The 55,941-nt window shown below is 63.0% G+C and carries 53 protein-coding genes and 3 tRNA genes (2 of these 56 running past the window's edge); 32 read left to right on the top strand and 24 right to left on the bottom strand.

Annotated elements, in window-relative coordinates; genetic code table 11:
* From tig to ACN8M7_RS09210, 4 genes are all read right to left on the bottom strand, one after another.
* A protein-coding gene (tig, locus tag ACN8M7_RS09195; protein ID WP_490260549.1) for a trigger factor crosses the window boundary here: on the bottom strand, positions 1–190 show its 5' portion. 1,121 nt of this gene lie to the left of the window's left edge; 190 of the gene's 1,311 nt are visible here — the first part of the coding sequence; it begins with the start codon at positions 188–190; its stop codon lies beyond the left edge, outside the window.
* 126 nt (positions 191–316) lie between these two features.
* Positions 317–401, bottom strand: a tRNA-Leu gene (locus ACN8M7_RS09200).
* Between the two features lie 56 nt (positions 402–457).
* Positions 458–533 (bottom strand) — tRNA-His (locus ACN8M7_RS09205).
* 38 nt (positions 534–571) lie between these two features.
* Positions 572–648: transfer RNA gene (locus ACN8M7_RS09210), tRNA-Arg, on the bottom strand.
* A 269-nt stretch (positions 649–917) separates the two neighbouring features.
* Between ACN8M7_RS09210 and folD the strand changes: the two genes are divergently transcribed.
* Positions 918–1,772: a bifunctional methylenetetrahydrofolate dehydrogenase/methenyltetrahydrofolate cyclohydrolase FolD gene (gene folD, locus ACN8M7_RS09215; RefSeq protein ID WP_061239155.1), complete on the top strand. Its 855-nt coding sequence runs from the start codon at positions 918–920 to the stop codon at positions 1,770–1,772.
* Positions 1,773–1,871: 99 nt separating this feature from the next.
* On the opposite strand, the gene ACN8M7_RS09220 is transcribed toward folD, so the two are convergent.
* Genes ACN8M7_RS09220 through ACN8M7_RS09245 form a run of 6 tightly spaced genes read right to left on the bottom strand, consistent with a single transcriptional unit; the run spans position 1,872 to position 7,811 of the window.
* Positions 1,872–3,614 carry an ABC transporter substrate-binding protein gene (locus ACN8M7_RS09220; protein WP_490260550.1) on the bottom strand — a complete coding sequence of 581 codons (1,743 nt, stop codon included), beginning with the start codon at positions 3,612–3,614 and terminating at the stop codon, positions 1,872–1,874.
* A gap of 51 nt (positions 3,615–3,665) precedes the next feature.
* Positions 3,666–3,938: a DUF2160 domain-containing protein gene (locus ACN8M7_RS09225; protein ID WP_061239153.1), complete on the bottom strand. Its 273-nt coding sequence runs from the start codon at positions 3,936–3,938 to the stop codon at positions 3,666–3,668.
* 12 nt (positions 3,939–3,950) lie between these two features.
* Positions 3,951–4,751 (bottom strand): carbohydrate ABC transporter permease, encoded by an 801-nt coding sequence (locus tag ACN8M7_RS09230; protein WP_490260551.1) that lies wholly within the window; start codon positions 4,749–4,751, stop codon positions 3,951–3,953.
* An 8-nt stretch (positions 4,752–4,759) separates the two neighbouring features.
* A complete protein-coding gene (locus ACN8M7_RS09235; protein WP_061239151.1) occupies positions 4,760–5,623 on the bottom strand; it encodes a carbohydrate ABC transporter permease in 864 nt (287 codons plus the stop codon).
* Positions 5,620–6,717, bottom strand: a complete 1,098-nt coding sequence (locus ACN8M7_RS09240) for an ABC transporter ATP-binding protein (protein ID WP_490260552.1) — start codon at positions 6,715–6,717, stop codon at positions 5,620–5,622. The genes ACN8M7_RS09235 and ACN8M7_RS09240 overlap by 4 nt, the downstream gene beginning before the upstream one ends.
* The gene (locus tag ACN8M7_RS09245; RefSeq protein ID WP_061239149.1) at positions 6,717–7,811 is read right to left on the bottom strand and encodes an ABC transporter ATP-binding protein; all 1,095 of its coding nucleotides are present in this window, start codon (positions 7,809–7,811) and stop codon (positions 6,717–6,719) included. The genes ACN8M7_RS09240 and ACN8M7_RS09245 overlap by 1 nt, the downstream gene beginning before the upstream one ends.
* Before the next feature lie 259 nt (positions 7,812–8,070).
* Between ACN8M7_RS09245 and ACN8M7_RS09250 the strand changes: the two genes are divergently transcribed.
* The gene (locus ACN8M7_RS09250) at positions 8,071–9,900 is read left to right on the top strand and encodes a sigma-54-dependent Fis family transcriptional regulator (protein ID WP_490260553.1); all 1,830 of its coding nucleotides are present in this window, start codon (positions 8,071–8,073) and stop codon (positions 9,898–9,900) included.
* A gap of 96 nt (positions 9,901–9,996) precedes the next feature.
* Positions 9,997–11,136, top strand: coding sequence for a class C beta-lactamase (gene ampC, locus ACN8M7_RS09255; RefSeq protein ID WP_490260554.1), 1,140 nt, complete (start codon positions 9,997–9,999; stop codon positions 11,134–11,136).
* 61 nt (positions 11,137–11,197) lie between these two features.
* Here ampC and ACN8M7_RS09260 read toward each other — a convergent pair whose 3' ends face one another.
* Positions 11,198–11,947, bottom strand: coding sequence for a 3-oxoacyl-ACP reductase family protein (locus tag ACN8M7_RS09260; RefSeq protein ID WP_061239146.1), 750 nt, complete (start codon positions 11,945–11,947; stop codon positions 11,198–11,200).
* 120 nt (positions 11,948–12,067) lie between these two features.
* Here ACN8M7_RS09260 and ACN8M7_RS09265 point away from each other — a divergent pair, with 120 nt between their 5' ends.
* Positions 12,068–13,000 (top strand): LysR family transcriptional regulator, encoded by a 933-nt coding sequence (locus ACN8M7_RS09265; RefSeq protein ID WP_490260555.1) that lies wholly within the window; start codon positions 12,068–12,070, stop codon positions 12,998–13,000.
* A gap of 61 nt (positions 13,001–13,061) precedes the next feature.
* Here the strand turns inward: ACN8M7_RS09265 and cysS are convergent, their stop codons facing one another.
* Positions 13,062–14,447 carry a cysteine--tRNA ligase gene (gene cysS / locus ACN8M7_RS09270; protein WP_490260556.1) on the bottom strand — a complete coding sequence of 462 codons (1,386 nt, stop codon included), beginning with the start codon at positions 14,445–14,447 and terminating at the stop codon, positions 13,062–13,064.
* Positions 14,447–16,111, bottom strand: a complete 1,665-nt coding sequence (locus ACN8M7_RS09275; protein WP_490260557.1) for a glutamine--tRNA ligase/YqeY domain fusion protein — start codon at positions 16,109–16,111, stop codon at positions 14,447–14,449. Before ACN8M7_RS09275 ends, cysS begins: the two co-directional genes overlap by 1 nt.
* 159 nt (positions 16,112–16,270) lie before the next feature.
* Between ACN8M7_RS09275 and ACN8M7_RS09280 the strand changes: the two genes are divergently transcribed.
* Positions 16,271–16,768 (top strand): peptidylprolyl isomerase, encoded by a 498-nt coding sequence (locus ACN8M7_RS09280; RefSeq protein ID WP_490260558.1) that lies wholly within the window; start codon positions 16,271–16,273, stop codon positions 16,766–16,768.
* A 4-nt stretch (positions 16,769–16,772) separates the two neighbouring features.
* On the top strand, positions 16,773–17,495 hold the full coding sequence (gene lpxH / locus ACN8M7_RS09285; protein WP_490260559.1) for a UDP-2,3-diacylglucosamine diphosphatase: 723 nt from the start codon (positions 16,773–16,775) through the stop codon (positions 17,493–17,495).
* Here lpxH and ACN8M7_RS09290 read toward each other — a convergent pair whose 3' ends face one another.
* Positions 17,496–18,350: a LysR family transcriptional regulator gene (locus ACN8M7_RS09290; protein ID WP_490260560.1), complete on the bottom strand. Its 855-nt coding sequence runs from the start codon at positions 18,348–18,350 to the stop codon at positions 17,496–17,498.
* A 126-nt stretch (positions 18,351–18,476) separates the two neighbouring features.
* On the opposite strand from ACN8M7_RS09290, the gene ACN8M7_RS09295 reads away from it, so the two are divergent.
* Entirely contained in the window at positions 18,477–19,679 is a 1,203-nt protein-coding gene (locus ACN8M7_RS09295) for an MFS transporter (protein ID WP_490260561.1), read from the top strand.
* Positions 19,680–19,720: 41 nt separating this feature from the next.
* Here ACN8M7_RS09295 and ACN8M7_RS09300 read toward each other — a convergent pair whose 3' ends face one another.
* Complete coding sequence (locus ACN8M7_RS09300) at positions 19,721–20,374, bottom strand: MiaE family protein (RefSeq protein ID WP_490260562.1); 654 nt, start codon at positions 20,372–20,374, stop codon at positions 19,721–19,723.
* A 157-nt stretch (positions 20,375–20,531) separates the two neighbouring features.
* Here ACN8M7_RS09300 and ACN8M7_RS09305 point away from each other — a divergent pair, with 157 nt between their 5' ends.
* On the top strand, positions 20,532–21,395 hold the full coding sequence (locus tag ACN8M7_RS09305; protein ID WP_061239137.1) for a universal stress protein: 864 nt from the start codon (positions 20,532–20,534) through the stop codon (positions 21,393–21,395).
* Positions 21,396–21,457: 62 nt separating this feature from the next.
* Here ACN8M7_RS09305 and ACN8M7_RS09310 read toward each other — a convergent pair whose 3' ends face one another.
* Positions 21,458–21,934 (bottom strand): DUF1289 domain-containing protein, encoded by a 477-nt coding sequence (locus ACN8M7_RS09310; protein WP_061239136.1) that lies wholly within the window; start codon positions 21,932–21,934, stop codon positions 21,458–21,460.
* Positions 21,935–22,480: 546 nt separating this feature from the next.
* On the opposite strand from ACN8M7_RS09310, the gene acnB reads away from it, so the two are divergent.
* The 6 genes from acnB to ACN8M7_RS09340 all read left to right on the top strand — a co-directional run bounded on the left by acnB (position 22,481) and on the right by ACN8M7_RS09340 (position 30,902).
* Positions 22,481–25,090, top strand: a complete 2,610-nt coding sequence (acnB, locus tag ACN8M7_RS09315) for a bifunctional aconitate hydratase 2/2-methylisocitrate dehydratase (protein WP_490260745.1) — start codon at positions 22,481–22,483, stop codon at positions 25,088–25,090.
* 253 nt (positions 25,091–25,343) lie between these two features.
* Positions 25,344–26,555: a CmpA/NrtA family ABC transporter substrate-binding protein gene (locus ACN8M7_RS09320; RefSeq protein ID WP_490260563.1), complete on the top strand. Its 1,212-nt coding sequence runs from the start codon at positions 25,344–25,346 to the stop codon at positions 26,553–26,555.
* Positions 26,556–26,573: 18 nt separating this feature from the next.
* Entirely contained in the window at positions 26,574–27,152 is a 579-nt protein-coding gene (locus ACN8M7_RS09325; protein WP_061239133.1) for an ANTAR domain-containing response regulator, read from the top strand.
* 150 nt (positions 27,153–27,302) lie between these two features.
* The gene (locus ACN8M7_RS09330; protein ID WP_490260564.1) at positions 27,303–28,652 is read left to right on the top strand and encodes a pyridoxal phosphate-dependent decarboxylase family protein; all 1,350 of its coding nucleotides are present in this window, start codon (positions 27,303–27,305) and stop codon (positions 28,650–28,652) included.
* 133 nt (positions 28,653–28,785) lie between these two features.
* Positions 28,786–30,015 (top strand): alanine transaminase, encoded by a 1,230-nt coding sequence (gene alaC, locus ACN8M7_RS09335; protein ID WP_490260565.1) that lies wholly within the window; start codon positions 28,786–28,788, stop codon positions 30,013–30,015.
* Between the two features lie 164 nt (positions 30,016–30,179).
* Positions 30,180–30,902, top strand: coding sequence for a lysophospholipid acyltransferase family protein (locus ACN8M7_RS09340; RefSeq protein ID WP_490260566.1), 723 nt, complete (start codon positions 30,180–30,182; stop codon positions 30,900–30,902).
* Between the two features lie 334 nt (positions 30,903–31,236).
* Here the strand turns inward: ACN8M7_RS09340 and ACN8M7_RS09345 are convergent, their stop codons facing one another.
* On the bottom strand, positions 31,237–31,962 hold the full coding sequence (locus ACN8M7_RS09345; protein WP_061239129.1) for an amidotransferase: 726 nt from the start codon (positions 31,960–31,962) through the stop codon (positions 31,237–31,239).
* Between the two features lie 298 nt (positions 31,963–32,260).
* Here ACN8M7_RS09345 and ACN8M7_RS09350 point away from each other — a divergent pair, with 298 nt between their 5' ends.
* Together ACN8M7_RS09350 and ptrC are read left to right on the top strand one after the other, a co-directional pair.
* Complete coding sequence (locus ACN8M7_RS09350) at positions 32,261–32,374, top strand: PA2485 family small membrane protein (RefSeq protein ID WP_331711364.1); 114 nt, start codon at positions 32,261–32,263, stop codon at positions 32,372–32,374.
* 21 nt (positions 32,375–32,395) lie between these two features.
* Positions 32,396–32,596 (top strand): type III secretion system co-regulatory protein PtrC, encoded by a 201-nt coding sequence (ptrC, locus tag ACN8M7_RS09355; RefSeq protein ID WP_061239128.1) that lies wholly within the window; start codon positions 32,396–32,398, stop codon positions 32,594–32,596.
* Between the two features lie 169 nt (positions 32,597–32,765).
* Here the strand turns inward: ptrC and ACN8M7_RS09360 are convergent, their stop codons facing one another.
* From ACN8M7_RS09360 to ACN8M7_RS09370, 3 genes are all read right to left on the bottom strand, one after another.
* Positions 32,766–34,910: a 3-hydroxyacyl-CoA dehydrogenase NAD-binding domain-containing protein gene (locus ACN8M7_RS09360; RefSeq protein ID WP_490260567.1), complete on the bottom strand. Its 2,145-nt coding sequence runs from the start codon at positions 34,908–34,910 to the stop codon at positions 32,766–32,768.
* A gap of 161 nt (positions 34,911–35,071) precedes the next feature.
* Positions 35,072–36,277: an acetyl-CoA C-acetyltransferase gene (locus tag ACN8M7_RS09365; protein WP_490260568.1), complete on the bottom strand. Its 1,206-nt coding sequence runs from the start codon at positions 36,275–36,277 to the stop codon at positions 35,072–35,074.
* Between the two features lie 591 nt (positions 36,278–36,868).
* Complete coding sequence (locus ACN8M7_RS09370) at positions 36,869–37,756, bottom strand: AEC family transporter (RefSeq protein WP_061239125.1); 888 nt, start codon at positions 37,754–37,756, stop codon at positions 36,869–36,871.
* Positions 37,757–37,849: 93 nt separating this feature from the next.
* On the opposite strand from ACN8M7_RS09370, the gene ACN8M7_RS09375 reads away from it, so the two are divergent.
* A complete protein-coding gene (locus tag ACN8M7_RS09375; RefSeq protein ID WP_490260569.1) occupies positions 37,850–38,209 on the top strand; it encodes a rhodanese-like domain-containing protein in 360 nt (119 codons plus the stop codon).
* Positions 38,206–39,012 carry a cytochrome c gene (locus ACN8M7_RS09380; RefSeq protein WP_490260570.1) on the top strand — a complete coding sequence of 269 codons (807 nt, stop codon included), beginning with the start codon at positions 38,206–38,208 and terminating at the stop codon, positions 39,010–39,012. The genes ACN8M7_RS09375 and ACN8M7_RS09380 overlap by 4 nt, the downstream gene beginning before the upstream one ends.
* Before the next feature lie 83 nt (positions 39,013–39,095).
* On the opposite strand, the gene ACN8M7_RS09385 is transcribed toward ACN8M7_RS09380, so the two are convergent.
* From ACN8M7_RS09385 to ACN8M7_RS09400, 4 genes are all read right to left on the bottom strand, one after another.
* Positions 39,096–39,893, bottom strand: a complete 798-nt coding sequence (locus tag ACN8M7_RS09385; RefSeq protein WP_490260571.1) for a transglutaminase family protein — start codon at positions 39,891–39,893, stop codon at positions 39,096–39,098.
* Positions 39,890–40,840 (bottom strand): alpha-E domain-containing protein, encoded by a 951-nt coding sequence (locus ACN8M7_RS09390; RefSeq protein WP_061239121.1) that lies wholly within the window; start codon positions 40,838–40,840, stop codon positions 39,890–39,892. Before ACN8M7_RS09390 ends, ACN8M7_RS09385 begins: the two co-directional genes overlap by 4 nt.
* Positions 40,841–40,842: 2 nt before the next feature.
* The gene (locus ACN8M7_RS09395; RefSeq protein ID WP_061239120.1) at positions 40,843–42,252 is read right to left on the bottom strand and encodes a circularly permuted type 2 ATP-grasp protein; all 1,410 of its coding nucleotides are present in this window, start codon (positions 42,250–42,252) and stop codon (positions 40,843–40,845) included.
* 350 nt (positions 42,253–42,602) lie between these two features.
* Positions 42,603–43,277, bottom strand: a complete 675-nt coding sequence (locus tag ACN8M7_RS09400; protein ID WP_490260572.1) for an alpha/beta family hydrolase — start codon at positions 43,275–43,277, stop codon at positions 42,603–42,605.
* Positions 43,278–43,378: 101 nt separating this feature from the next.
* On the opposite strand from ACN8M7_RS09400, the gene ccoN (ACN8M7_RS09405) reads away from it, so the two are divergent.
* From ccoN (ACN8M7_RS09405) to hemN, 14 genes are all read left to right on the top strand, one after another.
* A complete protein-coding gene (gene ccoN, locus ACN8M7_RS09405; RefSeq protein ID WP_490260573.1) occupies positions 43,379–44,818 on the top strand; it encodes a cytochrome-c oxidase, cbb3-type subunit I in 1,440 nt (479 codons plus the stop codon).
* On the top strand, positions 44,818–45,426 hold the full coding sequence (ccoO, locus tag ACN8M7_RS09410; RefSeq protein ID WP_061238027.1) for a cytochrome-c oxidase, cbb3-type subunit II: 609 nt from the start codon (positions 44,818–44,820) through the stop codon (positions 45,424–45,426). Before ccoN (ACN8M7_RS09405) ends, ccoO (ACN8M7_RS09410) begins: the two co-directional genes overlap by 1 nt.
* A 5-nt stretch (positions 45,427–45,431) precedes the next feature.
* Positions 45,432–45,608 carry a cbb3-type cytochrome oxidase subunit 3 gene (locus tag ACN8M7_RS09415; protein ID WP_082768013.1) on the top strand — a complete coding sequence of 59 codons (177 nt, stop codon included), beginning with the start codon at positions 45,432–45,434 and terminating at the stop codon, positions 45,606–45,608.
* Positions 45,605–46,531 (top strand): cytochrome-c oxidase, cbb3-type subunit III, encoded by a 927-nt coding sequence (gene ccoP, locus ACN8M7_RS09420; protein WP_490260574.1) that lies wholly within the window; start codon positions 45,605–45,607, stop codon positions 46,529–46,531. Before ACN8M7_RS09415 ends, ccoP (ACN8M7_RS09420) begins: the two co-directional genes overlap by 4 nt.
* A 340-nt stretch (positions 46,532–46,871) precedes the next feature.
* Positions 46,872–48,314 (top strand): cytochrome-c oxidase, cbb3-type subunit I, encoded by a 1,443-nt coding sequence (gene ccoN, locus ACN8M7_RS09425; protein ID WP_490260575.1) that lies wholly within the window; start codon positions 46,872–46,874, stop codon positions 48,312–48,314.
* On the top strand, positions 48,314–48,922 hold the full coding sequence (gene ccoO / locus ACN8M7_RS09430; protein WP_061239117.1) for a cytochrome-c oxidase, cbb3-type subunit II: 609 nt from the start codon (positions 48,314–48,316) through the stop codon (positions 48,920–48,922). The genes ccoN (ACN8M7_RS09425) and ccoO (ACN8M7_RS09430) overlap by 1 nt, the downstream gene beginning before the upstream one ends.
* A 6-nt stretch (positions 48,923–48,928) precedes the next feature.
* Positions 48,929–49,117 (top strand): cbb3-type cytochrome oxidase subunit 3, encoded by a 189-nt coding sequence (locus ACN8M7_RS09435; protein WP_061239116.1) that lies wholly within the window; start codon positions 48,929–48,931, stop codon positions 49,115–49,117.
* The gene (gene ccoP / locus ACN8M7_RS09440) at positions 49,114–50,109 is read left to right on the top strand and encodes a cytochrome-c oxidase, cbb3-type subunit III (RefSeq protein ID WP_061239115.1); all 996 of its coding nucleotides are present in this window, start codon (positions 49,114–49,116) and stop codon (positions 50,107–50,109) included. The genes ACN8M7_RS09435 and ccoP (ACN8M7_RS09440) overlap by 4 nt, the downstream gene beginning before the upstream one ends.
* A gap of 160 nt (positions 50,110–50,269) precedes the next feature.
* The gene (gene ccoG / locus ACN8M7_RS09445; protein WP_061239114.1) at positions 50,270–51,682 is read left to right on the top strand and encodes a cytochrome c oxidase accessory protein CcoG; all 1,413 of its coding nucleotides are present in this window, start codon (positions 50,270–50,272) and stop codon (positions 51,680–51,682) included.
* A 13-nt stretch (positions 51,683–51,695) separates the two neighbouring features.
* Complete coding sequence (locus ACN8M7_RS09450) at positions 51,696–52,214, top strand: FixH family protein (protein WP_061239113.1); 519 nt, start codon at positions 51,696–51,698, stop codon at positions 52,212–52,214.
* Positions 52,215–52,222: 8 nt separating this feature from the next.
* Positions 52,223–54,619 carry a heavy metal translocating P-type ATPase gene (locus tag ACN8M7_RS09455; protein ID WP_490260576.1) on the top strand — a complete coding sequence of 799 codons (2,397 nt, stop codon included), beginning with the start codon at positions 52,223–52,225 and terminating at the stop codon, positions 54,617–54,619.
* A gap of 80 nt (positions 54,620–54,699) precedes the next feature.
* The gene (gene ccoS, locus ACN8M7_RS09460; protein WP_061239111.1) at positions 54,700–54,906 is read left to right on the top strand and encodes a cbb3-type cytochrome oxidase assembly protein CcoS; all 207 of its coding nucleotides are present in this window, start codon (positions 54,700–54,702) and stop codon (positions 54,904–54,906) included.
* Entirely contained in the window at positions 54,899–55,582 is a 684-nt protein-coding gene (locus tag ACN8M7_RS09465) for a sulfite exporter TauE/SafE family protein (RefSeq protein WP_061239110.1), read from the top strand. The genes ccoS and ACN8M7_RS09465 overlap by 8 nt, the downstream gene beginning before the upstream one ends.
* 79 nt (positions 55,583–55,661) lie before the next feature.
* On the top strand, positions 55,662–55,941 hold the beginning of the coding sequence (gene hemN / locus ACN8M7_RS09470; protein WP_490260577.1) for an oxygen-independent coproporphyrinogen III oxidase. 1,103 nt of this gene lie beyond the right edge of the window; 280 of the gene's 1,383 nt are visible here — the first part of the coding sequence; the start codon lies at positions 55,662–55,664; its stop codon lies beyond the right edge, outside the window.

Below are 55,941 nucleotides of genomic sequence, written 5' to 3' on the forward strand. Positions count from 1 at the left end.
GACGAGCGGCGTCTTCGTAACGCTGACGGATAACGCTCATCGGCACCTTGCCAGGACGGAAGCCAGGAACCTTGGCGCGACGGGCAGTCTGTTGCAGACGCTTGTTGACTTCAGTCTCGATGCGCTCGACGGGTACGCCGACGGTCATGCGACGCTCAAGAGCAGAAGTGCTTTCAACAGAAACTTGCATGGATATTCCTCGTTGCACAGACATAAGCCGGCTCGAACCGGCCCCGAATCAAGGCCAAGCATTCTAGAGGGTCAATATGAAGAAGTCACCCTAGAAGCAGGCGGCAATCGGGAGGATTTGTAAAGATGGTGCGGACGGAGAGACTCGAACTCTCACACCTTGCGGCGCCAGAACCTAAATCTGGTGTGTCTACCAATTTCACCACGTCCGCGTGGTTTTGCAGCCTAAAACAAAAACGCCAGGCTTTGGGCCTGGCGCTTTGGAATATGGGGTGGACGATGGGAATCGAACCCACGACACCAGGAGCCACAATCCTGTGCTCTACCAACTGAGCTACGCCCACCATATTGCTTTGCTTACTCAAATTGCCTGACCGCCAAATGGCGCACCCGGCAGGACTCGAACCTGCGACCATCCGCTTAGAAGGCGGATGCTCTATCCAGCTGAGCTACGGGCGCCTATCCATCCGCTAGCGCAGACTTAGAAGCTTTCGGCTCCAGCCTCACCACCAGGGCTTGGCTCTTGCCGTCTCACCCAGCGAGTGGCTGTTCCTGAGAAGCGGGGCGAATGTTATAGACGCCTCCCAACCTCGTCAACAGAAATTTTCAAAAAAATTCAGCGATTTAAAGGAGTTACGCGAAAACGACGGCAGGCGCCTTTGCCCAAGTGAGCGCCCATGCGAGAATGCGCGTCCTTTTTTCATCCTTATTAATGGTTAACCAGCGCAATGACCGCACAACTGATCGACGGCAAGGCGATCGCCGCCAGCCTCCGCCAGCAGATTGCCCAACGTGTCGCCGAACGCCGTCAGCAAGGCCTTCGTGCGCCTGGCTTGGCTGTGATCCTGGTAGGTACCGATCCCGCCTCCCAGGTCTATGTGTCACATAAACGCAAGGATTGCGAAGAAGTCGGCTTTCTCTCCCGTGCCTATGATCTGCCGGCAGAGACCAGCCAGGCTGATCTGCTCGCATTGATCGACGAGCTCAACGAAGACCCAACCATCGACGGCATTCTGGTACAGCTGCCGCTGCCGGAGCATCTGGATGCATCCCCCTTGCTTGAGCGCATTCGCCCGGACAAGGACGTCGACGGCTTCCACCCCTATAACATCGGCCGCCTGGCTCAGCGCATGCCGCTGCTGCGCCCCTGCACCCCCAAAGGCATCATGACCCTGCTGCACAGCACGGGCGTCGATCTCTACGGCCTGCACGCGGTCGTGGTCGGCGCCTCCAACATCGTCGGTCGCCCGATGGCCATGGAGCTGCTGCTGGCAGGCTGCACCGTCACCGTCACCCACCGTTTCACCAAGGACCTGGCTGCTCACGTCGGCCAGGCCGACATCGTCGTGGTCGCCGTCGGCAAGCCGGGACTGGTCAGGGGTGAGTGGATCAAGGAAGGCGCCATCGTCATCGATGTCGGTATCAACCGCCAGGACGACGGCAAACTGGTCGGCGACGTGGTGTATGAGACCGCCCTGCCCCGCGCCGGCTGGATCACCCCGGTTCCGGGCGGCGTCGGCCCGATGACCCGCGCCGGGCTGCTGGAAAACACCCTGCACGCGGCCGAACACCTGCATAAATAAGCAGCACGGTTGAATGAAAAACGGCACCCTAGGGTGCCGTTTTTTATCGCGACTGAAGCGGAATGCCGCCCAGCCGTTCCCCCAGGAACGGCGCTGACCTCACTTACGCGCCTGCTCCCAGGATTTGAGCAGCTCGTCGTAGGCGATGGTTTCGCCCTTGGGCTTCTCGTTGGCCAGCATGGGCTTGGGCGCACCCGGCTGGTCGAACCAGTACTGCGGGTCACGCGGCTCGTTCAGCTTGGGCCCGCACTCACCCAGTACATTGGAACGCTCCAGGCGGCCGAGCATGGTGTCCTGTGCTGCGGCCAGGCCATCGAGCGCCTGTTGTGGCGTCTTGTCGCCACTGGCGGCCTCGGCGATGAACTGCCACCAGAGCTGGGCCAGGCGCGGATAGTCCGGCACGTTGGTGCCGGTCGGCGTCCACTGCACGCGGGCCGGGCTGCGGTAGAACTCCACCAGACCACCGAGCTTGGGCGCCACGTCGGTCATGGCTTGCGAGTTGATGTCCGACTCACGAATCGGCGTCAGGCCGACCAGGGTCTTTTTCAGCGACACGGTCTTGGACGTGACGAACTGAGCGTAGAGCCAGGCGGCCAGGCGCTGTTTCTCCGGGGTGGACTTGAGGAAGGTCCAGGAACCGGTGTCCTGATAGCCCAGCTTCATGCCCTCTTCCCAGTACGGCCCCTTGGGCGACGGCGCCATGCGCCATTTCGGCGTGCCGTCCGCGTTGACCACCGGCAGGCCCGGCTTGGTCATGTCGGCGGTGAAGGCGGTGTACCAGAATATCTGCTGGGCGATGGCGCCCTGCGCCGGCACCGGCCCGGCTTCGGAGAAGGTCATGCCCTGCGCTTCCGGTGGCGCGTACTGGCGCATCCAGTCGACGTACTTCTGCGTGGCGAACACCGCCGCCGGGGCGTTGGTGGCACCGCCACGCGCGACACTGGAGCCCACCGGCCGGCAGCCCTCGACGCGAATGCCCCACTCGTCCACCGGCAGGCCGTTGGGCAGGCCCTTGTCACCGCCTCCAGCCATGGAGAACCAGGCGTCGGTGAAGCGCCAGCCCAGCGATGGATCTTTCTTGCCGTAGTCCATATGGCCGTAGATGCGCTGACCGTCGATCTCCTTGACGTGCTTGGAGAAGAACTCGGCGATGTCCTCGTAGGCCGACCAGTTGACCGGCACACCCAGCTCGTAGCCATAGATTTCCTTGAACTTGGCCTTGAGCTCAGGCCGCTCGAACCAGTCGGCGCGGAACCAGTAGAGGTTGGCGAACTGCTGATCGGGCAGTTGGTACAACTTGCCGTCCGGCCCGGTGGTAAAGGAAATACCGATGAAGTCTTCGAGATCCAGGGTCGGCGAGGTGAAGTCCTTGGCCTCACCCTTGATCATGTCGCTGATCGCCATGGCCTTGCCGTAGCGGGCGTGGGTGCCGATCAGGTCGGAGTCGTTGACCCAGCCATCGTAGATGTTCCTGTCGGACTGCATCTGAGTCTGCAGTTTCTCCACCACATCGCCTTCCTGCAGCAGGTCATGGCGCAGCTTGATGCCAGTGATCTCACTGAAGGCCTTGGCCAGCACCTTGGACTCGTATTCATGGGTGGTGATGGTTTCCGACACCACGCTGATATCCATGCCGCGGAAGGGTTCGGCGGCCTTGATGAACCATTTCAGTTCTTCGAGTTGCTGCTCGGGCGTCAGGGTCGAGGGATTGAATTCATCATTGATCCATTTCTTTGCAGCCTCTTCGTAGGCATCCGCCCAGGCAGCACCGCTCAAACCGGACAACGCCAGCAAGGCAGCCAGCGCCATGCTATGTCGGGTCTTGTTGTTATTGTCGAACATAGAGACCTCCATCTCAGGATTTGGGGAGAGGCATACCGGCAAAAGCCCGGCTCAGCCCCAGCGCATGACTGCGCACAGCCACAACAGTGATAGCAGCGAGGCTATCCACACGCTCCAGTCGGTCACGCCGATTACCAGCAGGTGCAGGTAGGCGCTGCCGAGCAGACCGATGAACAACCGATCACCCCGGGTGGTGGTGATCGGCAGAAAACCCTTGCGTTCGACGCACGGCCAGCGCAGCTCGACCAGCATCATGCCGGCCAGCAGCACGGCGATACCGGTGAAGAACAGTGCGGTCGGCAGAGTCCAGGCCATCCAGCTCATGACGAACCTCCCTTACACGCGACCAAGGGCGAAGCCCTTGGCCACATGGTTGCGAACGAACCAGATCACCAGCATCCCCGGCAGGATGGTCAGCACCCCGGCGGCGGCCAGTACGCCCCAGTCGATGCCCGAGGCGGACACGGTGCGGGTCATCACCGCGGCGATGGGTTTGGCGTCCACCGAGGTCAGGGTGCGCGCCAGCAACAGCTCGACCCAAGAGAACATGAAGCAGAAGAAGGCGGTGACGCCGATGCCGGAGCGAATCAGCGGAATGAAGATCTTCACGAAGAATTTCGGGAAGCTGTAACCGTCGATATAGGCCGTCTCGTCGATTTCCTTGGGCACGCTGGACATGAAACCTTCGAGGATCCACACCGCCAGCGGTACGTTGAACAGGCAATGCGCCAATGCCACGGCAATGTGGGTGTCGAACAGGCCGATGGACGAGTACAGCTGGAAGAACGGCAACAGGAATACTGCCGGCGGCGCCATGCGGTTGGTCAGCAGCCAGAAGAACAGGTGCTTGTCGCCAAGAAAACGGTAGCGCGAGAAGGCATAGGCAGCCGGCAGCGCCACGCTGAGCGAGATCAGGGTATTGAGGCTGACGTAGTACAGCGAGTTGAGGTAACCCTCGTACCAGCTACGGTCGGTGAAGATCACCCGGTAGTTGTCCAGGGTGAAACTCTGCGGCCACAGGCTCAACTCGCCGAGAATCTCGGTGTTGCTCTTGAACGACATGTTCAGCAGCCAGTAGATGGGCACCAGCATGAACAGGAAATAGATCAGCAGCACCAGGCGTTTGCGCAGCATCATGGTCGGCCTCAGCGATTTTTGTCGTCGTAGGTCATGGCGGTATAGAACAGCCAGGACACCAGCAGGATGATCAGGAAGTACACCAGCGAGAACGCCGCTGCCGGGCCCAGGTCGAACTGACCGATGGCCATTTGCGTCAGGGTCTGGCTGAGGAAGGTGGTGGCATTGCCCGGGCCGCCACCGGTGAGCACGAAGGGCTCGGTGTAGATCATGAAGCTGTCCATGAAGCGCAGCATCACCGCGATCAGCAGCACGCTTTTCAGCTTGGGCAGCTGGATATGGCGAAACACTGCCCAGTTCGACGCGCGGTCGATGCGCGCCGCCTGATAGTAGACGTCGGGAATGGCGCGCAGCCCCGAGTAACACAGCAGCGCCACCAGCGAAGTCCAGTGCCAGACGTCCATCACCAGCACCGTCACCCAGGCGTCCATGGTGTTGGCGGCGTAGTTGTAGCTGATGCCCAGGCTGTTCAATACCCAGCCCATCAAGCCGATGTCGGCGCGGCCGAAGATCTGCCAGATGGTGCCCACCACGTTCCACGGAATCAGCAGCGGAATGGCCATCAGGATCAGGCACAGCGAGGCCCAGCGCCCGCGCGTCGGCATACACAGGGCGATGGCGATACCTAGCGGAATCTCGATCAGCAGCACGCAGGCGGAAAAGATGAACTGACGCAGCAGCGAGTCATGCAGGCGCGGGTCCTGTAGCACCTGGCGATACCAGTCGACGCCGACGAAGTAGCGCGTGGCCGGGTCGAAGATGTCCTGCACCGAGTAGTTGACCACCGTCATCATCGGCACGATGGCGCTGAACGCCACCAGCAGGAACACCGGCAGCACCAGCCACCAGGCCTTGTTGTTCTGCACCTTCATGGCGCCACCTCCACCAGGTAGTCATCGGCGTAGAGCATCAGCCACTGCGCCGGAAAGCTCAGATACACCTGCTCGCGAGGCACTGGCTGGTCTTCCTGCAGGCGCGCCTTGAGCACCTGGCCATCGAGGTCGAAGGTGAGGATCTTGTAGGTGCCCAGATCCTCGACATGCAGCACCTGGCCACACAGTGCGTCTTCGTAGGCGCCATCCCAGATGTGCACGAACTCGGGGCGAACCCCCACCTGCAGGCGCTTGCCGCCCAGCTCGGCCAGGCGCAGGTTGAGCGCGTCGGGCAAGGGCAGCACGGTATCGGCGAAACGCACGCCACCCTCGCAGCGCTGCACCTCGATCAGGTTCATGCCCGGGCTGCCGATGAAATAGCCGACGAAGGTGTGCCCGGGACGCTCGAACAGCTCGCGCGGCGTGCCGAACTGGACGATCTGCCCGCCGTACATCACCGCGATCTTGTCGGCGAAGGTGGAGGCCTCCAGCTGGTCGTGGGTGACGTAGACCATGGTGATGTTGAACTGCTCGTGGATCTGCTTGAGCTTGCGCCGCAGCTTCCACTTCAGATGCGGGTCGATCACCGTCAGCGGTTCGTCGAAGAGGATCGCCGATACATCGTCACGCACCAGGCCACGACCCATGGAGACCTTCTGCTTCTCGTCGGCGGTGAGGTTGCGCGCTTTCTTGTGCAGCAGCGGGTGCAGCTCCAGCACCTCGGCGATCTCGTGCACCTTGCTCATCACCCGCGCGGCGTCCATACCTTGATTGCGCAGCGGGAAGGCCAGGTTGTCGAACACCGTCATGGTGTCGTAGACCACCGGGAACTGGAAAACCTGGGCGATATTGCGCTCTTGCGGCGACAGCGCATTGACCGCCTTGCCGTCGAACTGCACCTCGCCCTGCGAAGGACTGAGCAGACCGGAGATGATGTTGAGCAAGGTCGACTTGCCGCAGCCGGATGGCCCCAGCAGCGCGTAGGCGCCGCCCTGCTGCCAGACATGGTTCATTTCGCGGATCGCATAATCTTCCGGCGCCTTCGACACACCGCTGTAACTGTGCGCGAGGTTGTGCAAGCGAATCTCGGCCATCAGGCTGCCCTCCCCTGACGCCGACTGGGTGCCTGCACCAGTTGCCCGTCGGCGGCGAAGACGAAGAGTTTGTGGGTGGGGATATAGATGAGGATCGGCGTATCCACGGCGTACTCGTGCACGCCCGGCAGGTGCAGCACCAGCACGAACTGTTCATTGCGTACATGCAGGAAGGTTTCCGAGCCGCTGATCTCGGCCAGCTCCACGGTCACCGCCAGCTCCAGATCATCGTCGTTGGATGGCACCAGGCCGATATGGCTGGGCCGCACGCCAAACCGATACTCACCTTCGGCGATGCCGCGCAGATCGGGGTTGAGCGGAAAGTGCACGCAGTCGGCGAAGCTCACCTCGGAGCCGCTGATGCGCCCCGGCATCAGATTGATCGCAGGCTCGGAGAACAACTCGGCAGCCAGCACCTGCTGCGGCCGGTGGTAAACCTCGGCGGTCTTGCCGCTCTGCACCACGCGCCCCTCGTGCAGGATGGTGGTGGTGCCACCCAGGGCCAGCGCCTCGTTGGGCTCGGTGGTGGCGTAGATGGCGATGGTGTGGCGCGCCTGGAACAGCTCGCGCATTTCCTGGCGCAGCTCTTCGCGCAACTTGTAGTCGAGGTTGACCAGGGGCTCATCGAAGAGGATCAGCGAGGCGTCCTTGACCAGCGCCCGCGCCATGGCCGTACGCTGCTGCTGGCCGCCGGAGAGTTCCAGCGGATAGCGCGACAGCAGCTGGTCGATGCGCAGCATGCGCGCCGTGGCCTCGACCTTCTCGACGATCTGTTCCTTGGCCACACCGGCCTGACGCAGCGGCGAGGCGATGTTCTCGAACACCGTAAGGGTCGGGTAGTTGATGAACTGCTGATAGACCATCGACACATTGCGCTGACGCACCGGCACGCCAGTGACATCGGCGCCGTTCATCAGCACGCGGCCGCTGCTGGGCCGATCCAGCCCGGCCATCAGGCGCATCAGGCTGGTCTTGCCTGCCAGTGTGCGGCCGAGCAAAACGTTGAAGGAGCCGGGTTCGAAACTCAGGCAGGCGTCATCGATGTGCAGCTGGCCGTCGACGATACGGGTGACGTGTTCGAGCGTGAGCGACATGGCCTGTCCTTTTTCTTGTCGTGCCATTCGATTACGAACACTCAGAGCGACAAGCGTGCCAACCCATGGCAATTCTGCGTATCCAATTGATAAAAAACGAAAAGCTCTCCCACGGAGCTCGCGCTTGCTGTTTTCCAATGAACAGTTTTGAACAGTCGAATGTGAACAACTGAACAATTCGTTCATTGACTTTGAACAGTCTTGAACGAGACTGGACGGATCGCGGCGCAGATCGCGAACCGACAAGAAGAGATCACCGATGACCGAAGCTGCCCGCGCACCGGCGCACGACACCCTCATTCAGGAATCCTGGTCGCGCTGTCGCGACTACGGCCTGACCCACCAGAGCGTGCCCCGTTTCGACCCGCCGACAGCGGGTGATCTTTCGGCCCTGCTGGAAAGCCGCCAGGCCCTGGTGCAGACCACCCATCAGGAAGTGCTGCCCTACTACGGCACCATCCTGTCCAACTCCAACTGCCTGATCATGCTCGCCGACGAACAAGGCCGGCTGCTGCAATCCTGGGGTGACCAGCGCTTCATCGAGCCGCGCCAGGCTGCCGGTTTCGTCGCTGGCGCCAGCTGGCTGGAGCGCTATACCGGCACCAACGCCATCGGCACCGCGCTCAGTTGTGGCCAGGCCGTGCACATCCAGCACGACGAGCACTTTCTCAAGGCCAACCGTTTCATGACCGGCTCCGCCTCGCCGATCTTCGACGAACAGCGACGCATGATCGCCGTGCTCGACGTATCCAGCGACAGCTACCTGCCGCCCGCGCACACCCTGGGCATGGTCAAGATGATGAGCCAGTCGGTGGAGAACCGCCTGATCCTCAAGCTGTTCGCCGACCAGTACCACCTGCTCAGCTTCAACACCAGCCTGGACAACCTCGACAGCCCCTGGGCCGGCCTGGTGGTGTTCGACGAACAGGGCCATGTGGTGTCGGCCAACCGCCGCGCCGATAACCTGCTCGGCCAACCCCTGACCTACGGCGCCATCGAGCAGCTATTCGACGTGCCGCTGCAACAGCTGCTCAACCAACCGGACGGCCAGCCATTCAGCCTGCGCACCAGCAGCCACTTTCGCTTTCATGCACGGGTACGGCGCCCTGCCCGGCCGGCACTCATCCAGCCTCGCGACTTCCGCCCGCAGGCTGCGCAGAACTCGCCGCAAGAGCCTCATCTGCATGCGCTGAGCGCGGGCGATGCACGCATGGACAAGGCCGTTCGCCAGGCCCAACGGTTGCTGGAAAAAGACATTCCGATTCTGCTGCAAGGCGAAACCGGCGCCGGCAAGGAGGTGTTCGTCAAGGCGCTGCACCGCGCCAGCTCACGCGCCGACCAGCCGTTCATCGCGGTCAACTGCGCCGCCATTCCGGCCGAGTTGGTGGAGTCGGAGCTGTTCGGCTACGAAAAAGGCGCCTTCACCGGCGCCAGCCAGAAGGGCCATGTCGGCCTGATCCGCAAGGCACACAAGGGCACGCTGTTTCTCGACGAGATCGGCGACATGCCGCAACGTGTGCAGGCCCGCCTGCTGCGTGTACTGCAGGAGCGCTGCGTGCAGCCGCTGGGCAGCAGCGAACTGCATGCGGTGGATGTGCGCCTGATCTCCGCCACCAACCGTTCGCTACGCCAGGATGTCGACAGCGGTCAGTTCCGCGCGGACCTGTACTACCGCATCAGCGGCCTGAACCTGGAGCTGCCGCCGCTGCGCGAACGCAGCGACAAACACGCTCTGTTCCAGCGCGTGTGGGAGCAACATCGCGAACCCCAGCAACGAGCGGGCATCAGCCGCGAGGTGCTGGAGCTGTTTCAGCACCACCCCTGGCCCGGTAATCTGCGCCAGCTCAGCAGCGTACTGCGCGTGGCGCTGGCCATGGCCGATGACCAACCCATTCGCGCCGAGCACCTGCCGGACGACTTCTTTCTCGATCTGCCCACGGACACCGCCCTGCCGGCACACCCCGAGCCCGACGATCTTGCCAGCCAGTACCAGGCGTGCGGCGGTAATATCTCCTACCTGGCCCGCCATCTCGGCCTGAGTCGCAACACGCTCTACAAGCGTCTGCGCGAACAGGGCGTGCGCCCCTGAACCTTTGTTCGAGGAGCCGGCCAAAGCCATACATTTGCCATCCCGCCGGGCCTCTTCTGCCGGGCTGGGGTCGCCTCGCCAAGAAAGGACTTCTCAATGCGCCATCCGTATCGCCCTCTGCTCGCCGCCCTGGCCCTGCTGGCCTCCAGCCATGCGCTGGCGACAACGCCACTGGAGAAACGGGTCGATGCAGCCGCAAAGTCGGTGATGCAGCGCTACGCCATCCCCGGCATGGCCATCGCCATCAGCCACAACGGCCAGCGGCACTTCTATGAATATGGCGTCGCCTCCCGTGAAAGCGGCCAGACCGTGGATCGCCATACCCTGTTCGAGCTGGGCTCGATCAGCAAGCTGTTCACCGCCACCCTCGGCGCCTACGCCGAAGCCCGCGGCACGCTGAACCTCAGCGACAACGCCAGCCAGTACCTGCCGCCCCTGCAAGGCAGCGCCTTCGATCACGTCAGCCTGCTGGATCTGGCCACCTACAGCGCCGGCGGTCTGCCGCTGCAGTTCCCGGATGCGGTCGGCAGTGAACAGCAGATGCTCGCCTACTACCGCAACTGGCAGGCAGTCTACCCGCCCGGCACCCAGCGCCTGTACTCCAACCCCAGCATCGGCCTGTTCGGCTATCTGGCCGCCGCCAGCCTGGCCGAGCCGTTCCCGCAACTGATCGAGAACAGCCTGTTGCCGCAGTTGGGCCTGAAGGAAAGTTACGTGCGGATACCGGCCGAACAGATGCCGCGTTACGCCTGGGGCTATCGCGACGACAGGCCTGTCCGAGTCAACCCCGGCGCGCTGGACGCTGAAGCCTACGGTCTGAAATCCAGCGCCTCGGATATGCTGCGTTTCATCGACGCCAACCTGCACCCGCAGCGCTTGCCTGCCGCGCTGCACCAGGCCATCAGCTCCACCCATCGCGGCTACTACCAGGTCGGCGACATGACCCAAGGACTGGGCTGGGAGCGCTACACCTACCCCATCAGCCTGGAGAAACTGCAAGCCGGCAACTCAGCCGAGATGGCGCTGCAGTCCCAGCCCATCGAGCGCTTCAGCGTACCCAGGCCGGCCGAAGGCGACCTGCTGCTGAACAAAACTGGTTCGACCAATGGCTTCGGCGCCTACATCCTGCTGCTGCCGGCCCGTGATACCGGGCTGGTGATCCTCGCCAACCGCAATTACCCGAATGCCGAGCGTGTGCGCCTGGCGTTGCAACTGCTCGAGGCAGTCGAGCAGTAATTCTGGCAGGACGGGTGAACCATCGGCCCCTCCAGCGCACTCTGCGGGCGCCCCCGCCTTGTCAGGCCGAGAAACCACCGTCAATGGTCAGGTTGGCGCCTGTGATGTAAGCCGCCTCAGGGCCAGCCAGATAGGCCACGAAGCTGGCGATTTCCTCGGCCTTACCATAGCGCTGCAGGGCCATGGTCTGCTTCAGTGACTGGGCGAAATCACCATGATCCGGGTTCATATCGGTATCCACCGGACCAGGCTGCACGTTGTTGACCGTGATGCCGCGCGGCCCCAGATCACGAGCCAGGCCTTTGGTGAAACCAGCTACCGCCGCCTTGCTCAGCGCATAGACCGAACCACCGGCGAACGGCATGCGCTCGGCGTTGGTGCTGCCGATGGTGATGATGCGGCCGCCCTCGCCCATCACCCGCGCGGCCTCCTGGCTGGCGATCACTACACTACGCACGTTGACGTCAAGGGTGCGATCAAGATCCTCGACGCTGAACTCTTCGATCGGCGCCACCGCCAGCACACCGGCGTTATTCACCAGAATATCGAGTCGACCGAAGGTATCCAGCGCGTGTCGGATGGCGGCGCGAATGGCCTGCTCGTCACGACTGTCAGCCTGGATGGCGATGGCGTGGCCACCGACGGCTTCGATTTCACGCACCACTTCGAGGGCACCAGACGCCGAAGAGACGTAGGTCAATGCAACGGCTGCACCGTCCTTGGCCAGGCGTTGGGCGATGGCGGCACCGATGCCGCGCGAACCGCCCTGAATGAAGGCGACCTTGTTTGCAAGGGGTTGATTGAGGCTCATGGCTAATCTCCTGTGACTGAGGGGTTGAATGAAGCACGGACTCAGTATTCACCCACGACTCACAACCGATAAGCTGGCAATCGCTATATTCAGTCGATACCAATGGTTTACGGAGCATCCATGGAAACCCTCAGCAGCATCGAGTGCTTCGTCCGTGCAGCCGAGGCAGGCAGCTTCGCCGAGGCCGCACGGCGACTGGGCCTGACCCCAGCAGCCGTGGGCAAGAACGTCGCCCGATTAGAGTCCAACCTCGGCGTGCGTCTGTTCCTGCGCAGCACCAGACGTCTGACCCTGACCGAGGCCGGCGAACGCTTTCTTGCCGAGGTGTCGGGCGGACTGGCGAGCATTCAGGGCGCAGTGGCCAATCTGGCGAGCAGCCAGGGCCAACCCGCAGGCACCCTCAAGGTGAGCATGGGCCTGGCGTTCGGCCGCGATTACATCCTGCCGCACCTGAGCGATTTCCTCGCGCGCTACCCGGCGATCAGCCCGGACTGGCATTTCGACAACCGCGCCGTCGACCTTATCGGCGAGGGTTTCGACGCGGCCATCGGCGGCGGCTTCGAGCTGCCTCCTGGCGCAATTGCCCGGCAGTTGGCCCCTGCTCACCGGGTGCTGCTGGCGTCGGCGCACTACCTTGCCAGGCATCCCACCATCGAAACGCCGGAGGATCTGGCACGGCACGACGGCATCCTCATGCGTTCGCCGCAAACTGGCCGGGTGCGCAGCTGGCCACTGCGCACCCGTGACGACCATCAAGCCACCTTCGAACTCAAGCAGCGCATGACCTTCAACGACCCCGAAGCAGCCTGCCATGCCGCCCAGCAAGGCCTGGGCATCACCCTGGTCAGCACCGTCCACGCGCTACCCTATCTGCAACGTGGCAGCTTGCAGCGAGTATTGCCGGACTGGTATGTCGACACCGGTAGCCTCAGCCTGTACTTCAGCGCCCAGAAGCAGTTGCCAGCCAAGACGCGAGTGTTCATCGACTTCATCGTCGAGCGATTTCGAGAACAGCGCTGGGCCGCGCATTTCGACGCCCGCCAGCCTCGCTAGCGCGCCCTCCCAGAAACGACAAAGGCCGCTGAGAAGCGGCCTTTGTCGTTAAGCACCAGCCCTATTCGGCCAGGCGCCAGGTGGTGCCGCCCTTGCCGTCTTCCAGCACCACGCCCATGGCGGTGATCTGGTCGCGGATGCGGTCGCTTTCTGCCCAGTTCTTGTCGGCGCGGGCCTGCAGGCGCGCGGCGATCAGCGCCTCGACCTCGGCGGCATCGACTTTACCAGCGGCGCCAGCTTGCAGAAACGCCTCCGGCTCAAGCTGCAGCACACCGAGCACGCTGGCCAGTTGCTTGAGCTGGGCAGCCAGGCCGGCAGCGGCCTGCACGTCGGATTCGCGCAGGCGGTTGACCTCGCGAATCATCTCGAACAACACCGCGCAGGCTTCCGGCGAGTTGAAGTCGTCGTCCATCGCTGCGCCGAAGCGCTCGACGAAGCTCTCGCCACCGGCAGGCGCGACTTCCGGCAGGCCTTTCAGACCATTGTAGAAGCGCTCCAGGGCACCCTTGGCTTCCTTGAGGCTCTCTTCCGAGTAGTTGATCGGGCTGCGGTAGTGGCTGGACACCAGCAGGTAGCGCACCACCTCCGGCTGATACTTCTCCAGCACCTCGCGGATGGTGAAGAAGTTGCCCAGGCTCTTGGACATCTTCTCGCCATCCACGCGCACGGCGCCGGCGTGCATCCAGGCATTGGCGTACTGCTTGCCGGTAGCCGCCTCACTCTGCGCGATCTCGTTCTCGTGGTGCGGGAACACCAGATCCGGGCCGCCGCCGTGGATGTCGAAGGTCTCGCCGAGGCAGCAGGTGGACATCACCGAGCACTCGATATGCCAGCCCGGACGCCCAGCGCCCCAAGGCGACTGCCAGCTCGGCTCACCCGGTTTGACGCCCTTCCACAGGACGAAGTCCAGCGGATCTTCCTTGGCCTCGTCGATCTCGATGCGCGCACCGATCTTCAGGTCTTCGATCTTCTTGCGCGACAGCTTGCCGTAGCCCACGAACTTGCCGACGCGGTAGTACACGTCGCCATTGCCCGGCGCGTAGGCGAAGCCCTTGTCGATCAGGGTCTGGATCATCTGGTGCATGCCGGCGATATGGCCCGTGGCGCGCGGCTCGATGTCCGGGCGCAGCACGGACAGGCGCGCCTCGTCCTCGTGCATCGCCGCGATCATGCGCTCGACCAGCACCTCGAACGGCTCGCCGTTCTCATTGGCGCGCTTGATGATCTTGTCATCGATGTCGGTGATATTGCGCACATAGGTCACGTCATAGCCGCGCTGACGCAGCCAGCGGGTGACCACGTCGAAGGCGACCATCACCCGGGCATGGCCAATGTGGCAGAAGTCATAAACGGTCATGCCGCACACGTACATGCGTACGCTGTTACCGATCAGCGGCTTGAACGGTTCCTTGACCTTGCTAAGCGTGTTGTAGATCGACAGTGCCATTACTGCCCCCACGAATCGCGCAAGGTGACGGTACGGTTGAACACCAGCGCATCGGCAGTCGAATCCTTGTCCAGGCAGAAGTAGCCTTCGCGCTCGAACTGGAAACGGTCCTCGGCAGCAGCCTGAGCCAGCGAAGGCTCGGCGCGGCAACCGGTGAGCACCACCAGCGACTCGGGGTTGATGTTGTCGAGGAAGCTGCCGCCCTCTTCACTCTTCTCCGGATTGGCCGAGCGGAACAGGCGGTCGTACAGACGCACTTCGCACTCGACGCTTTCGGCTGCCGGCACCCAGTGGATCACGCCCTTGACCTTGCGTCCTTCGGGGTTCTTGCCCAGGGTGTTCTCGTCATAGGAGCAGCGCAGCTCGACGATATTGCCGGCGGCGTCCTTGATGGCCTCGTCGGCGCGGATCACGTAGCTGCCGCGCAGGCGCACTTCGCCGCCCGGGATCAGGCGCTTGAAGCCGTCCGGCGGGGTTTCCTCGAAATCGCTGGCGTCGATGTAGATCTCGCGGGAGAACGGCAACACGCGCACGCCCATGTCCTGCTTGGGATGGCGCGACAGTTCGAGGTTCTCCAGCTTGCCCTCGGGGTAATTGGTGATCACCACTTTCAGCGGCTTGAGCACGCACATGGCGCGCGCGGCGTTGGCGTCCAGGTCGTCACGAATGGCGAACTCGAGCATGCCGATGTCCACCAGGCCACCGGCGCGGTTGACGCCGATCATGTCGCAGAAGGTACGGATCGAAGCCGGGGTATAGCCGCGACGGCGATAGCCGGACAACGTCGACATGCGCGGGTCGTCCCAGCCGTTGACGTGCTTCTCGTCGACCAGTTGCTTGAGCTTGCGCTTGCTGGTGATGGTGTAGTTCAGGTTGAGGCGGGCAAATTCGTACTGGCGCGGTTGCGCCGGCACAGCCAGGTTTTCCAGGAACCATTCGTACAGCGGGCGGTGATCTTCGAACTCCAGGGTGCAGATCGAGTGGGTCACACCTTCGATGGCATCGGACTGGCCATGGGTGAAGTCGTAGCTCGGGTAGATGCACCACTTGTCGCCGGTCTGATGGTGGTGGGCGTGACGGATGCGGTAGAGGATCGGGTCGCGCAGGTTGATGTTCGGCGAGGCCATGTCGATCTTGGCGCGCAGCGAACGAGCGCCGTCGGGGAACTCACCGGCCTTCATGCGGGCGAACAGGTCGAGGTTCTCTTCGACGCTGCGCTCACGGAACGGGCTGTTCTTGCCCGGCTCGTTGAGACTGCCGCGGTACTCGCGCATTTGCTCGGCATTGAGGTCGCAGACGAAAGCCTTGCCAGCCTTGATCAGCTCGATGGCCCAGGCATGCAGCTGGTCGAAGTAGTTGGAGGCGTAGCGCTCCTCGCCGGCCCACTTGAAACCCAGCCATTCGACGTCAGCCTTGATCGCGTCGATGTATTCCTGGTCTTCCTTGGCCGGGTTGGTGTCGTCGAAACGCAGGTTGCACTGGCCGCCGAACTCTTCGGCCAGGCCGAAGTTCAGGCAGATGCTCTTGGCATGGCCGATGTGCAGATAGCCGTTGGGCTCCGGCGGAAAGCGGGTCACGATCTGGGCGTGTTTGCCGCTGTCCAGGTCAGCCTGGACGATGGGGCGCAGGAAATTGGCAGCTTTTTCGACGGTAGGCTTGCTCATGGTGTCCTTAACAATACTGGCGCGGCACAGGGTAGGCCGCTTCGGGCAAAGTCCGTATCATAACCAACCTGTCAAGCCCCTGACAGGGTGCATGCCACCCTGACAAGCGCTGTTCACCTAGGGCCACTGGCTCGAACCTGCCTCATCACGGATACGATCATGATCAAACTGCACACCAACCACGGCGTCATCACCCTGAACCTGTTCGCCAACAAGGCCCCGGAAACCGTGGCCAACTTCGAGCAATACGTGAAGGAAGGCCATTACGACGGCACCATCTTCCACCGCGTGATCGGCAACTTCATGATCCAGGGCGGCGGTTTCGAGCCGGGCATGAAGCAAAAGCCGACCCGCGCACCGATCAAGAACGAAGCCAACAACGGCGTCGCCAACAAGGTCGGCACCGTCGCCATGGCCCGCACCATGGAGCCGCATTCGGCCAGCGCGCAGTTCTTCATCAACGTCGCCGACAACGCCTTCCTCAACCACAGCGCACCGACCGTTCAGGGCTGGGGCTACGCCGTGTTCGGTGAAGTGGTCGAAGGCATGGACGTGGTCGAGAAGATCAAGGGCGTGGCCACCACCATGAAATCCGGCCACCAGGACGTTCCGGTGGACGACGTGATCATCGAGAAGGCTGAAGTCGTAGCCGAGTAAGTCGATGATCCTGCTGATCTCCGATCTGCACCTCGAAGAGAAACGCCCGGACATCACCCGGGCGTTTCTGCATTTTCTCTCAACGCGCGCGCGCCTGGCCGAGGCGCTGTACATCCTCGGCGACTTCTTCGAAGTCTGGATCGGTGACGATGGCATGACGCCCTTCCAGCACGAGATAGCCACTGCCCTGCGCGAATTGAGCGACGCCGGCACGCGTCTCTATCTGATGCATGGCAATCGCGACTTTCTCATCGGCAAGCGCTTCTGCCGTGAGGCGGGCTGCACCCTGCTCAGCGATCCCTGCACGGTGCAGCTGGGCGGTAAACGCGTGCTGCTGATGCATGGCGACAGCCTGTGCACCCTGGATGTCGGCTACATGAAGCTGCGTCGCTGGCTGCGCAACCCGCTCAGCCTGCTGATCCTGCGCAACCTGCCGCTAGGCACGCGCCAGAAGCTGGCGCGCAAGCTGCGCAACGAAAGCCGCGCGCAGACGCGGATGAAGGCCAGCGAGATCGTCGATGTCACCCCAGAGGAAGTGGTCAGGGTGATGGCTGCGCACGGCGTGCGTACGCTGATTCACGGGCACACCCACAGGCCGGCGATGCATGAGCTGATCGTTAACGGCCAACCGGCACGGCGCATCGTGCTGGGCGACTGGGATCGCCAGGGCTGGGCCTTGCAGATCGACGGTGCGGATTGGCAGCAGGCGCCCTTCCCGCTCGCCTGATCACTGCCCCACGCGGTACTGCGGGCTTGCCTCGATGGTCTGCGCCAGACGCCGGGTCGCCTCGTTGACCTGATCGGCGACGAACAGGGTGATGTCAGTCGCCGGTAGCGCGGGCAAGGTTTCGATCACCCGCAGATCCGGCTCCAGAGTCGAGCGTGGCACGATGCCCACACCGATTCCAGCGCGCACCGCAGCCAGGACACCGGCGCGGCTTTGGCTGGCAAAGGCGATTCGGTATGCAATCCCAGCAGCGGCAAGCGCCGCGCATGCCGAGTCACGATGCAGGCAACCCTCGACGAATACCGCCAGCGGCAAGGGCATACGCTCATGGAGCGCATGGGCATCGGTGCGCACCCAGACCAACTGGTCGCGAAACAGCCGGCTGCCACCGCCAGAGGCAACCGGCATCTCTGCCAACGCCAGATCCAGCTTGCCCTCTGCCACGCATGTCGCCAGATACTCGGGGCGGTGATCACAGAGCACCTCGAGGCTGGCCTCGGGATAACTCAGGACGAAGGCTTCCAGCAGCGGCGTGAGGTTGCGCGTGGCGTACTGGTCATGCGTGCCAAAGCGCACCCGCCCTATTATCTCGGCGTGGCGAAAGCTGCCCAGCACGCGGTCATGCAGGTTGAGCAACTGCTGAGCATGGGCCTTCAGCTGTTCGCCGGCATGGGTCAGCCTGACGCCATACTGCCCGCGCTGCAGCAGCTCAACCGCCACCAGGGCCTCCAGGCGGTTGAGCTGCATGCTGATGGTCGACGGCGCGCGATGCAGGCGCAGCGCTGCACTGGTCAGGTTGAGCGTCTCGGCGACCACCACGAAGGTACGCAGCAGCGCTATGGGCAGGTCGCGCATCGCAGAATTCAGCTTTATTGAAGGTGACGATCAATATTTATCGTTTCCACGAATTCTGGCAAGCCTCTACCTTAGCGCCATCCGCGACCTGCGGATGTCCATCCCACCTTTGCGGAGCCCGAATCCATGCGGATGCCCACCACGTTCGCCATGAACCAGATCGTCAGCCATGGATTCGGCATGTTCCTGTTCGCCGCGCTGCTGCCTTTCATGGGGGAATCCATCGGGTTCAGCTCCTGGCAATTGGCAACCATCGGCGCACTGACCCAACTGGCCTATCTGGGCGGCGCCCTGCTGCTGGGTACGTTCGGCCATCACCTCGGCACCAGTCGCCTGGCTCTGCTGACCGGCTGCCTGGCCAGTTGCCTGCTGTTCATGATGTCGCAGCTACGCGATCCCCTGGCCATCACCCTGGTGTTGACCTGCCTGGCCGCCAGCGCAGCGATCAGCTGGGGTTGCATCGTCGAGATCCTGAGCCGCTGCGCCCGCCCTGAAGACCGCGCCACCTACCTCTCCTGCGCCTCCAGCGGCACGGCCTGGGGCTATGCCATCAACGGCCTGCTGATACTCCTGGTGGTGCCCGCACTCGGCTGGCAGATGAGCTGGCAACTCGCCGCACTGTTCGGCGCGCTGGTGGTCTGCCTGACCTGGCATCTGCTGCGAAATCTGCCCAAAGCGCCCGGCGCGACAATGGACAACCGCGAGGCGATGATCGCCCCACGGCGCCTGCTGGCGATCGTCCTCGGTGAACGCACCGCCCTGATCGCCTGCCTGATCTGCCTGCTGGTGGGATTCACCACCATGCCGTTCTCCTACTGGCTCAACACCTACCTGGCCGAACTCGGCCTGCCGGCGACGCTGGGCGGCTACACCTGGGCGATGGTCGGCGGCACTGGCATGCTCGCCGGGCTGGTGATCGGCAGGCTGGCCGACCGCAAGGGCCACGGCGTGGCCTTGATGTTGATATTCAGCGGCTTTGCCGCGGGCCTGTGGGCGTTTGCCCATGATCCGGGACGCTGGGCGCTGGTCGCCGGGTTCGGCTACGGGCTGATGTACTTTCCCATGTGGGGCATCGTTGCCGGCTGGGTCAACCGTCGTTATTCGTCCACCGCGACCATGCAGATCAGTGGCATCTGCATGGTGGCTTTCGGCATGGGCGGCGCGCTGGGCAACCTGCTGGCCGGGTACGTCCGCGAAACCGTCGGCTCCCTGCAAGGCGTGTTCTTCGGCCTGGCCGCAATGTCATTGCTGCTGGTGCTGCTGGCGGTGATCGTCCTGCGGGGTGACAAGGCGGCACTGCTGCCGCCGACGACCGCCAGTGCCTGCTGAATGGCGCGGCATGCCGCTTGAGGAACAATGCCCCAGAGGCGCTAAAGCGGCACGCCACTGTGGAAGCGGAACTGCTCATCCGGCGAGGTGATCAGTTCCTGCTCAACCGCACGCACGATGTCGATACGGGCATCGACGTCGGCGGCATCGCCATACAGATAAGCGAGCTTGAGATAGCCCCGGTAGTGGCGCCCCTCGCTCTCCAGCAACCCGGCGTAGAACTTGGCCAGCTCGGCGTCCAGACGCGGCACCAGCGCGGCGAAGCGCTCGCACGAGCGCGCCTCGATGAAGGCCCCCACCACCAGCACATCCACCAGTCGCTCCACCTCGCCACCGCGTAGCAGCGCGCGCAGGCCTGCGGCGTAGCGGGATGCGGAGACATGGCGAACCTCGATGCCACGACCACGGATGATCTTGCTCACCTGCTCGAAGTGCACCAGCTCCTCACGGGCCAAACGCGACATTCTCGCGGTCAATTCGGTCTTGGTCAGGTAGCGTCCCATCAGGCTCAGGGCCGTCTGCGCCGCCTTGTATTCCAGGTTGCGATGGTCGAGCAGGAGAATCTCCTGCTGGCGCAAGGCCTCGTCCAGCCAGGCATCGGGCGTGGCGACGCCACCGAGAAAACCAAGAATTTCCTGCAGGATCGACACAGGTTCCTCGCCTTTACTCGGAACATGCTGGGTATTTGACATCATGATTGAAGCGCTCTGGATGCTGGCGAGGTTGAAAATGGCGGGCCATTATACGAGTGGCAGGCCCGACGACCAGCACGCCGTTGATGCAGGTCAACAAGCCGCTGGCAACGACGCACCTATAGTTGAATGAGCGCTATTCACTCTCAGGGAGACGACCATGCAAGCGATACGCAGCATTCTGGTGGTGATGGAGCCCCAGCACCCCGAAGGCCTCGCTCTGAAACGGGCAAAACTGATAGCCGGAGTCACCCAGTCGCATCTGCATCTGCTGGTCTGCGACAAGAAAGGCGACCACAGCGCCTGGCTCAATGATCTCGGCAGCAGCCTCGACACGGAAGGCTTCAGCGCTTCCACTCAGCAGTCCTGGCACGACAACCCGCACCAGACCATCATCGCCGTGCAACAGGCCGAAGGCTGCAGCCTGGTGATCAAGCAGCACCTGCCCGACAACCCGCTGAAGAAGGCCATTCTCACCCCGGAAGACTGGAAGCTGCTGCGCTACTGCCCGTCGCCGGTGCTGATGGTCAAGAGCGAATCCCCCTGGACCGGCGGCAATATCCTCGCAGCCGTTGACGTCGGCAATGCGGACGGCGAGCACCACGCACTGCACTCCGGCATCGTCAGCCACGGCTACGATATCGCCGGGCTGGCCAAGGGCACCCTGCATGTGGTCACCGCACACCCGACGCCGATGCTGTCGGCCGCCGACCCCACCTTTCAGCTCAAGGAAACCATCGAAGCGCGCTACCGCGAACAGTGCCGCAGCTTCCAGGCCGAATACGACATCAGCGACGATCGCCTGCACGTGCTCGAAGGCCCGGCCGACGTGGTGATTCCGCAGGTCGCCCACCAGATCAGCGCGGCGGTTACGGTGATCGGCACCGTGGCGCGCACCGGCCTTTCCGGCGCGCTGATCGGCAACACTGCCGAGGTCATACTCGATGCACTGGAGAGCGACGTACTGGTGCTCAAGCCTGACGATGTCATCGCTCATCTCGAAGAGCTGGTGGCGCAGCGCTGAGCCATTGACTGAAACGAAAATGCCGCTCGATTGCGAGCGGCATTTTTATTGGATCGCAGGAGTCAAACCCGCAGTTCCAGTCCCTCGCGCAGAAACTTCGGCGCGATGTAGCGCTCGTAGTGCGCCTCGGACAACAGGAAGAACTCACGGTCGATGGCATCGCGCAATTCAGGTAGCGCCCAGTTGCGAAACTCGGGCAACAACACCATGCCGTAGGCTTCCAACTGGTTGATCACCCGTGCGCCGCGTGCGATCAGCTGATAGGCCCAACAATAAGGCGACTGCTGCGGTACGAAGCGAATCTGCCGCTGCTCCAGCTGGCGTCGCAGGCGCTGCTCGTCGAACACCTCCAGCTTGGCCGCCATCACCTGCACCAGCAAGACTTCCAGGCGCGTCCAGACGGCACGTTTCTCATCGTCGTTGTAGCTGTTCCAGTTGATCACTTCATGGTGAAAGCGCTTGCAACCACGGCACACGACATCACCGTAAACGGTCGAACAAAGCCCCACGCAGGGCGTCTTGATGCGCTGATTGGACATGGCGAAACAACATAGACGGCAAAACAGCCTGGCATCTTAGCCCTTTGTCTAATCCAGATCACCCCTGCCGACAGGCCACTGAAAACTACCTGCGCTGACACTACTGCGTTAAAAACAGCCTAAAAATGCTCATTTAGGGCAGCTAAACTGCGCTTTTCCCGCCATTTCTGCCTTGTATTGCCTACCCCGCTCAGGTTTTCAGCAGCCTGCCACGACAAGGACATCGGCTTAACTTTATTCGCGCTTTCCATTAGAATCGGCCCGCCTTTTATGGCGCCAATGTCCGTTGGAAGCTGTTTTCAAAGCGTCACGAGCACAGTCGATCCTGCAGGTACGATGGCGGCGCAGCCACTTGGAGTCCCCCCGAGCGCTTGCGTCCGCCCTCATCAGAAACCGTCCTGCCGGCGTAAAACTTTGAAAGCAGCTTCTACAAGACACTCGTGAAACCTCGGCTGATCGGCTCATAAAGTCGAAAAGCGCCCGGTTCATGGGTCTCTGGATCGCGTCCCGGACAACCCTTTGGGACCACTGATGAGGGTAATAACTGTGCTTGAAGCCTATCGCAAACACGTAGAAGAGCGTGCCGCCCTGGGAATCGTTCCCCAGCCGCTGAACGCCGAGCAGACCGCTGGCCTGGTCGAATTGCTGAAAAACCCACCGGCCGGTGAAGAAGAATTCCTCCTGGATCTGATCACCAACCGCGTACCGCCGGGCGTCGACGAAGCCGCCTACGTCAAGGCCGGTTTCCTCTCTGCCGTTGCCAAGGGCGAAGCCACTTCCCCGCTGATCAACAAGCAACGCGCTGTCGAGCTGTTGGGCACCATGCAGGGCGGCTACAACATCGCCACCATGGTCGAGCTGCTGGACGATGCCACCCTGGGCACTGTCGCTGCCGAACAACTCAAGCACACCCTGCTGATGTTCGACGCCTTCCACGACGTCGCCGAGAAAGCCAAGGCTGGCAATGCCAACGCCAAGGCCGTACTGCAATCCTGGGCCGATGGCGAATGGTTCACCAACAAGCCGGTCATCGCCGAGAAATACAGCCTGGCCGTGTTCAAGGTGCCTGGCGAAACCAACACCGACGACCTGTCCCCTGCCCCGGACGCCTGGTCGCGCCCTGACATCCCGCTGCACGCCCTGGCCATGCTGAAAATGGCTCGCGACGGTATCGTGCCGGAGCAGCAAGGCGCTGTCGGCCCGCTGAAGCAGATCGAAGAGATCAAGGCCAAGGGCTTCCCGGTTGCCTACGTCGGTGACGTGGTCGGTACCGGTTCCTCGCGTAAATCCGCCACCAACTCGGTGCTGTGGTTCTTCGGCGACGACATCCCCTACGTGCCGAACAAGCGCGCTGGCGGTTTCTGCTTCGGCAGCAAGATCGCCCCGATCTTCTACAACACCATGGAAGATGCCGGCGCTCTGCCGATCGAGTTCGACGTCTCGAACATCAACATGGGCGACGTGATCGACGTCTACCCGCACGCTGGCAAAGTCTGCAAGCACGGCACCGACGAAGTCATCACCACCTTCGAACTGAAGACCCCGGTGCTGCTCGACGAAGTCCGCGCTGGCGGCCGTATCCCGCTGATCGTGGGCCGTGGCCTGACCGAGAAAGCGCGTGCCGAGCTGGGCCTGGGCCCGACCGACCTGTTCGCACTGCCGGAAGCACCGATCGACACTGGCAAGGGCTACACCCTGGCGCAGAAGATGGTCGGCAAGGCCTGCGGCCTGCCGGAAGGCAAAGGCGTTCGCCCGGGCACCTACTGCGAACCGAAGATGACCACCGTCGGCTCCCAGGACACCACTGGCCCGATGACCCGCGACGAGCTGAAAGACCTGGCGTGCCTGGGCTTCTCCGCTGACCTGGTCATGCAGTCCTTCTGCCACACTGCGGCCTATCCGAAGCCGATCGACGTCACCACCCACCACACCCTGCCGGACTTCATCCGCACCCGTGGCGGCGTGTCCCTGCGTCCGGGCGACGGCATCATCCACAGCTGGCTGAACCGCATGCTGCTGCCTGACACCGTCGGCACCGGTGGCGACTCGCACACCCGCTTCCCGATCGGCATCAGCTTCCCGGCCGGCTCCGGCCTGGTGGCCTTCGCCGCTGCCACCGGCGTCATGCCGCTGGACATGCCGGAATCCGTTCTGGTGCGCTTCAAGGGCAAGATGCAACCGGGTATCACCCTGCGTGACCTGGTGCATGCCATCCCTTACTACGCCATCCAGAAAGGCCTGCTGACCGTCGAGAAGAAAGGCAAGAAGAACATCTTCTCCGGCCGCATCCTCGAGATCGAAGGCCTGGACAACCTGACCGTCGAGCAGGCGTTCGAGCTGTCCGACGCCTCTGCCGAGCGTTCGGCTGCCGGCTGCACCATCAAACTGCCGGAAGCGGCCATCGCCGAATACCTGCAGTCCAACATCACCCTGCTGCGCTGGATGATCAGCGAAGGCTACGGTGATGCCCGCACCATGGAGCGTCGTGCTCAAGCCATGGAAGCCTGGCTGGCCAACCCGCAACTGCTGTCCGCCGACGCCGATGCCGAGTACGCCGAAGTCATCGAAATCGACCTGGCCGAGCTCAACGAGCCGGTACTGTGCGCCCCGAACGACCCTGACGACGCCCGCCTGCTGTCCACCGTGGCTGGCGACAAGATCGACGAAGTGTTCATCGGTTCGTGCATGACCAACATCGGTCACTTCCGCGCTGCCGGCAAGCTGCTGGACAAGGTCAAGGGCGGCATCCCGACCCGTCTGTGGCTGTCGCCGCCGACCAAGATGGATGCTCACCAGCTGACCGAGGAAGGCTACTACGGCATCTACGGCAAGGCCGGTGCGCGCATGGAGATGCCGGGCTGCTCGCTGTGCATGGGTAACCAGGCTCGCGTCGCTGCCAACTCCACCGTGGTGTCGACCTCCACCCGTAACTTCCCGAACCGTCTGGGCGATGGCGCCAACGTGTACCTGGCCTCTGCCGAACTGGCTGCGGTCGCTTCGATTCTCGGCAAGCTGCCGACCGTCGAGGAGTACATGGTCTACGCCAAGGATATCGACAGCATGGCTGGCGACATCTACCGCTACCTGAGCTTCGACCAGATCGCCGACTTCCGTGAAGCTGCGGAAAACGCCAAGATCCCGGTCGTTCAGGCCTGATCCACGCGTTACAGAAAAGCCCCGCCTCGTGCGGGGCTTTTTTATGGCCAATCGCTCCTGACAGCCAGCCACCTGGCAGGCTGGCATATGCCTTGCTTCATCAGAATACAAACAGCCTTTCCAACGACGGAATGGCTTGATCGACAACGGCGTCGTATCGATCCCGGCCTTTCGCGCCAGGGTTCGGTACGACGCTTTTTTGTGGCCAGCCATCGGCGAGCCAAGCCCCCTCTGGTGAGCCTAAGGAAGCAGCATGAGCGAACACGAAACCCCTCGCAGCGACGCCCTGACCTGGTCCTGGGGCAGCGACGCTCCGGAAAAGAGCGTGCTGGACATCGGCTTCATGGCGCTGAGCGATTCGGCCTCGGTGGTGGTGGCCGCCACTCAGGGCTTCGCCGAGAAATACGGACTGAGCATCAGACTGCAACGCCAGACGTCCTGGGCCGGCCTGCGCGACCGCCTGCTCAGCGGCGAGCTGGACGCCGCCCATAGCCTGTACGGCCTGATCTATGGCGTGCAGCTTGGCCTTGGCGGCGCTCCGGCAACCGATATGGCCGTACTCATGGGGCTGAACCAGAACGGCCAGAGCATCAACCTGTCGCACACCCTGCAAGCGGCCGGCGTGACCAATGGCGAGGCACTGCACCAATACGTGCACCAGCATGAAGCACACCTGACCTTCGCCCAGACCTTTCCCACCGGCACCCACGCCATGTGGCTCTACTACTGGCTGGCCAGCCAGGGCATTCACCCCCTGCGCGACGTCGACAGCGTGGTGGTGCCGCCACCGCAGATGATCAAGCACCTGCAGGCCGAGCGCATCGACGGCTTCTGCGTCGGCGAACCCTGGACCGCCAAGGCCGTCGATGAGCAGCTCGGCTGCACCGTCACCACCATCCAGGCGATCTGGCCGGATCACCCGGAGAAGGTGCTGGGCTGCACCCGCGCCTTCGCCCAGCAGAACCCCAACACCGCCCGCGCCCTGATCATGGCCGTGCTCGAGGCCGCGCGCTTTATCGACGAAAGCGAAGAGAACAAACGCAGCACCGCCCTGCTGCTGAGCGGCAGCGAATACGTCAACGCCCCGGTTTCAGCGATCACACCACGCTTCCTCGGCCAGTATCAGGACGGCCTCGGCCACGCCTGGCAGGACGAGCACCCGCTGCGCTTCCACGCCGGCGGCCTGGTCAATCAGCCGTACCTGTCCGACGCCATGTGGTTCATGACCCAGTTCCGCCGCTGGGGCCTGCTACGCAGCGACCCCGACTATCTGGGCATAGCCCGTCAGGTGCAGCAACTGGCCCTGTACCGCGAGGCCGCCACGGCACTGGGCATCGCAGTGCCGAGCGAGATGCGACGCTCGATCCTGCAGGACGGCACCTGCTGGGACGGCAGCGATCCAGCCGCCTACGCCCGCAGCTTTCGCCTCCACACCCTGGCCGACGGCCCGGCTGTCGCCCTGTAACTGCCCGGAGAGCCATCGATGCTGCGTATCCTGCTGATCAACGATACCCCCAAGAAAGTCGGCCGCCTGAAATGCGCGCTGATCGAGGCGGGTTTCGAGGTCATCGACGAATCCGGCCTGACCATCGACCTGCCCGAGCGCGTCGAGGCGGTGCGCCCGGACGTGATTCTGATCGATACCGAATCCCCCGGACGCGATGTGATGGAACAGGTGGTGCTGGTCAGCCGCGACCAGCCGCGTCCGATCGTCATGTTCACCGACGAGCATGACCCCGGCGTGATGCGTCAGGCGATCCAGAGCGGCGTCAGCGCCTACATCGTCGAAGGCATCCATGCCCAGCGCCTGCAGCCGATTCTCGACGTCGCCATGGCCCGCTTCGAGAGCGACCAGGCGCTGCGTGCGCAGTTGCAGGCACGTGATGCGCAGCTGGCCGAACGTAAGCGCGTGGAACTGGCCAAGGGCCTGCTGATGAAGATGAAGAGCTGCGACGAAGAGGAGGCCTACACCCTGATGCGGCGCCAGGCCATGAGCCGCCAGCAGAAGCTGATCCAGGTGGCCGAACAGATCATCGCCATGCACGACATGCTCGGCGGCTGAGCAACTGTACCGCTTAAACAGTGCACTGTATCGGTTCAGACTGTATCACTCGGGCAACTGTAGCAGTCGCCTTCGCTGGCGCCTGTGTATGCCCCGTCCGGCGCGCCTCGGCTAGGGTAAGCGGTCTCAGCCCTATACCGAGTACAGCCCATGAACGAACGCAATCTGCTGGCAGAAGCCGATCGACGAGCTCTCGCCTACCTGGACAGCCTTGACGGACGGCGGGTCTTCCCCGACGCCCAGGCCCTCGCGGCCCTGGCCACTTTCGACCAGAGCCTGCCGGAGGATGGCGGCGATGCCGAGCAGGTGCTGCGCCAACTCGACGAGATTGGCTCACCGGCCACCGTGGCGAGCAATGCTGCGCGCTACTTCGGCTTCGTCATCGGCGCGACGCTGCCAGTGGCAGCCGCTGCCGAACGCCTGGTACTGGCCTGGGATCAATGCGCCTCGTCCTTCGACAATTCTCCAGTCGCTGATCGACTGGAAAAGATTGCAGGACGCTGGGTCTGCCAAGCGCTGGGGCTACCGGATCAGAGCGCGGTGGGCTTTGGCACCAGTGCAACCGCCTGCACCCTGGCCTGTATTTGCGCTGCACGGCGCACGCTACTGGCCCGCCAGGGCTGGGATTTCGATGGTGACGGATTGCTCGGCGCACCGCAGATCCGCGTCGTACTTGCGGAAACGGCGCACATCACGGTGAAGAAAGCGCTGCGCGTGCTCGGCTTCGGCATGAACCACCTGCACTACGCCCCCGTGGACGAGTACGGGCGTATCGACCCGGCCCGCCTCCCTGAACTGGATGAGCGCACGCTGCTGATCTTGCAGGCCGGCGAGGTCAATACCGGCGAGTTCGACCCTTTTGCCGAGCTGATTGCCGTCGCCCGCAAGGCTAACGCCTGGGTGCATGTCGATGGCGCGTTCGGCCTCTGGGCGCGCGCATCATCCTCGGCGCACTTGCTCGAGGGCGTCGAGCTGGCGGATAGCTGGACGACCGATGGACACAAATGGCTGAACACCCCCTACGACTGCGCCATGGCGATCTGCCGTGACGCCGATGCACTGGCCGTCGCGATGAACAGCGATGCCGCCTACGCCTCGGCGAGCAAGGATGCACAGAAAAACCTGACGCTGGAGTTCTCTCGCCGCGCCCGGGGCATCGCCATCTGGGCGGCCCTGGCCTATCTGGGCCGTACAGGTCTGCAGGCGATGATCGACCGCCATATCCGCCAGGCTGAAGAGCTGGCCCACACACTGCGCAACGCCGGCTATCAGGTACTCAATCGGGTTGTGCTGAACCAGGTCTTGGTGCGTGGCGACTCGGACGAACAGACCATCGCCATCCGCCAGGCAGCCCAGGCCTCCGGCGAAGTCTGGTTCGGACCGACCGTCTGGCAGGGACGCCCCGCCTTTCGCCTGAGTCTCTGTTCCTGGCGCACCGAAGATCCCGATGTGAAAGCACTCGGCGCCTTGCTGCTGCGTTTGAAAAACGAGCTGAGCTGAAGCGACTGCTGCGCTGTTTTCGCCGGCAACTGCACTGGACAGCCAAGCTCGACAGCCCTTATCTTTGCCACCGGCCACAGCGGTGGCCAGCGTCGCTCGGACGGTTCCGGGCGCTTACGTATCCGAGGAAATCATGGCTGACAATGCCAAGCGCCGCTTTGCGCGCATCGATCGTCTCCCCCCCTACGTCTTCAACATCACCGCCGAACTGAAGATGGCCGCACGCCGTCGCGGCGAGGACATCATCGACTTCTCCATGGGTAACCCCGATGGCGCGACTCCGCCGCACATCGTCGACAAGCTCGTGCAGGTCGCTCAGCGTGAAGACACCCACGGCTACTCCACCTCTCGCGGTATTCCGCGCCTGCGCCGCGCCATCTCGCGCTGGTACAAGGACCGCTACGACGTGGAGATCGATCCGGAAAGCGAAGCCATCGTCACCATCGGCTCCAAGGAAGGCCTGGCGCACCTGATGCTGGCCACCCTGGATCATGGCGATACCGTGCTGGTGCCCAACCCCAGCTATCCGATCCACATCTACGGTGCGGTAATCGCCGGCGCCCAGGTGCGTTCCGTCCCCCTGGTGCCGGGCGTGGACTTCTTCGCCGAGCTGGAACGCGCCATCCGCGAATCGATTCCCAAGCCGAAGATGATGATCCTCGGCTTCCCGTCCAACCCCACCGCCCAGTGCGTGGAGCTGGATTTCTTCGAGCGCGTGGTAACCCTGGCCAAGCAGTACGACGTACTGGTGGTGCATGACCTGGCCTATGCCGACATCGTCTACGACGGCTGGAAGGCACCGTCGATCTTGCAGGTGCCCGGCGCCAAGGACATCGCGGTGGAGTTCTTCACCCTGTCCAAGAGCTACAACATGGCCGGCTGGCGCATCGGCTTCATGGTGGGCAACCCGGAGCTGGTCAGCGCCCTGGCGCGGATCAAGAGCTACCACGACTACGGCACCTTCACCCCGCTGCAAGTGGCAGCCATCGCCGCCCTGGAAGGTGACCAGCAGTGCGTGCTGGACATCGCCGAGCAGTACCGCCAGCGCCGCAACCTGCTGGTCAAGGGCCTGCACGAGATCGGCTGGATGGTGGAGAAGCCCAAGGCCTCGATGTACATCTGGGCGAAGATTCCCGAGGCCTACGCTCACCTGGGCTCGCTGGAGTTCGCCAAGAAACTGCTGGCCGAGGCCAAGGTCTGCGTCTCGCCCGGCCTCGGTTTTGGTGACTATGGCGACGACCACGTGCGCTTCGCCCTGATCGAGAATCAGGACCGTAGCCGTCAGGCATTGCGCGGCATCAAGGCGATGTTCCGTGCCGACGGTTTGCTGCCAGGCAAGCCGGCCAAGGCAGAGACCGAGTAAACCACAGAGGGCGCCGTGAGGCGCCCTTTCTACATGGACCACGGAAACCGACAAGTTCTGCGACAATTCAGGACGTTAGCCGACACCAGGCGCAGGTTTCAAGCAATTGCCCGGCAGAGTGAACGTCCGTACACTGCGCGCCCCTCCTCCGATGGTTCTCCCCAATGCTCTTCGTTTTGCGCATGCTGCTGATGGGCGTGCATTTCATCCTGGCCGGCCTCCTGGGTCTGCTGATCGGCCTGTGTCGCCCGTTCAACCCGGACAACAGCCGCCTCTGCGCCCGCCTCTATTCGCTGCCCGCGCTGTGCCTGCTGCGCCTGAAGCTGAAGACCGATGTACTCCCCCTACTGGAGCACCAGCGTTCCTGCGTGATCATCGCCAACCACCAGTCCAACTTCGATCTGTACGTGCTCGGACGCGTGGTGCCGCAGCGCACCGTGAGCATTGGCAAGCAGAGCCTCAAGTGGGTGCCATTCTTCGGTCAGCTGTACTGGCTGGCCGGTAACGTGCTGATCGATCGCAGCAACGCCGTCGCCGCCAAGCGCGCGATGCTGACCACCACAGAAACCCTGCGCAATCGCGACACCTCGATCTGGGTATTCCCCGAAGGCACGCGCAACCTCGGCCGCGGCCTGCTGCCATTCAAGAAAGGGGCGTTCCAGATGGCGATCAGCGCCGGCGTGCCGATCATCCCGGTGTGCGTGAGCAACTACAGCCAAGCCATGCGCCTGAATCGCTGGAACAGCGGCCGCATCATGATTCGCTCGCTGCCTGCCATCCCCACTGCCGGCATGAGCCTGGATGATATGCCCGCCTTGATGGAGCGCTGCCAACAGGCCATGAGCGAGTGCATCAGCAGTATGGACAGGGAACTGGCGTCGGCCTGATGCCTATACGGTCCGAATGGATAACCCAGCTCAACCATCAGATCCAGCGATAGCGACGCTGCCGAGCACCCGTTATTCAAGCGAAATGACTCAGACGATTCTGTGCCCACGCCAACTCTTGGCCTGGAGCACAGAACCTGTCCCGCCTCTCTCAAGCCCACGGCAATGGCGCGCAGTATCGAATACAGCCACAAGCTGACCCATCGTCTGAACCTGGCCGGAGCAGAGGCCCACTGCCAAGCAGAAGCGAGCGGATCTCGCCTTGCTTCGTACTCACCCAGCAGGCATGAAAAAGCCCGGAAAACCGGGCTTTTCATCTTCGCAGAAACTGGCCTCAGGCCTTGGCCTGCTTGCCCTGGGCAACGAAGCGCATCATCCACTCAGCCACGGCGCTGCCCTGCTGCGCATGCTGGAGGCTGTCCACACCCTGCTGATAGACCTTCTCGCCCAGGTGCTGCTGACGCAGCTCGAGCAGCGCTCGCGAATAATCGTGAACGAACTCAGGATGGCCCTGGAAGCACAGCACCTGATCTTCGATGTGGTAGGCGCCGATCGGACAGAAATCACTGGAAGCCAGCAGCGTGGCCTTCTCCGGCAGGCGGGTGACCTGGTCCTGATGGCTGATCAGCAGCTGCAGCTCGTCCAGTGCCGGGCTCATCCACTCTGGCTTGCCTGCCAGGCGGTAACTGTGCACGCCAACCCCCCAGCCCTGTTCGGCACGCTCCGCCTTACCGCCCAGCAACAGCGCCAGCAGTTGGTGACCGAAGCAGATACCCAGCAACTTGTCGCCACGCTTGTAGCGCTCGAGCAGATACTCCTTGAGCGTCTGAATCCATGGGTCACTACCGAAGGAATCAGCCTTGCTGCCAGTCACCAGATAAGCGTCGAATTTCTCGCTATCGGGCGGGTAATGCCCATCCACCACGTTGTAGACACTGAACTCCGCCGCGACCGGCTGTTGAGCGAAGAGTTGCTCGAACATGCGCCCATAGCCCTGATACTGGTCGACCAGTTCGGGGCGAAGGATGTCAGTTTCCAGGATGCAGATACGCAGTGACATGAGGTTTCCTGTGGTGAACACGGAGGGAGGGTTATTTGTGCGTTTTTCTTAACACATGAACTCGCACAAAGAAATAGCCAACCCTGATTTTCAAGCTGATTCACGATTATCGGCACTGTGCGACGCCACGAACAGTCGTCAATTAAAATTGACATCACATTGCACCGCGAGTGCCGGACGAAGCGTTATCAGCGGCTTCGATAGTTACCATGCATGCCATTCACTTCTGCGATTGCGTGAGCGCGGCGACTATCACCCCATCGGGCAGCCGCCCTCATCGCACAGAAGGAAATCGATCATGAGCATCTACGCCGCACTCGCCAGCTTCGCCGCTGCATCCGCCTTCCAGACCAGCGCACCGGTTCGCCCGAATCAGGCAGCGCCCGCAGCCCGTGACGCACGTCCGAGCTAACGCAAGCGCAGGAGAGCAGCCATGCACAGCCAACTCAGCGTCGACGCCTACGGCGTCACCTATGTCCACCTGCAGGACGGTGGCCTGCAGTTCGAGAGCGAAGCCGCTCTGCAGCTCGATGATGGCAGCATGCTGACCCTGCGTATGCCGACTCGCCACAGCGAGATGCTGGCGATCCACGAAGCCGTGTGCATTCGCCAGGGCTGGTGCCAGGCAGCGTGAGCGTTTGCTGATCGAGGCGCCTCATGACTCCCTTGAAAGGGCCTCGCACACTGCTCGCCCTGACAGCGACTGGATCAGCATCGAGGATGCCCATGAGAAACGGCCCGAGCGGGCCGTTTCTCATGGGTTGCGCCGCGAAGCACGGCGCACCTACTGCAGCAAAACAGGTTCAGAAGGTTTCGCCCTTGGCCGCCTTCTCCAGCAGCAATGCCGGCGGCAGGAAGCGTTCGCCGTACTGCTCGCACAGGTAGTGCGCGCGCGCGACGAAGTCCTTCACGCCGTACTGGTTGATGAACTGCAGCGCACCGCCGGTCCAGGCCGCGAAGCCAATGCCGAAGATCGAGCCGATGTTGGCATCGGCCACCGACTGCAATACGCCCTCTTCCATGCAGCGCACCGTCTCGATGGCCTGGATGAACAGGATACGGTCGCGTACGTCTTCCGGCGAAATCTGCGCATCGGCCTTCTCGAAACGCGCCTTGAGCTCGGGCCACAGGTGCTTCTTGCCACCCGCCGGGTAATCGTAGAAACCACTCCCGGCCGCCTTACCCGGACGCTTGTACTCACCCAGCATCAGATCGATCACAGCGAATGCCGGATGTTCGGGGATGAATTTGCCCTCGGCCGCCAGATCCGCGAGGGTCTGCTGGCGGATGTGATTCATCAGGCTCATCGACACTTCATCGCTGATCGCCAGCGGGCCGACCGGCATGCCGGCCTTGCGCGCCTCGTTCTCGATCATCGCCGCGCTGACGCCTTCGCCAAGCATGGCCAGGCCTTCGTTGGTGAAGGTGCCGAACACGCGCGAGGTGAAGAAGCCACGGCTGTCGTTGACCACGATGGGCGTCTTCTTGATCTGCATAACGTAATCGAAGCCACGCGCCAGTGTCTCATCGCTGGTCTGCTCACCACGGATGATCTCCACCAGCGGCATCTTGTCTACCGGGCTAAAGAAATGCAGGCCGATGAACTTCTCCGGCCTGGTCACGGCAGTCGCCAGGCCGGTGATCGGCAGCGTCGAGGTGTTGGAGGCGATCAGCGCATCGCTCAGCGCGACCGCTTCGGCGGCAGCAGTGACCTTGCCCTTGAGCGCACGATCCTCGAACACCGCCTCGATGATCAGGTCGCAGCCGGCGAAGTCCGCATCGCTGTCAGTGGCCTTGATCAGCGCCAGGAAGGCCTCGCGCTGCTCAGCGGTCATGTGGCCCCTGCTGACCTTCTTGTCCAGCAGCTTGGCCGAATAGCTCTTGCCCTTCTCCGCCGCCTCGACAGACACATCCTTGAGCACCACCTCGATACCGGCAGCCGCTGAAACGTAGGCGATGCCGGCGCCCATCATGCCGGCGCCGAGCACGCCGACCTTCTTCGTCACTGACTTCGCATAGCCCTGCGGGCGCGAGCCGCCGGCGTTGATCTCGTTCAGCTGGAACCAGAAGGTGCCGATCATGTTCTTCGCCACCTGACCGCAGGTCAGCTCGGTGAAGTAGCGCGCCTCGATGATCTGCGCGGTGTCGAAGTCGACCTGCGCCCCCTCGACAGCGGCGCACATGATTTTCTCCGGTGCGGGGAAGCAGCCCTTGGTCTTGTCGCGCAACACGCTCGGGGCGATGGCCAGCATCTGCGCCACGTTCGGCGAACTCGGCGTGCCACCGGGAATCTTGTAACCCTGCACGTCCCACGGCTGCCTGGCGGCCGGGTTGGCGGCGATCCAGGCGCGGGCCTTGGCCAGCATCTCCTCGCGGTCGCTGGCCAGATCGTGGATCAGCCCGGCCTTGAGCGCCGCCTCCGGGCGCACCTTCTTGCCTTCGGCCAAATACGGCAGCGCCTTTTCCAGACCGAGCAGACGCACCATGCGAACCACTCCACCGCCGCCCGGCAACAGGCCCAGGGTGACTTCCGGCAAGCCGAGCTGGACGTGGCTTTCGTTCAGGGCGATACGGTGGTGACAGGCCAGGGCGATTTCCCAGCCACCGCCCAGCGCTGCGCCGTTGATAGCGGCGACCACCGGCTTGCCGAGGGTTTCCAGCCGGCGCAGCTGGCCCTTGACCTTCAGGATCATCGCGTAGAAGCCCTGGGCCTCGGCCTGGGTGACCTGGATCAGCTCGCCCAGGTCGCCGCCGGCGAAAAAGGTCTTCTTCGCCGAGGTGACGATCACCCCGGCAAGCGAATCCTTTTCAGCTTCCAGGCGATCGACGATCTGGCCCATGGCCTCGCGGTATACCGCGTTCATGGTGTTGGCGCTCTGGCCGGGCATGTCCATGGTCAGGACGACGATATTGTCCTGGCCTTTTTCGTAACGGATGGCGTCAGTCATTTCATTCACTTCCCAATGTTCGGGGAGCGCTTCAGGGGCGTCACGAGCGACGGTCAGGCAAGGCGGAAATCATGCGGAAAACGCAGTTTGCTGTAGCAAATGAGCATTTCCAGAGGATTTCCAACAAGGCATGGCCAAGCGCAGCAGCCCGTGATAGCTCCTCAGATACGTTCGATGATGGTCGCTATACCCATGCCGCCGCCGACGCAGAGCGTGGCCAGGCCGTAACGCAGCTGACGCTTTTCCAGCTCATCGAGCAGCGTACCGAGGATGGCGCAACCAGTGGCGCCCAGTGGGTGGCCCATGGCGATGGAACCGCCGTTGACGTTGACCTTGCCCTCGCTCACGCCCATGTCCTTCATGAACTTCATCACCACCGAGGCGAACGCCTCGTTGACCTCGAACAGGTCGATGTCGTCGACGGACAGCCCCGCTTTGGCCAGCGCCTTGCGCGTGGCTGGCGCAGGGCCGGTGAGCATGATGGTCGGGTCGGTGCCGGTCACCGCCGTGGCCACGATGCGTGCGCGCGGCTTCAGGCCCAGTTCCTTGCCCTTGGCCTCGGAGCCGATCAGCATCAGCGCCGCGCCATCGACGATGCCGGAGCTGTTGCCCGGCGTGTGTACGTGCTCGATACGCTCGACATGGCTGTAGACGCGCAGCGCAGTCGAATCAAAGCCCATCTGCCCCATCATCTCGAAGCTGGGCTTGAGCTTGCCGAGGCCTTCCAATGTGCAATCGCCGCGAATGAACTCGTCATGATCCAGCAGCACGATGCCGTTCTGATCGGTCACCGGCACCAGCGACCTGGCGAACGAACCATCGGTGCTGGCGCGTGCAGCCTTGTGCTGCGAGCGCAGGGCAAAGGCATCGACATCGGCGCGGCTGAAGCCCTCGAGTGTGGCGATCAGGTCCGCACCGATACCTTGCGGGACGAAGTTGCTGTGCATGTTGGTCTGCGGGTCCATCACCCAGGCACCACCATCGGAGCCCATGGGCACCCGCGACATGGACTCCACACCGCCGACCACCACCAGGTCCTCGAAGCCGGAGCGCACCTTCATCGCCCCGATGTTCACCGCCTCCAGCCCCGAGGCACAGAAGCGATTGAGCTGTACACCCGCCACGCATACGTCCCAGTCAGCGACCATGGCGACAGTCTTGGCGATATCGGCACCCTGATCGCCCACCGGCGTCACGCAGCCGAGCACGATGTCGTCGACCTGGCTGGTATCCAGAGCGTTGCGTATCTGCAGGGCTTTCAGCAGCCCGGCGGCCAGCTGCACCGGTTTGACGCTGTACAGCGCGCCGTCCTTCTTGCCCTTGCCACGGGGCGTGCGCAGCGCATCGAAAATGTAGGCTTCGGTCATGGCGTCCTCGGAGACTAATACGGCGCAGGCGGAACAGGTTGTCCCGACCACGCATGTTCATATTGAGCCTGCCTACCATAGCGCCGAGGGGCCGGGGCTCAATGACCTAAGCGCTCAGCGCCGTTGACCACTGAGCTCAGACGAACGGTCGTTTGATCGCTCGCAGTCGGCCAAGGGCAGGCAGGCCGTCTGCCTCAAGCCTTCTTGCGCGATGGCCAGAGGCCATGCATAGCCCGAAGTTTTTAACCATGGACCATTAGCAACCAAGACATCTAAAGGATCGGTGATGCCAGCCCTAGAGTTAATACTGTTTCCGCCATCAAATGGGCACAGAGAGTCGCTGCCGGGACATGCCGGAGCGGCGAATCAGCGTCACGCCCACACGTGAAGCAGCGACCTGCCAGGCAGTAAGGCAGTTACCCAACGCCACCCATAACAACAAAAGGCATGCGGCCATGTTCAAACAGCCGAAATACCGCCAGGCTGGAGTCATCCTTTTCGCCACGGCGGTCATCCTGATCCTTCCCAACCTGACCCGCCTGGTCAGTTGAGCCTCACAGCGCCCGTCACTGCGCCGACGCCGTAGCGCGCTCAACGCAGGGCGGGTATCCACCATGCCAGCAGCAAGGGAATCAACGCGAAAGCCAGCAGCGTCGAGCACAGCACCAGGCTGGCGACCTGCTCAGGTGAACGACCGGCGCGTACCGCGAACAGGTAGTTGAACACTGCCACCGGCATCGACGACTGCAGCACCAGCACGGCGTGGGCCAGCGGCTGCAGGCCGATTGCCCAGCCAATGATCCAGCCCAGCGCCGCCCCGCAGAGAATGCGCAGCAAGCCAAGCAGCAGGCCGTTGCCCAGGTGCCTTACACGGATGCTGGCCAGCGACACACCCAGGGTAATCAGCATCAGCGGTATGGTCATACCGCCCAACAGGTCGACCGTATTGGCTAGCCATCGCGGCAACTCAAGGTCGAGAAACAGCACTGCAAGCACCAGCGCCAGACTGAGCATGATCGGGTTGAGCAACAGCCCCCGCAGGGAAGCCTCGGCGCCGGACAAAAGCATGCCGATACTGAAATGCGCCGCCGACAGCACCAGAAAGAACGCCACCGCCAACGCCAGCCCTGATTCACCGAAGGCGAACAAAGCCATCGGCAGGCCCATGTTGCCAGAGTTGGGGAACAGGTAGGCCGGCACCAGCACTTTCCAGTCCAGCCCGAACAGACGGCTCAACAGCCAGCCAACCACTCCCATGGATGAGGTCACTAACGCGCAGGCCAGAGCCATTTGCGAGAAGGCGCCCATATCCAGCTCGGCACGACTCAGCGTGGAGAGCACCAGACAAGGCGTACCGATGTTCAGAACCAGGCGCGCGATGAAATCAGTGGGGTACTGGTGACCGCTGCGCACCCAACCGTAGCCAATGCCTGCCGCTATCAGTACCGGGGCCAGAACGGCAAACAACTCGGCTAACATCTACTACTCCCGTGACGTCGAGCGAGGCATCCTAGACTGCACGAAAGGCTCGGGCAATGATGTCGGGCCCACCTACCCGCTCCGGAGCCTGCCATGCGCCTGATTCTCCTGCTTACCAGCCTGTTCACCATCCTCACCGCGCAAGCAGGTGAAATCGACCAGGCTGCCGCCATTTCAGCCCTGCAGCGCGGCGACAGTCTGCTGATCGACGTGCGCAGCGCCGAGGAATTCGCGCAGGGCGCGCTGCCCGGCGCCATCCGTATCGGTCATGAGGAAATCGCCGCACGGATTGCCAGCGTCGCACCGGACAAGGACCAGCCGCTGGTGCTCTATTGCCGTAGCGGACGCCGTTCGGCACTGGCCCAGCAGAGCCTGGAGGAAATGGGCTACAGCCAGGTGATCAACGCTGGAGCCTATGACGACTTGCTGCCACTGCTGGAGCACCACGAATGAGAGCCGTGCTTCTTCTGACCTTGATCATCCTGAGCAACGTGGTGCAGGCCGCCGAGTTCGAGGTACTGCTCACCGATGGCCGGCACGCCTGGAGCAGCAGCGAGCTGCTGAATCGCCCGCAGGCTCGCGATATCGAGATCACCGATGACGTCAGCTACAAGCGCGCCATGCACTACCGCGCGGTGCCATTGAGCGTACTGCTTGACGGCGTCACCCCCGGCGACCATCTGCAGGCCGTAGCGCTGGACGGCTTTGCCGCCGAACTGCCGGCGGCGATTCTCCTGGCCAGCGAAGGCGCCAAGGCCTGGCTGGCCATCGAAGACCCGCAGCGTCCCTGGCCGCCGCTGGCCAAGGGCAAGCCCAGCGCCGGACCGTTCTACCTGGTCTGGACCGATCCGGCCGCCAGCCATATCGGCCCCGAGCAGTGGCCCTATCAGGTTGCCAGGATTCGCCAACTGGCGCCGGTCGAGCAGCGCTTCCCCGCCCTGCTACCGGCAACGGACGCAGGCGCCGAGGTGCAGGCAGGCTTCGCTGCCTATCAGAAGAACTGCATGGCCTGCCATCGCCTCAATGGCGCAGGCGACTCCGCATTCGGCCCGGACCTGAACATCCCGCACAACCCAACCGAATACTTCGCGGGCGACTTCCTGCGCCAGTACATCCGCGATCCGCAGAGCCTGCGGCGCTGGCCGCAGGGGCGCATGCCCGGTTTCAGCGAACAGGTACTGCCGAGCGCCGAACTGGAACGCCTGATCGCCTACCTGCGGCACATGGCCCAGCGCAAAAGCAGCGCGAATCTGTAGGTCTCAGGGCGCGCCGTGCGCAGCGGTGTGGGGCCAGAGGTGCTCACAGCGCCCCGTACTCGCCCCCAGCGCCTATCGACACTTCACTGTTGCCGCACCTGCAGCAGCGGCGCGACCTGCACCTGTGCATGCATCTGCTCGCAACCACCACCACGGCGCATGCCACGCACCGGGCAGGCGTCGAGGTAGTCCAGGCCGACCGCCAGCTTGAGGTGACGCTCCGGGCGCGCCAGGCAGTTGGTCACGTCGAAGCTGTACCAGGCATCGCCGACCCAGGCCTCAGCCCAGGCGTGGCTGGCCAGATGCTCGGCATCGTCGGTGTAGAGATAGCCGGACACATAGCGCGCCGGTATACCCAGGCTACGCGCGCAGGCGAGGAAGGCATGAGTATGGTCCTGGCAGACGCCACGGCGGCCTGCGAAAGCCTCGGCCGCGCTGGTGTCCACCTCGGTGATGCCCGGTTCGTAGGCGATGTGCGCATTGAGCGCGTGCATCAGATCGATCAGGCTGGTGCGATCGGCGCGCGCCTTGCACTGCTGGGCGGCGAATTCGCGCATGGCATCGTCGGCCTGGGTCAGCCGAGTGAAGCGCAGGAACGGCAAGGCCGACTGCGGCTCGTGCTCTGCCTCGCAGGTTTCGTCGATTTCAACCTGACCACGGGCGCCGATGACGATGGACTCGTGAGGTTCATCCAGGGTCAGCACATGCAGGATGTTGCCGTACGGATCGAGCTGGGCATGCACCGGTCGCGGCAGGTCGAGCTGCCAGCTCAGTACCTGCTGGCGTTCACTGTCGTGCGGGGTCAGACGCAGGTACTGGATGCTCGCGCGCACCTGATCATCGTAACGGTAGGTGGTGTCATGGCTGATCGAGAGTCTCATGCGACCTCCAGATAGGACGTGTGAATGGTGTTGCCCAACTGACGCACCAGCAGGATGAAGTCCGTGAGCCAGGCGTGCAGGCCCTCGTCGAGCACTTCATCGATGCTGGTATAGCGCAGCCGTGCATCCAGCTCGGCGGCCAGGCGCTGCGCCGGGCGACCGTTCTCTCCCGGTAGACCGGCGAGCATTAGGTTCAGTTCTTCCATGCAGGCCCGCAGCGAGCGCGGTACGTCAGGGCGCAGCAACAGCAGCTCGGCAACCTTGCGCGTGCGCGGCGAGCCGCGGTAACTCTCGGCAAAGGCCTCGAACGAGGACAGTGCACGCAACAATGCACTCCACTGGTAATAGCTGCGCGCAGTCCGCTCTTCCAGCTCGTCGATCTCCTCGCCGAGCATTTCGTAACGCGCGTCGAGCAGGCGCAGCGTGTTGTCGGCGCGCTCGATGAAGGTGCCCAGGCGAATGAAGCGATAAGCCTCACCGCGCATGATGGTGCCGAAGGTCGCGCCGCGGAACAGGTGCGAACGTTCCTTGACCCACTCGCAGAAGCGGCTGATGCCGTAGCGCCCCAGGCCCTGCTCGGCGATACCGCGCATTTCCAGCCAGCTGGCGTTGATGTTCTCCCACATGTCGGCGGTGATTCGCCCGCGCACCGCATGGGCGTTGCTGCGCGCAGCCTGCAGGCAGCAGTAGATGCTGCCGGGGTTGCTCGCATCGAGGGCGAAGAAATGCAGCATGCGCTCGGCGTGCAACGGGCCGTGGCGCTCCAGGTAATCGTCCAGGGTGCCGGTGATCAGCAGCGGCATGGCCAGTTCGTCGAGGCCATCGCCGCGACCATCCTGCGGCATCAGCGACAGCGAATAGCTGACGTCGAGCATGCGCGCCAGGTTCTCGGCACGCTCCAGATAGCGCGACATCCAGTACAGGTCGGAGGCAGTTCTCGAAAGCATATTCAGTCCTCCACCACCCAGGTGTCCTTGGTACCGCCGCCTTGCGACGAGTTGACCACCAGCGAGCCTTCACGCAGTGCCACGCGGGTCAGGCCGCCCGGCACCAGGCGGGTTTCGCGGCCGGTCAGGACGAACGGGCGCAGATCGATATGACGCGGTGCGATGCCTCGCTCGACGAAGGTCGGGCAGGTCGACAGGCTCAGCGTCGGCTGGGCGATGTAGGCCTCTGGCCTGGCGATCAGGCGGGCGCGGAAGTTTTCGATCTCGGCCTTGCTCGCCGCCGGGCCGACCAGCATGCCGTAGCCGCCGGAGCCCTGAGTTTCCTTGACCACCAGCTCGGACAGGTTGGCCAGCACGTGGGACAGCTCCGCAGGCTTGCGGCACTGCCAGGTGGGCACGTTCTTGAGGATCGGCTCCTCGTCCAGGTAGAAGCGGATCATGTCGCCGACATAGGGGTAGATCGACTTGTCGTCGGCCACACCTGTGCCGATGGCGTTGGCCAGCACCACATTGCGCGAGCGGTAGGCCGACAGCAGCCCGGCGACGCCGAGCATCGAGTCGGGATTGAAGGCCAGCGGGTCGAGGAAGGCATCGTCGAGGCGGCGGTAGATCACGTCCACCTGGCGCGCACCGGCGGTGGTACGCATGTAGACCTTGTCGTCGCGCACGAACAGGTCGGCGCCCTCCACCAGCTCCACGCCCATTTCTCGGGCGAGAAAGGCATGCTCGAAGTAGGCGCTGTTGAAGCGCCCCGGGGTCAACACCACCACCGTCGGATTGTCCAGCGGGCTGGAGCTCTTCAATGCATCGAGCAGCAGGTTCGGGTAATGATCCACCGGCGCCACGCGTTGCGCGGCGAACAACTCGGGGAACAGGCGCATCATCATCTTGCGGTCTTCGAGCATGTAGCTGACGCCACTGGGGGTGCGCAGGTTGTCTTCCAGTACGTAGTAACTGCCGTCGCCATCACGCACCAGATCGACCCCGGCGATGTGCGCGTAAATATCACGGTGTAGATCGAGGCCCTGCATGGCCATCTGGTAGCCTTCATTGGCCAGCACCTGCTCGGCCGGGATGATGCCGGCCTTGATGATGCGCTGATCGTGGTAAAGGTCGGCGAGAAACAGGTTGAGCGCCTGTACACGCTGAATGCAGCCGCGCTCGACGATGCGCCATTCACTGGCGGGGATGGAACGGGGAATGATGTCGAAGGGGATCAGGCGCTCGGTACCCTGATCATCCCCATAGAGGGTGAAGGTGATGCCGGCGCGGTGGAACAGCAGGTCAGCTTCTCGTCGGCGCTGAGCCAGCAGATCGTCCGGCGTTTCTGCCAACCAGCGGGCAAATTCGCGGTAGTGCGGGCGGACAGCGCCGCTCGCGTCGTACATCTCGTCATAAAAGGTGCGGGCCATGCCGTACTCCTTGTCACCCGGACTTGCAGCATCCTCTGCAAGGCCCGAGCCAGCACTATTAATCCTTTAAAGTCAGTAGCTTACCTATCAAGCCAAAACATAGAGCACCATTACAGTGCATCGCAGTGTTCTCGTCATGACGCGCCGCCCCATTGCGTGGCACGGCGCACCGTGCAGGGCCACCGTCTACTCACAGGATAGCTGGAAGCCTGCTGTGTCCACCCTGAAGCGGGGCCGGACACTCAGCTGTCACATTGCGTGACCGGACGGTCAAGCGCAACCGCTTTTACGGCGCTCTGGCGGGGAAAAAGTGTCTGAATGAGAGCCTGCCGCCCAACTCGGATCGGCGGTCACTTCGCCCCCAGAAAAGCCTCGATCAACCCTGCGGCCGTCGCGAGGTGCTGCTCATGAGTGAAACCCGACGCCTTCAAAGGCTTGAGGTCATGATCGGCGGCCTGCAACCAGTGCAGCTCGATGGCCGCTGAAAGAGCATAACCCGCAACGGTCTCCTGATTGCCCAGGGCATCGCGCTGACCCTGGATGATCAAGGTTGGCGTGCGCAGTTCAGCCAGATGAGCGACTCGCGGCTTTTCAGGCTTGCCGGCTGCATAGAAGGGATAGCCGAGACAAACCAGGGCGGACACGCCCAGCTCGTCAGCCAGCAGACTGGCCATGCGCCCGCCCATGGACTTGCCGCCGATGGCCAAGGGCCCTGCGACCCGTTGGCGCACCTGCGCATGCACATCGCGCCATTGCTGCAGCAGTTGCGCCTGTGGATTGGGCGGCCGTTTGCGCCCATCCAGCCGGCGCTGCGCCATGTAGGCGAATTCGAAGCGCACCACGCGTACGCCCCGTGCTGCCAGACCCTGAGCCATGGCCTGCATGAACGGGCTGTCCATTGGCGCACCCGCGCCATGGGCGAGGATCAGCGTGCTCGAGGCCGCCTGCGGCGGTTCGTCCCACTGCCAGGGCAGTCCCTGCTCACATTGACCGGCGTCAATAAACCCCAATGGCCCTTTGCTCATGCTTGCCTCGCGTCGATATCCGTGGTGTTCATGGCCTGCTCATGCCTAGGGGTGCCACGGATGTCGGCCGCTCTGCCATAACCGTGGATGGAAGCCCAGACATGAACACAACAACCCGTTCCGCCTACAACTACAGGGTGGTTCGCCAGTTCGCCATTATGACGGTGGTTTGGGGCATCGTCGGCATGGGACTCGGCGTATTCATCGCTGCCCAGCTGGCCTGGCCCGAACTGAACTTCAACTTACCGTGGACCAGCTTCGGCCGTCTGCGTCCGCTGCATACCAATGCGGTGATCTTCGCCTTCGGTGGCTGCGCCCTGTTCGCCACCAGCTACTACGCGGTGCAACGCACCAGTCAGACCACGCTGTTCGCACCGAAGCTGGCAGCCTTCACCTTCTGGGGTTGGCAACTGGTGATCCTGCTTGCGGCCATCAGCCTGCCGCTGGGCTGGACCAGCTCCAAGGAATACGCCGAACTCGAGTGGCCGATCGACATCCTGATCACCATCGTGTGGGTCTCCTACGCGATCGTCTTCTTCGGCACGGTGATGCAGCGCAAGGTCAGCCACATCTACGTGGGCAACTGGTTCTTCGGTGGCTTCATCCTCACCGTGGCCATCCTGCACCTGGTCAACAATCTGGAGATTCCGGTCACCCTGACCAAGTCCTACTCGCTGTATGCCGGCGCTACCGACGCCATGATCCAGTGGTGGTACGGTCACAACGCCGTAGGTTTCTTCCTGACCGCCGGTTTCCTGGGGATGATGTACTACTTCGTGCCCAAGCAGGCCGGTCGCCCGGTCTACTCCTACCGTCTGTCCATCGTCCACTTCTGGGCGCTGATCGCGGTCTACATCTGGGCCGGTCCGCACCACCTGCACTACACCGCTCTGCCGGATTGGGCGCAATCGCTGGGCATGGTGATGTCGCTGATCCTCCTGGCGCCGAGCTGGGGCGGCATGATCAACGGCATGATGACCCTCTCCGGTGCCTGGCACAAACTGCGCACTGACCCGATCCTGCGCTTTCTGGTGGTGTCCCTGGCCTTCTACGGCATGAGCACCTTCGAAGGCCCGATGATGGCCATCAAGACCGTCAACGCCCTGTCCCACTACACCGACTGGACCATCGGCCACGTGCACGCCGGCGCCCTCGGCTGGGTAGCCATGGTATCGATCGGCTCGCTGTATCACCTGATTCCCAAGGTGTTCGGTCGCGAGCAGATGCACAGCATCGGCCTGATCAACGGCCACTTCTGGCTGGCCACCATCGGCACGGTGCTGTACATCGCCTCGATGTGGGTCAACGGCATCACCCAGGGTCTGATGTGGCGTGCAGTCAACGAGGACGGCACCCTCACCTACTCCTTCGTCGAAGCCCTTGAAGCCAGCCATGTCGGCTTCGTGGTGCGGGTTCTCGGCGGCGCCATTTTCTTCAGCGGCATGCTGCTGATGGCCTGGAACGTCTGGCTGACCGTACGCAGCGCGGAATCGACCGAGATGGAAGCCGCTGCGCAGTTCTCGGTAGAAGGAGCCCACTGATGAAACACGAGATTCTCGAGAAGAACATCGGCCTGATGGCCCTGGTGATGATCCTGGCGGTCAGCATCGGCGGCCTGACCCAGATCGTCCCGCTGTTCTTCCAGGACGTCACCAACGAGCCGGTCGACGGTCTCAAGCCGTACACCGCGCTGCAACTGGAAGGCCGCGACATCTACATCCGCGAAGGCTGCGTCGGCTGCCACTCGCAGATGATCCGTCCGTTCCGCGCCGAAACCGAGCGCTACGGCCACTACTCCGTAGCCGGTGAAAGCGTCTGGGATCACCCCTTCCTGTGGGGCTCCAAGCGTACCGGCCCGGACCTGGCTCGCGTCGGCGGCCGCTACTCGGACGAGTGGCATCGCGCCCACCTGTACAACCCGCGCAACGTCGTGCCCGAGTCGAAGATGCCTGCCTACCCCTGGTTGGTGGAAGACAGCCTCGACGGCAAGGACACCGCCAAGAAGATGAGCGCAATGCGCACATTGGGCGTGCCCTACAGCGACGAGGACATCGCCGGTGCCAGCGACGCGGTCAAGGGCAAGAGCGAAATGGACGCGCTGGTCGCCTATCTGCAGGTGCTTGGCACCGCCGTGAAGAACAAGAGGTAAGGGCCATGTTCGAGTTCATCGATGTGGGTACGTTGCGCGGCCTGGGTACCGCACTGGTACTGATCGCCTTCACCGCAGTCACCTTCTGGGCCTATAGCGGCGACCGCCGCGACGAGTTCAACGCAGCGGCCAACCTGCCGTTCGCCGACGACGAGCCCGATGTCTGGAGTAATGAAGCATGACAGCCTTCTGGAGCATATACATCACCCTGCTCACCGTCGGCACGATGGTCGCGCTGTTCTGGCTGATCTTCGCCACCCGCAAGAGCGAGGTGCACAAGAGCCCGACCGAACAGACCATGGGCCACTCGTTCGACGGCATCGAGGAGTATGACAACCCGCTGCCCAAGTGGTGGTTCATGCTGTTCCTCGGCACCCTGGTGTTCGGTGCGGCCTATCTGCTGCTCTACCCGGGCCTGGGCAATTTCAAGGGCCTGCTGCCCGGCTATGAGGATGGCTGGACGCAGGTCAATCAGTGGCAACGCGAGATGAATCGTGCCGATGAGCAATATGGCCCGATCTTCGCCAAATATGCCGCCATGCCCATCGAGGAAGTGGCCAAGGACGATCGCGCGCTGAAAATGGGCGGGCGCCTGTTCGCGTCCAACTGCGCGGTCTGCCACGGCTCCGATGCCAAGGGCAGCTACGGCTTCCCCAACCTGGCCGATAGCAGCTGGCGCTGGGGTGGCGAGCCGGAGACCATCAAGACCACCATCATGCATGGCCGTATGGGTATGATGCCGGCACAGGGCCCGATGATCGGCGAAGATGGCGTACGCAATGTCGCCGCCTACGTCCTCACCGAACTGGGCGGCCGCGAGCTGCCGGAGGATGCGCACGCCGACATCGCGGCCGGCAAGCAGATCTTCGCCACCATCTGCTCCGCTTGCCATACACCAGCCGGCACCGGCACCCCGGCGATGGGCGCACCGAACCTGACTCAACCCAGCGCGTTCATCTACGGCAGCAGCTTCGCTCAGCTGCAGCAGACCATCCGTTATGGTCGCAGCGGCAACATGCCAGCCCAGGGTGACTTCCTCGGCAATGACAAAGCCCACCTGCTGGCAGCCTACGTGCTCAAGCTGAGCCAGGGCGAGCACAAGTAACCCGCTTTACCGGCGACCGAAGCACGGTCGCCGGCTCCCTCCTTATATATGCGACCCAGTGTCGCACCTGCCGACCAATAGCCCTGCAATTTCCTTGACCTGGGCTAAGCTGCCTTTCAGTCGCCATCTGTCACAACTCCAAGGCGATCCTTTCTTAGCGCTGCGCAAACAGGTTGCGCCAAAAGCTGCCAGAGCTGATTCAGGTGCGCCTCGAACACCCGCTAAACGGCTCTGAAACCCTATTCGTGTCGGCACCTTGCGTTGCAATGGCTACTTGCTTTCTCCATACTTGCCGCCGATTTTTGCCCCATAAAAATCCATTAACCGTGGAACCCCTAGCATGAGCACAGCAATCAGTCAGACTGCTTATAACTATAAGGTGGTCCGCCAGTTCGCCATTATGACGGTGATCTGGGGGGTCATTGGGATGGGTCTAGGCGTGTTCATCGCCGCACAACTCGTGTGGCCAGAACTCAACCTGGGCCTGCCGTGGACGAGCTTCGGCCGTCTGCGCCCGCTGCACACCAACGCGGTGATTTTCGCCTTTGGCGGATGCGCACTGTTCGCGACCTCGTATTACGTGGTCCAGCGCACCTGTCAGACGCGCCTGGTCTCCGACGGTCTGGCTGCCTTCACCTTCTGGGGTTGGCAAGCGGTCATCGTTCTTGCGGTGATCACCCTGCCAATGGGCTACACCAGCTCCAAGGAATACGCTGAGCTGGAATGGCCGATCGACATCCTTCTGGGCATCGTCTGGATCACCTACCTGGTGGTGTTCTTCGGCACCATCATGAAGCGCAAGACCAAGCACATTTATGTGGGCAACTGGTTCTTCGGTGCGTTCATCCTGGTGACCGCGATGCTGCACATCGTCAACAGCATGGAAGTACCGGTCAACCTGACCAAGTCCTACTCCATGTACGCTGGCGCGACTGACGCGATGATCCAGTGGTGGTACGGCCACAACGCCGTGGGCTTCTTCCTGACCACCGGCTTCCTGGGCATGATGTACTACTTCGTACCCAAGCAGGCCGAGCGTCCGATCTACTCCTACCGCCTGTCCATCGTCCACTTCTGGGCGCTGATCACCCTGTACATCTGGGCCGGTCCGCACCACCTGCACTACACCGCTCTGCCGGATTGGGCGCAGTCCCTGGGCATGGCGATGTCGGTCATCCTGCTGGCTCCGAGCTGGGGCGGCATGATCAACGGCATGATGAGCCTGTCCGGCGCCTGGCATAAGCTGCGTACCGACCCGATCCTGCGCTTTCTGGTGGTGTCTCTGGCCTTCTACGGCATGAGCACCTTCGAAGGCCCGATGATGGCCATCAAGACCGTCAACGCCCTGTCCCACTACACCGACTGGACCATCGGCCACGTGCACGCTGGCGCCCTCGGCTGGGTAGCGATGATCTCCATCGGTTCGCTGTACCACCTGCTGCCGAAAGTGTTCGGTCGCCAGCAGATGCACAGCATCGGCCTGATCAATACCCACTTCTGGCTGGCCACCATCGGCACCGTGCTGTACATCGCCTCGATGTGGGTCAACGGCATCACCCAGGGTCTGATGTGGCGTGCAGTCAACGAAGACGGCACCCTCACCTACTCCTTCGTCGAAGCCCTTGAAGCCAGCCATGCAGGTTATGTCGTACGCATGATCGGCGGCGCCTTCTTCGTGACCGGCATGCTGCTGATGGCCTACAACACCTTCCGCACCGTGCGTGCCGCCAAGCCGGCTGAATACGAAGCGGCTGCGCAGATTCCCGCCGGAGTAGCTCACTGATGAAACACGAAATCATCGAGAAGAATATCGGCCTGATGGCGCTGCTGATGGTGGTTGCCGTCAGCATCGGTGGCCTGACCCAGATCGTCCCGCTGTTCTTCCAGGACGTCACCAATGAACCGGTGGAAGGCCTCAAACCCTACACCGCGATGCAGCTGGAAGGCCGCGACATCTACATCCGCGAAGGCTGTGTCGGTTGCCACTCGCAGATGATCCGTCCGTTCCGCGCCGAAACCGAGCGCTACGGCCACTACTCCGTAGCCGGTGAAAGCGTCTGGGATCACCCCTTCCTGTGGGGCTCCAAGCGTACCGGCCCGGACCTGGCTCGCGTCGGCGGCCGCTACTCGGACGAGTGGCATCGCGCCCACCTGTACAACCCGCGCAACGTCGTGCCTGAGTCGAAGATGCCTGCCTACCCATGGCTGGTCGAGAACAAGCTCGATGGTCGCGACACCGCGAAGAAGATGGAAGTCATGCGTGGCTTCGGCATCCCCTACACCGACGAAGATATCGCCGGTGCTCGCGATGCAGTGAAAGGCAATACCGAAATGGATGCGCTGGTTGCGTACCTCCAGGTTCTCGGTACTTCCATCAAGAACAAACGGTAAGACGCTATGGACATCGGGATGATTCGCGGCATCGGCACGGCGGTGGTTTTCATCGCCTTCATCAGCGTGGTGCTCTGGGCTTACAGCAGCAAGCGCAAATCGAGCTTCGACGAAGCCGCCAACCTGCCCTTCGCCGACGAAGCCGAGCCCGAGTCCAAGCGCGATCAAGACTCTTCCAGGAGCAATAACCAATGACCACGTTCTGGAGTTGGTACGTAACCATTCTGTCTCTGGGCACCATCTTCGCCCTGACCTGGCTGATCTTCGGCACCCGCAAGGGCCAGCGCCAGGAAACCACCGAAGAAACCGTCGGCCACAGCTTCGACGGCATCGAGGAGTATGACAACCCGCTGCCCAAGTGGTGGTTCATGCTGTTCGTAGCAACCATCATCTTCGCCCTCGGCTACCTCGTCCTGTACCCGGGCCTGGGTAACTGGAAAGGTCTACTGCCGGGCTACGACTACGTCGATAGCGAGAGCAAGACCCCCTTCGCGGCTGGCGTGCAGATCGCTGATGGTTCCATGCGTCACTCCGGCTGGACCGGCGTGCACCAGTGGGAAAAAGAGATGGCGCGCGCCGATGAGCAATACGGCCCGCTGTTCGCCAAATATGCCGCCATGCCGATCGAGGAAGTGGCCAAGGACGAGCAAGCCCTGAAAATGGGTGGCCGTCTGTTCGCCTCCAACTGCTCCGTGTGCCACGGTTCCGATGCCAAGGGCAGCTACGGCTTCCCCAATCTGACCGACAACGAGTGGCGCTGGGGCGGCGAGCCGGAAACCATCAAGACCACCATCCTCCACGGTCGTGAAGGCGCCATGCCGGCCCAAGGCCCGGCCATCGGTGAAGACGGCGTGCGCAACGTTGCCGCCTACGTCCTCACTCAACTGGCTGGCCGTCAACTGCCGGAAGGCACCGAAGCCGACATCGAAGCGGGCCAGAAGGTCTTCGCCGGTACCTGCTTCGCCTGCCACGGCGCCGACGGCAAGGGCACCCCTGCCATGGGCGCACCGAACCTGACCAACCCGGCAGCGTTCATCTACGGCAGCAGCTACGCGCAACTGCAGCAGACCATCCGCTACGGTCGTCACGGCAAGATGCCGGCCCAGGAAGCATTCCTCGGCAACGACAAGGTGCACCTGCTGGCCGCTTACGTCTACAGCCTGTCGCACAAGGCGCAAGAGCAGTAAGCACAGACGACTCTTTTGACAAGGGTCAATGAACGCCCGGGTCGCGACTGCTGGTCGCACCCGGGCGTTGTCTTTCAGGCGTACCATATAATCATCGTGAACTGACCCTGACCGGCATGTATCGGCCCGGGCTGCCAACCAACCGCCGTGGTATGCATTGATGAGCGAACAGATTCCCGTCCAGGACGTCACCCCTCCTTCTGCCAAGAATGCCAGCGTCGATCTCTACGCCAGTCGCGAGAAGATCTACACCCGCGCGTTCACCGGCCTGTTTCGTAATCTTCGACTCGCTGGCGGCGCCCTCCTCTTCGTGCTGTTCTTCGGCACCGTATGGATCAACTGGAACGGTCATCAGGCCGTCTGGTGGAACCTTCCCGAACGCAAATTCCACATCTTCAGCGCCACCTACTGGCCGCAGGACTTCATGCTGCTGTCCTGGCTGCTGATCATCTGCGCCTTCGGCCTGTTCTTCATCACCGTGTTCGCCGGCCGCGTCTGGTGCGGTTACACCTGCCCGCAGAGCGTGTTCACCTGGGTATTCATGTGGGCGGAGAAAGTCACCGAAGGTGACCGCAACCAGCGCATGAAGCTGGACAAGCAGCCCATGAGCGGCAAGAAATTCGGCCGTAAGCTGGCCAAGCACGGCATCTGGGTGGGCGTGTCACTGCTGACCGCGATCACCTTCGTTGGCTACTTCACGCCGATTCGCGATCTGGTCATCGAGATCTTCACCGGCCAAGCCAGCGGCTGGGCCTATTTCTGGACCGGCTTCTTCACCCTTGCCACCTACGGCAACGCCGGCTATCTGCGCGAGCAGGTGTGCATCTACATGTGCCCCTATGCCCGCTTCCAGAGCGTGATGTTCGACCAGGACACCCTGATCGTTTCCTACGATCCACGCCGTGGCGAATCACGCGGCCCGCGCAAGAAGGACGCCGACTACAAGGCCCAGGGCCTCGGCGACTGCATCGACTGCAAGATGTGCGTACAGGTCTGCCCCACCGGCATCGACATCCGTGACGGCCTGCAGATCGAGTGCATCGGCTGCGCAGCCTGCATCGACGCCTGCGACGACATCATGGACAAGATGAACTACCCCAAGGGGCTGATCAGCTACACCACTGAACACAACCTGTCTGGTCGACAGACCCACCTGCTGCGTCCGCGCCTGATCGGGTACGCTGTCGCGCTGGCGGCAATGATGGGCCTGTTCGCCTGGGCCGTGGCCAATCGCCCGCTGGTGGAATTGGACGTACTCAAGGACCGCGTGCTGTTCCGCGAGAACGAGCGCGGCCATATCGAGAACGTCTACACCCTGAAGATCATGAACAAAGCGCAGCGCGACATGACCTACCTGATCAGTGCCGACGGCCTCGACGGACTGGTCTACGAAGGCAAGCGCGAAGTACGAGCCCTGGCTGGCGAGGTGTATTCCTTCCCGGTCGAGCTGTCCATCGCCCCCGAGAAGCTGCCGTCGAGCGCCAACAACATCGTCTTCCACGTACAATCCGCGGATGACCCCAGTATCAAGAACGACGCCGACAGCCGCTTCATCGGCCCGAGCGTCCGCTGACAACGGAAAGCGCATGACCGAGCAAACACCATCGCCAGTCAAACCCTGGTACAAGCAGTTCTGGCCCTGGTTCATCCTGTTTCTGCTGGGCTACTCGGTGGTGCAGGGCCTGACCCTGCTCACCATCGCCACCAAGAATCCCCCAGGGCTGATCTCCGACGACTACTACGACGTCGGCAAGGGCATCAACCAGTCACTGGAGCGCGAGAAGCTGGCCGAACGCTTGCAACTGCACGGCGAGCTAGTGCTGGACAACGCCACCGGTGTCGCCACCCTGTCGCTGCTGGGCAACAGCAAACCGCAGCAGATCGTTCTCAACCTGATCTCACCGACCCAGCCGGAACGTGACCGCCGGGTGATCCTGCAGCCGGCCGATAACGATACTTACCGCGGGCAAATGGTCGATGAAGTCAGCGGCCGCCGCTTCGTCGAGTTGCTCGGTCAGGAAGGTAGCCAGCACTGGCGCCTGTTCGAGGAAGAGAACATCGCAGATGGCCAGACCATCATGATCGGTGACAATCCCTCCTACTGACGCTGCCAATGCCCGCCCCTACTCCCTGCTATCACTGTGGTCTGCCGGTACCTGCCGGCAGCCAGTTCCGTGCCGATGTGCTCGGTCAGACCCGCGAGATGTGCTGCCCCGGTTGCCAGGCCGTGGCCGAAGCCATCGTCGCCGGAGGCCTGGAGCACTATTACAGTCATCGCAGCGAGAACGCCGCCAACCCACAGGCGTTGCCGGCAGCCCTGCCTGACGAACTGGCGCTTTACGACCGCAGCGACGTGCAGCAGCCCTTCGTCCAGCACGAGGGCGAACTGAGCGAAACCCAATTGCTGATCGAGGGCATCAGCTGCGCCGCCTGCGGCTGGCTGATCGAGAAGCACCTGCGCGGTGTACCGGGTGTGGCCGAAGCGTACCTGAACCTGTCCAACCATCGCTTGCAGGTGCGCTGGCAGGACAGCCAGATCCCCCTGAGCCAGCTGCTCGCCGAACTGCGCCGCATCGGCTACGCCGCTCACCCCTGGCGCGCCGACGAAGCGGCCGAACGCCTGACCGCGGAAAACCGTCGACGCATGCGCGAGCTGGGCGTGGCCGGGCTGCTGTGGATGCAGGTGATGATGGCGACCATGGCCACCTGGCCGGAATTCAACATCGACCTGTCGCCGGAACTGGACAAGATCCTGCGCTGGACCAGCCTGTTCCTCACCACGCCTATCGTCTTCTATTGCTGCGGCCAGTTCTTCCGTGGCGCCCTGCGCGACCTGCGCACCCGGCACCTGACCATGGACGTATCGGTGTCGCTGGCCATCGGCGGCGCCTACGTGGCCGGGATCTGGTCGACCATCACCGGCCAGGGCGAACTGTATTTCGACGCCGTGGGCATGTTCGCCCTGTTCCTGCTCGCCGGGCGCTATCTGGAACGCCGTGCGCGAGAGCGCACCGCCGCCGCGACCGCGCAGCTGGTGAAACTGCTGCCGGCGTCCTGCCTGCGCCTGGACGACAACGGCCAGAGCCAGCGCATCCTCCTCAGCGAGCTGCGTGAAGGCGAGCAGGTGCTGGTGCAACCCGGTTCGCTGATTCCCGCCGACGGCCGCATCCTCGCTGGCCAGTCCAGCGTCGATGAATCGCTGCTGACCGGCGAGTACCTGCCACTGCCGCGCGGCATCGGTGACAGCGTCACCGCCGGCACGCTGAACGTCGAAGGTCCGCTGACCGTGGAGGTTCAGGCACTCGGCGATGCCACACGGCTATCGGCCATCGTGCGCCTGCTGGAACGCGCCCAGAGCGAGAAGCCGCGCCTGGCGGAAATCGCCGACCGCGTTTCGCAGTGGTTCCTGCTGTTCATCCTGGTGGCGGCTGCCGTGGTCGGTTTCGCCTGGTGGGAGATCGACTCCAGCCGCGCTTTCTGGGTCGTGCTCGCCCTGCTCGTGGCCACCTGCCCCTGCGCCCTGGCCCTGGCCACCCCTACCGCCCTCACCACCGCCACCGGCACCCTGCACAAGCTGGGCATGCTGCTGACCCGTGGCCACGTGCTCGAAGGCCTCAACCAGATCGACACCCTGGTGCTGGACAAGACCGGTACGCTGACCGAGGGCCGCCTCACGCTCAAGGCCATTCATCCACTGCGCGACCTCGACGAGGGCGACTGCCTGGCGCTGGCTGCCGCACTGGAGAACCGCTCGGAACACCCTATCGCCCGCGCCTTCAGCCAGGCGCCGCGCGCGGCGGAATGCGTCGACAGCCACCCGGGGCAAGGCCTGCAAGGCCGGGTCGACGAGCGCCTGCTGCGAATTGGTGAAGCCAGCTTCGTCTGCGCCCTGAGCAACCATGCCGTCCCCCCGATTGCCAGCGAGCACGGCCAGTGGCTGCTGCTCGGCGATGAACAGGGGCCGCTGGCCTGGTTCGTCCTCGATGACCGCCTGCGCGAAGACGCTGCCGAGCTGATTGCAGCGGCCCGTGCCCGCGGCTGGGCCATTCACCTGCTCTCCGGCGACAGCTCGCCAATGGTCGGCGAAGTTGCCCGTCAGCTGGGTATCGAAGATGCCCGAGGCGGCCTGACCCCGGACGCCAAGCTGGCCGTCCTCAAACAACTGCACGGGGCAGGACGTCGCGTGCTGATGCTCGGCGACGGCGTCAATGACGTCCCCGTACTGGCCGCCGCCGACATCAGCGTGGCCATGGGCTCGGCCTCCGACCTGGCGAAAACCAGCGCCGATGCCGTGCTACTGTCGAACCGCCTGAGCAGCCTGGTCGACGGATTGAAACTGGCCAAGCGCACGCGTCGCATCATCATCGAAAACCTTGCCTGGGCAACGCTGTACAATGGCCTGGTGCTGCCCTTCGCCGCCCTGGGCTGGATCACCCCCATCTGGGCGGCGGTAGGCATGTCCCTCAGCTCGCTGCTGGTGGTACTCAACGCCCTGCGACTAAGTCGGTAGTCGGCTGCTGCACTGCCCTCGGCTAACGGATCGCCGCCGGTATGCCCACCACTGCCCCAGACTCGATCCCCGGAGACCGCATGTCCGCCCTCTACATCCTGATCCCCGTCGCCATCGGCCTGGTCGGTTTCGCCATCTGGCTGTTCTTCTGGGCGGTGGACAGCGGCCAGTACGACGATCTGGACGGGCCGGCACACAGCATCCTCTTCGACGACGAGGATCCGCTGCACAAGGCCGGTGTCGAGCAGGCCCAGGAGCACAACAAGCAGGACAAACCTGATGCTTGAGCTGGCGCCGCTGCTGGTGTCCGCAGTGATTCTCGGCCTGCTCGGCGGCGGTCATTGCCTGGGTATGTGCGGCGGCCTGATGGGCGCCCTGACCCTGGCGATTCCACCGGAACAACGCGGCAAACGCCTGCAACTGCTGCTGGCCTACAACCTCGGCCGCGTCTTCAGCTACGCCCTGGCGGGCTTCGCCCTCGGCCTGGCCGGCTGGGCCGTTGCCGGGAGCAAAGCCGAGGTGCTCATGCGCACGCTGGCCGCCTTGCTGCTGATTGCCATGGGCCTTTATCTGGCGGGCTGGTGGAGCGGTCTGACGCGTATCGAAGCGCTGGGCCGCGGCCTATGGAGACATATCCAGCCCCTGACTCGGCGCTTCATGCCCGTGAGCAGCGTGCCACGTGCCCTGGTGCTCGGCGGATTGTGGGGCTGGCTGCCATGTGGGCTGGTCTACAGCACGCTGCTGTGGGCCTCCAGCCAGGGCAGTGCCGTCAATAGCGCCCTGCTGATGCTGGCGTTTGGCCTGGGTACCTGGCCGGTACTTCTGGCCACCGGGCTGGCCGCCGAGCGCATGACTGCCCTGCTGCGCAAGCGCGGCACTCGCATGGCTGGCGGCCTGCTGGTCATCCTGTTCGGTATCTGGACCCTGCCCGGGCCCCACCAGCACTGGCTGATGGGTCACTGACGCGCCCTTGATTCAAGTCAAGGCCGCAGGCCACGTGCATCCCTAGACTGGCCACAAAGCCTGTCCAGGATTATTTCCCATGCTCGACACCATCCAGTGGGACGCCGACCTGATCCGCCGCTACGATCTCGCCGGCCCGCGCTACACCTCCTACCCGACTGCCGTGCAGTTTCATGACGACATCGGCCCGTTCGATCTGCTGCATGCCCTGCGTGACAGCCGCAAGGCCAAACGGCCACTGTCGCTATACGTGCACGTGCCGTTCTGCGCCCACATCTGCTACTACTGCGCCTGCAACAAGGTCATCACCAAGGACCGCGGCCGCGCCCTGCCCTACCTGGAGAAGCTCGAGCGGGAAA

Origin of the sequence: Pseudomonas spartinae (genome assembly GCF_965197125.1) — a bacterium.
Taxonomy (GTDB): domain Bacteria; phylum Pseudomonadota; class Gammaproteobacteria; order Pseudomonadales; family Pseudomonadaceae; genus Aquipseudomonas; species Aquipseudomonas composti_A.

Excerpts from the sequence above, each read along its gene's own strand:
- folD (WP_061239155.1), top strand. The coding sequence starts at position 918 with ATGACCGCACAACTGATCGACGGCAAGGCGATCGCCGCCAGCCTCCGC.
- ACN8M7_RS09295 (WP_490260561.1), top strand. The coding sequence starts at position 18,477 with ATGCGGATGCCCACCACGTTCGCCATGAACCAGATCGTCAGCCATGGA.
- ACN8M7_RS09365 (WP_490260568.1), bottom strand. The coding sequence starts at position 36,277 with ATGACCGAAGCCTACATTTTCGATGCGCTGCGCACGCCCCGTGGCAAG.
- ccoO (WP_061239117.1), top strand. The coding sequence starts at position 48,314 with ATGAAACACGAAATCATCGAGAAGAATATCGGCCTGATGGCGCTGCTG.
- ACN8M7_RS09400 (WP_490260572.1), bottom strand. The coding sequence starts at position 43,277 with ATGAGCAAAGGGCCATTGGGGTTTATTGACGCCGGTCAATGTGAGCAG.
- ACN8M7_RS09325 (WP_061239133.1), top strand. The coding sequence starts at position 26,574 with ATGCTGCGTATCCTGCTGATCAACGATACCCCCAAGAAAGTCGGCCGC.
- ccoN (WP_490260575.1), top strand. The coding sequence starts at position 46,872 with ATGAGCACAGCAATCAGTCAGACTGCTTATAACTATAAGGTGGTCCGC.
- ACN8M7_RS09235 (WP_061239151.1), bottom strand. The coding sequence starts at position 5,623 with ATGAAGGTGCAGAACAACAAGGCCTGGTGGCTGGTGCTGCCGGTGTTC.
- ACN8M7_RS09280 (WP_490260558.1), top strand. The coding sequence starts at position 16,271 with ATGATCAAACTGCACACCAACCACGGCGTCATCACCCTGAACCTGTTC.
- ptrC (WP_061239128.1), top strand. The coding sequence starts at position 32,396 with ATGCACAGCCAACTCAGCGTCGACGCCTACGGCGTCACCTATGTCCAC.
- ACN8M7_RS09380 (WP_490260570.1), top strand. The coding sequence starts at position 38,206 with ATGAGAGCCGTGCTTCTTCTGACCTTGATCATCCTGAGCAACGTGGTG.
- ACN8M7_RS09385 (WP_490260571.1), bottom strand. The coding sequence starts at position 39,893 with ATGAGACTCTCGATCAGCCATGACACCACCTACCGTTACGATGATCAG.
- ACN8M7_RS09350 (WP_331711364.1), top strand. The coding sequence starts at position 32,261 with ATGAGCATCTACGCCGCACTCGCCAGCTTCGCCGCTGCATCCGCCTTC.
- ACN8M7_RS09360 (WP_490260567.1), bottom strand. The coding sequence starts at position 34,910 with ATGACTGACGCCATCCGTTACGAAAAAGGCCAGGACAATATCGTCGTC.
- ACN8M7_RS09320 (WP_490260563.1), top strand. The coding sequence starts at position 25,344 with ATGAGCGAACACGAAACCCCTCGCAGCGACGCCCTGACCTGGTCCTGG.
- ACN8M7_RS09435 (WP_061239116.1), top strand. The coding sequence starts at position 48,929 with ATGGACATCGGGATGATTCGCGGCATCGGCACGGCGGTGGTTTTCATC.
- ACN8M7_RS09305 (WP_061239137.1), top strand. The coding sequence starts at position 20,532 with ATGCAAGCGATACGCAGCATTCTGGTGGTGATGGAGCCCCAGCACCCC.
- ccoS (WP_061239111.1), top strand. The coding sequence starts at position 54,700 with ATGTCCGCCCTCTACATCCTGATCCCCGTCGCCATCGGCCTGGTCGGT.
- ACN8M7_RS09275 (WP_490260557.1), bottom strand. The coding sequence starts at position 16,111 with ATGAGCAAGCCTACCGTCGAAAAAGCTGCCAATTTCCTGCGCCCCATC.
- alaC (WP_490260565.1), top strand. The coding sequence starts at position 28,786 with ATGGCTGACAATGCCAAGCGCCGCTTTGCGCGCATCGATCGTCTCCCC.
- ACN8M7_RS09260 (WP_061239146.1), bottom strand. The coding sequence starts at position 11,947 with ATGAGCCTCAATCAACCCCTTGCAAACAAGGTCGCCTTCATTCAGGGC.
- ACN8M7_RS09220 (WP_490260550.1), bottom strand. The coding sequence starts at position 3,614 with ATGTTCGACAATAACAACAAGACCCGACATAGCATGGCGCTGGCTGCC.
- ccoO (WP_061238027.1), top strand. The coding sequence starts at position 44,818 with ATGAAACACGAGATTCTCGAGAAGAACATCGGCCTGATGGCCCTGGTG.
- ACN8M7_RS09290 (WP_490260560.1), bottom strand. The coding sequence starts at position 18,350 with ATGCGCGACCTGCCCATAGCGCTGCTGCGTACCTTCGTGGTGGTCGCC.
- ACN8M7_RS09390 (WP_061239121.1), bottom strand. The coding sequence starts at position 40,840 with ATGCTTTCGAGAACTGCCTCCGACCTGTACTGGATGTCGCGCTATCTG.
- ACN8M7_RS09455 (WP_490260576.1), top strand. The coding sequence starts at position 52,223 with ATGCCCGCCCCTACTCCCTGCTATCACTGTGGTCTGCCGGTACCTGCC.
- ACN8M7_RS09310 (WP_061239136.1), bottom strand. The coding sequence starts at position 21,934 with ATGTCCAATCAGCGCATCAAGACGCCCTGCGTGGGGCTTTGTTCGACC.
- ACN8M7_RS09245 (WP_061239149.1), bottom strand. The coding sequence starts at position 7,811 with ATGTCGCTCACGCTCGAACACGTCACCCGTATCGTCGACGGCCAGCTG.
- ACN8M7_RS09330 (WP_490260564.1), top strand. The coding sequence starts at position 27,303 with ATGAACGAACGCAATCTGCTGGCAGAAGCCGATCGACGAGCTCTCGCC.
- ACN8M7_RS09450 (WP_061239113.1), top strand. The coding sequence starts at position 51,696 with ATGACCGAGCAAACACCATCGCCAGTCAAACCCTGGTACAAGCAGTTC.
- ccoP (WP_061239115.1), top strand. The coding sequence starts at position 49,114 with ATGACCACGTTCTGGAGTTGGTACGTAACCATTCTGTCTCTGGGCACC.
- ACN8M7_RS09230 (WP_490260551.1), bottom strand. The coding sequence starts at position 4,751 with ATGATGCTGCGCAAACGCCTGGTGCTGCTGATCTATTTCCTGTTCATG.
- ACN8M7_RS09225 (WP_061239153.1), bottom strand. The coding sequence starts at position 3,938 with ATGAGCTGGATGGCCTGGACTCTGCCGACCGCACTGTTCTTCACCGGT.
- ACN8M7_RS09340 (WP_490260566.1), top strand. The coding sequence starts at position 30,180 with ATGCTCTTCGTTTTGCGCATGCTGCTGATGGGCGTGCATTTCATCCTG.
- ACN8M7_RS09345 (WP_061239129.1), bottom strand. The coding sequence starts at position 31,962 with ATGTCACTGCGTATCTGCATCCTGGAAACTGACATCCTTCGCCCCGAA.
- ACN8M7_RS09465 (WP_061239110.1), top strand. The coding sequence starts at position 54,899 with ATGCTTGAGCTGGCGCCGCTGCTGGTGTCCGCAGTGATTCTCGGCCTG.
- ampC (WP_490260554.1), top strand. The coding sequence starts at position 9,997 with ATGCGCCATCCGTATCGCCCTCTGCTCGCCGCCCTGGCCCTGCTGGCC.
- ccoN (WP_490260573.1), top strand. The coding sequence starts at position 43,379 with ATGAACACAACAACCCGTTCCGCCTACAACTACAGGGTGGTTCGCCAG.
- ACN8M7_RS09395 (WP_061239120.1), bottom strand. The coding sequence starts at position 42,252 with ATGGCCCGCACCTTTTATGACGAGATGTACGACGCGAGCGGCGCTGTC.
- ccoP (WP_490260574.1), top strand. The coding sequence starts at position 45,605 with ATGACAGCCTTCTGGAGCATATACATCACCCTGCTCACCGTCGGCACG.
- ACN8M7_RS09370 (WP_061239125.1), bottom strand. The coding sequence starts at position 37,756 with ATGTTAGCCGAGTTGTTTGCCGTTCTGGCCCCGGTACTGATAGCGGCA.
- lpxH (WP_490260559.1), top strand. The coding sequence starts at position 16,773 with ATGATCCTGCTGATCTCCGATCTGCACCTCGAAGAGAAACGCCCGGAC.
- cysS (WP_490260556.1), bottom strand. The coding sequence starts at position 14,447 with ATGGCACTGTCGATCTACAACACGCTTAGCAAGGTCAAGGAACCGTTC.
- ACN8M7_RS09415 (WP_082768013.1), top strand. The coding sequence starts at position 45,432 with ATGTTCGAGTTCATCGATGTGGGTACGTTGCGCGGCCTGGGTACCGCA.
- ACN8M7_RS09265 (WP_490260555.1), top strand. The coding sequence starts at position 12,068 with ATGGAAACCCTCAGCAGCATCGAGTGCTTCGTCCGTGCAGCCGAGGCA.
- ACN8M7_RS09375 (WP_490260569.1), top strand. The coding sequence starts at position 37,850 with ATGCGCCTGATTCTCCTGCTTACCAGCCTGTTCACCATCCTCACCGCG.
- ACN8M7_RS09250 (WP_490260553.1), top strand. The coding sequence starts at position 8,071 with ATGACCGAAGCTGCCCGCGCACCGGCGCACGACACCCTCATTCAGGAA.
- ACN8M7_RS09300 (WP_490260562.1), bottom strand. The coding sequence starts at position 20,374 with ATGATGTCAAATACCCAGCATGTTCCGAGTAAAGGCGAGGAACCTGTG.
- ACN8M7_RS09240 (WP_490260552.1), bottom strand. The coding sequence starts at position 6,717 with ATGGCCGAGATTCGCTTGCACAACCTCGCGCACAGTTACAGCGGTGTG.
- ccoG (WP_061239114.1), top strand. The coding sequence starts at position 50,270 with ATGAGCGAACAGATTCCCGTCCAGGACGTCACCCCTCCTTCTGCCAAG.